General features: G+C 71.1%; 51 protein-coding genes (2 of these 51 running past the window's edge). 24 read left to right on the forward strand and 27 right to left on the reverse strand.

Features of this window, described 5'->3' with window-relative positions; all coding sequences use genetic code 11:
* Positions 1 to 684, forward strand: the 3' portion of a protein-coding gene (locus AC07F0_RS11205; protein WP_478977082.1) for a SigE family RNA polymerase sigma factor. 108 nt of this gene lie to the left of the window's left edge; 684 of the gene's 792 nt are visible here — the last part of the coding sequence; the start codon falls outside the window, past its left edge; it ends in the stop codon at positions 682 to 684.
* 200 nt (positions 685 to 884) lie between these two features.
* On the opposite strand, the gene AC07F0_RS11210 is transcribed toward AC07F0_RS11205, so the two are convergent.
* The 5 genes from AC07F0_RS11210 to deoC form a co-directional block, all read right to left on the reverse strand.
* Entirely contained in the window at positions 885 to 1,544 is a 660-nt protein-coding gene (locus tag AC07F0_RS11210; RefSeq protein ID WP_478977085.1) for a uridine kinase family protein, read from the reverse strand.
* A 39-nt stretch (positions 1,545 to 1,583) separates the two neighbouring features.
* Positions 1,584 to 1,724 (reverse strand): hypothetical protein, encoded by a 141-nt coding sequence (locus tag AC07F0_RS11215; RefSeq protein WP_478977088.1) that lies wholly within the window; start codon positions 1,722 to 1,724, stop codon positions 1,584 to 1,586.
* A gap of 424 nt (positions 1,725 to 2,148) precedes the next feature.
* Positions 2,149 to 3,033: an aldehyde dehydrogenase family protein gene (locus AC07F0_RS11220; RefSeq protein WP_478977090.1), complete on the reverse strand. Its 885-nt coding sequence runs from the start codon at positions 3,031 to 3,033 to the stop codon at positions 2,149 to 2,151.
* Positions 3,026 to 4,462 carry an aldehyde dehydrogenase family protein gene (locus AC07F0_RS11225; protein WP_478977093.1) on the reverse strand — a complete coding sequence of 479 codons (1,437 nt, stop codon included), beginning with the start codon at positions 4,460 to 4,462 and terminating at the stop codon, positions 3,026 to 3,028. Before AC07F0_RS11225 ends, AC07F0_RS11220 begins: the two co-directional genes overlap by 8 nt.
* A 20-nt stretch (positions 4,463 to 4,482) precedes the next feature.
* The gene (deoC, locus tag AC07F0_RS11230) at positions 4,483 to 5,445 is read right to left on the reverse strand and encodes a deoxyribose-phosphate aldolase (RefSeq protein ID WP_478977096.1); all 963 of its coding nucleotides are present in this window, start codon (positions 5,443 to 5,445) and stop codon (positions 4,483 to 4,485) included.
* Between the two features lie 174 nt (positions 5,446 to 5,619).
* On the opposite strand from deoC, the gene AC07F0_RS11235 reads away from it, so the two are divergent.
* Positions 5,620 to 6,336: a PH domain-containing protein gene (locus AC07F0_RS11235; protein WP_478977098.1), complete on the forward strand. Its 717-nt coding sequence runs from the start codon at positions 5,620 to 5,622 to the stop codon at positions 6,334 to 6,336.
* Positions 6,337 to 6,514: 178 nt separating this feature from the next.
* On the opposite strand, the gene AC07F0_RS11240 is transcribed toward AC07F0_RS11235, so the two are convergent.
* The 3 genes from AC07F0_RS11240 to AC07F0_RS11250 all read right to left on the reverse strand — a co-directional run bounded on the left by AC07F0_RS11240 (position 6,515) and on the right by AC07F0_RS11250 (position 9,842).
* Entirely contained in the window at positions 6,515 to 8,152 is a 1,638-nt protein-coding gene (locus tag AC07F0_RS11240) for a phospho-sugar mutase (RefSeq protein WP_478977101.1), read from the reverse strand.
* A 335-nt stretch (positions 8,153 to 8,487) separates the two neighbouring features.
* Positions 8,488 to 9,312, reverse strand: coding sequence for a purine-nucleoside phosphorylase (locus AC07F0_RS11245; RefSeq protein ID WP_478977104.1), 825 nt, complete (start codon positions 9,310 to 9,312; stop codon positions 8,488 to 8,490).
* A gap of 92 nt (positions 9,313 to 9,404) precedes the next feature.
* Positions 9,405 to 9,842, reverse strand: a complete 438-nt coding sequence (locus tag AC07F0_RS11250; protein WP_399407259.1) for a gamma-glutamylcyclotransferase family protein — start codon at positions 9,840 to 9,842, stop codon at positions 9,405 to 9,407.
* A gap of 97 nt (positions 9,843 to 9,939) precedes the next feature.
* Here AC07F0_RS11250 and AC07F0_RS11255 point away from each other — a divergent pair, with 97 nt between their 5' ends.
* Positions 9,940 to 11,388, forward strand: coding sequence for an NAD(P)H-quinone dehydrogenase (locus AC07F0_RS11255; RefSeq protein WP_436731512.1), 1,449 nt, complete (start codon positions 9,940 to 9,942; stop codon positions 11,386 to 11,388).
* Between the two features lie 165 nt (positions 11,389 to 11,553).
* Positions 11,554 to 12,528: a DeoR/GlpR family DNA-binding transcription regulator gene (locus tag AC07F0_RS11260; protein WP_356927936.1), complete on the forward strand. Its 975-nt coding sequence runs from the start codon at positions 11,554 to 11,556 to the stop codon at positions 12,526 to 12,528.
* A 448-nt stretch (positions 12,529 to 12,976) separates the two neighbouring features.
* Here the strand turns inward: AC07F0_RS11260 and AC07F0_RS11265 are convergent, their stop codons facing one another.
* Positions 12,977 to 14,752: an acetyl/propionyl/methylcrotonyl-CoA carboxylase subunit alpha gene (locus AC07F0_RS11265; protein ID WP_478977107.1), complete on the reverse strand. Its 1,776-nt coding sequence runs from the start codon at positions 14,750 to 14,752 to the stop codon at positions 12,977 to 12,979.
* A gap of 344 nt (positions 14,753 to 15,096) precedes the next feature.
* On the opposite strand from AC07F0_RS11265, the gene AC07F0_RS11270 reads away from it, so the two are divergent.
* On the forward strand, positions 15,097 to 15,576 hold the full coding sequence (locus AC07F0_RS11270; RefSeq protein ID WP_478977109.1) for a hypothetical protein: 480 nt from the start codon (positions 15,097 to 15,099) through the stop codon (positions 15,574 to 15,576).
* Here AC07F0_RS11270 and AC07F0_RS11275 read toward each other — a convergent pair.
* From AC07F0_RS11275 to AC07F0_RS11290, 4 genes are all read right to left on the reverse strand, one after another.
* Complete coding sequence (locus tag AC07F0_RS11275; RefSeq protein WP_436731365.1) at positions 15,545 to 16,165, reverse strand: Maf family protein; 621 nt, start codon at positions 16,163 to 16,165, stop codon at positions 15,545 to 15,547. The two genes, AC07F0_RS11270 and AC07F0_RS11275, sit on opposite strands and share 32 nt — an antisense overlap.
* Positions 16,166 to 16,197: 32 nt before the next feature.
* Entirely contained in the window at positions 16,198 to 16,326 is a 129-nt protein-coding gene (gene mmpB, locus AC07F0_RS11280; RefSeq protein ID WP_436731366.1) for a morphogenic membrane protein MmpB, read from the reverse strand.
* Between the two features lie 78 nt (positions 16,327 to 16,404).
* Positions 16,405 to 16,614, reverse strand: a complete 210-nt coding sequence (locus AC07F0_RS11285) for an acyl-CoA carboxylase epsilon subunit (protein WP_478977111.1) — start codon at positions 16,612 to 16,614, stop codon at positions 16,405 to 16,407.
* A gap of 23 nt (positions 16,615 to 16,637) precedes the next feature.
* On the reverse strand, positions 16,638 to 18,239 hold the full coding sequence (locus tag AC07F0_RS11290; RefSeq protein WP_436731368.1) for an acyl-CoA carboxylase subunit beta: 1,602 nt from the start codon (positions 18,237 to 18,239) through the stop codon (positions 16,638 to 16,640).
* A gap of 110 nt (positions 18,240 to 18,349) precedes the next feature.
* Here AC07F0_RS11290 and AC07F0_RS11295 point away from each other — a divergent pair, with 110 nt between their 5' ends.
* Both AC07F0_RS11295 and AC07F0_RS11300 read left to right on the forward strand, forming a co-directional pair.
* A complete protein-coding gene (locus AC07F0_RS11295) occupies positions 18,350 to 19,216 on the forward strand; it encodes a biotin--[acetyl-CoA-carboxylase] ligase (protein WP_478977113.1) in 867 nt (288 codons plus the stop codon).
* Between the two features lie 392 nt (positions 19,217 to 19,608).
* A complete protein-coding gene (locus AC07F0_RS11300) occupies positions 19,609 to 20,712 on the forward strand; it encodes an adenylate/guanylate cyclase domain-containing protein (protein WP_436731370.1) in 1,104 nt (367 codons plus the stop codon).
* 30 nt (positions 20,713 to 20,742) lie between these two features.
* Here AC07F0_RS11300 and AC07F0_RS11305 read toward each other — a convergent pair whose 3' ends face one another.
* Positions 20,743 to 21,372, reverse strand: a complete 630-nt coding sequence (locus AC07F0_RS11305; protein WP_478977116.1) for a hypothetical protein — start codon at positions 21,370 to 21,372, stop codon at positions 20,743 to 20,745.
* Between the two features lie 216 nt (positions 21,373 to 21,588).
* Here AC07F0_RS11305 and AC07F0_RS11310 point away from each other — a divergent pair, with 216 nt between their 5' ends.
* The 3 genes from AC07F0_RS11310 to hutH all read left to right on the forward strand — a co-directional run bounded on the left by AC07F0_RS11310 (position 21,589) and on the right by hutH (position 25,391).
* Complete coding sequence (locus AC07F0_RS11310; protein ID WP_478977118.1) at positions 21,589 to 22,389, forward strand: enoyl-CoA hydratase/isomerase family protein; 801 nt, start codon at positions 21,589 to 21,591, stop codon at positions 22,387 to 22,389.
* Positions 22,390 to 22,602: 213 nt separating this feature from the next.
* On the forward strand, positions 22,603 to 23,754 hold the full coding sequence (locus AC07F0_RS11315; protein WP_478977120.1) for a GGDEF domain-containing protein: 1,152 nt from the start codon (positions 22,603 to 22,605) through the stop codon (positions 23,752 to 23,754).
* A gap of 98 nt (positions 23,755 to 23,852) precedes the next feature.
* Positions 23,853 to 25,391: a histidine ammonia-lyase gene (hutH, locus tag AC07F0_RS11320; protein WP_478977274.1), complete on the forward strand. Its 1,539-nt coding sequence runs from the start codon at positions 23,853 to 23,855 to the stop codon at positions 25,389 to 25,391.
* A 91-nt stretch (positions 25,392 to 25,482) separates the two neighbouring features.
* Here hutH and AC07F0_RS11325 read toward each other — a convergent pair whose 3' ends face one another.
* A complete protein-coding gene (locus tag AC07F0_RS11325) occupies positions 25,483 to 25,797 on the reverse strand; it encodes a hypothetical protein (protein ID WP_436727953.1) in 315 nt (104 codons plus the stop codon).
* Positions 25,798 to 25,906: 109 nt separating this feature from the next.
* Here AC07F0_RS11325 and AC07F0_RS11330 point away from each other — a divergent pair, with 109 nt between their 5' ends.
* From AC07F0_RS11330 to AC07F0_RS11340, 3 genes are all read left to right on the forward strand, one after another.
* A complete protein-coding gene (locus AC07F0_RS11330) occupies positions 25,907 to 26,239 on the forward strand; it encodes a hypothetical protein (protein WP_478977123.1) in 333 nt (110 codons plus the stop codon).
* 260 nt (positions 26,240 to 26,499) lie between these two features.
* Positions 26,500 to 27,765: a L,D-transpeptidase gene (locus tag AC07F0_RS11335; protein WP_478977126.1), complete on the forward strand. Its 1,266-nt coding sequence runs from the start codon at positions 26,500 to 26,502 to the stop codon at positions 27,763 to 27,765.
* A 315-nt stretch (positions 27,766 to 28,080) separates the two neighbouring features.
* Complete coding sequence (locus AC07F0_RS11340) at positions 28,081 to 31,395, forward strand: S8 family peptidase (protein WP_478977277.1); 3,315 nt, start codon at positions 28,081 to 28,083, stop codon at positions 31,393 to 31,395.
* Positions 31,396 to 31,482: 87 nt separating this feature from the next.
* On the opposite strand, the gene AC07F0_RS11345 is transcribed toward AC07F0_RS11340, so the two are convergent.
* Positions 31,483 to 32,403, reverse strand: a complete 921-nt coding sequence (locus AC07F0_RS11345; protein ID WP_478977129.1) for a helix-turn-helix domain-containing protein — start codon at positions 32,401 to 32,403, stop codon at positions 31,483 to 31,485.
* A 180-nt stretch (positions 32,404 to 32,583) separates the two neighbouring features.
* Here AC07F0_RS11345 and AC07F0_RS11350 point away from each other — a divergent pair, with 180 nt between their 5' ends.
* Together AC07F0_RS11350 and AC07F0_RS11355 are read left to right on the forward strand one after the other, a co-directional pair.
* Positions 32,584 to 33,624: an NAD(P)-dependent alcohol dehydrogenase gene (locus tag AC07F0_RS11350; RefSeq protein WP_478977132.1), complete on the forward strand. Its 1,041-nt coding sequence runs from the start codon at positions 32,584 to 32,586 to the stop codon at positions 33,622 to 33,624.
* Positions 33,625 to 33,775: 151 nt separating this feature from the next.
* Positions 33,776 to 34,171 (forward strand): VOC family protein, encoded by a 396-nt coding sequence (locus AC07F0_RS11355; RefSeq protein WP_436727947.1) that lies wholly within the window; start codon positions 33,776 to 33,778, stop codon positions 34,169 to 34,171.
* 16 nt (positions 34,172 to 34,187) lie between these two features.
* Here the strand turns inward: AC07F0_RS11355 and AC07F0_RS11360 are convergent, their stop codons facing one another.
* The 3 genes from AC07F0_RS11360 to AC07F0_RS11370 form a co-directional block, all read right to left on the reverse strand.
* The gene (locus AC07F0_RS11360) at positions 34,188 to 35,105 is read right to left on the reverse strand and encodes a DUF5829 family protein (protein WP_478977280.1); all 918 of its coding nucleotides are present in this window, start codon (positions 35,103 to 35,105) and stop codon (positions 34,188 to 34,190) included.
* A 128-nt stretch (positions 35,106 to 35,233) separates the two neighbouring features.
* Complete coding sequence (locus AC07F0_RS11365; RefSeq protein WP_478977135.1) at positions 35,234 to 35,935, reverse strand: DUF4389 domain-containing protein; 702 nt, start codon at positions 35,933 to 35,935, stop codon at positions 35,234 to 35,236.
* A 120-nt stretch (positions 35,936 to 36,055) separates the two neighbouring features.
* On the reverse strand, positions 36,056 to 37,162 hold the full coding sequence (locus AC07F0_RS11370) for an AI-2E family transporter (protein ID WP_478977283.1): 1,107 nt from the start codon (positions 37,160 to 37,162) through the stop codon (positions 36,056 to 36,058).
* Positions 37,163 to 37,272: 110 nt separating this feature from the next.
* On the opposite strand from AC07F0_RS11370, the gene AC07F0_RS11375 reads away from it, so the two are divergent.
* Positions 37,273 to 38,103 (forward strand): hypothetical protein, encoded by an 831-nt coding sequence (locus AC07F0_RS11375; RefSeq protein ID WP_478977138.1) that lies wholly within the window; start codon positions 37,273 to 37,275, stop codon positions 38,101 to 38,103.
* Positions 38,100 to 40,325, forward strand: a complete 2,226-nt coding sequence (locus AC07F0_RS11380) for a DEAD/DEAH box helicase (RefSeq protein ID WP_478977141.1) — start codon at positions 38,100 to 38,102, stop codon at positions 40,323 to 40,325. Before AC07F0_RS11375 ends, AC07F0_RS11380 begins: the two co-directional genes overlap by 4 nt.
* A 37-nt stretch (positions 40,326 to 40,362) precedes the next feature.
* Here the strand turns inward: AC07F0_RS11380 and msrA are convergent, their stop codons facing one another.
* Together msrA and AC07F0_RS11390 are read right to left on the reverse strand one after the other, a co-directional pair.
* Positions 40,363 to 41,031 (reverse strand): peptide-methionine (S)-S-oxide reductase MsrA, encoded by a 669-nt coding sequence (msrA, locus tag AC07F0_RS11385; RefSeq protein WP_478977144.1) that lies wholly within the window; start codon positions 41,029 to 41,031, stop codon positions 40,363 to 40,365.
* 134 nt (positions 41,032 to 41,165) lie between these two features.
* On the reverse strand, positions 41,166 to 42,287 hold the full coding sequence (locus AC07F0_RS11390; RefSeq protein ID WP_478977147.1) for a hypothetical protein: 1,122 nt from the start codon (positions 42,285 to 42,287) through the stop codon (positions 41,166 to 41,168).
* 143 nt (positions 42,288 to 42,430) lie between these two features.
* Here AC07F0_RS11390 and AC07F0_RS11395 point away from each other — a divergent pair, with 143 nt between their 5' ends.
* The gene (locus AC07F0_RS11395; protein WP_478977150.1) at positions 42,431 to 43,585 is read left to right on the forward strand and encodes a cystathionine gamma-synthase; all 1,155 of its coding nucleotides are present in this window, start codon (positions 42,431 to 42,433) and stop codon (positions 43,583 to 43,585) included.
* Positions 43,586 to 43,601: 16 nt separating this feature from the next.
* Here the strand turns inward: AC07F0_RS11395 and AC07F0_RS11400 are convergent, their stop codons facing one another.
* The 3 genes from AC07F0_RS11400 to AC07F0_RS11410 all read right to left on the reverse strand — a co-directional run bounded on the left by AC07F0_RS11400 (position 43,602) and on the right by AC07F0_RS11410 (position 45,132).
* Positions 43,602 to 43,853 (reverse strand): hypothetical protein, encoded by a 252-nt coding sequence (locus AC07F0_RS11400; RefSeq protein WP_478977153.1) that lies wholly within the window; start codon positions 43,851 to 43,853, stop codon positions 43,602 to 43,604.
* Positions 43,850 to 44,353: a sigma factor-like helix-turn-helix DNA-binding protein gene (locus AC07F0_RS11405; RefSeq protein ID WP_478977155.1), complete on the reverse strand. Its 504-nt coding sequence runs from the start codon at positions 44,351 to 44,353 to the stop codon at positions 43,850 to 43,852. The genes AC07F0_RS11400 and AC07F0_RS11405 overlap by 4 nt, the downstream gene beginning before the upstream one ends.
* 272 nt (positions 44,354 to 44,625) lie before the next feature.
* Positions 44,626 to 45,132, reverse strand: a complete 507-nt coding sequence (locus tag AC07F0_RS11410) for a MarR family winged helix-turn-helix transcriptional regulator (protein ID WP_208641395.1) — start codon at positions 45,130 to 45,132, stop codon at positions 44,626 to 44,628.
* Positions 45,133 to 45,295: 163 nt separating this feature from the next.
* Between AC07F0_RS11410 and ilvA the strand changes: the two genes are divergently transcribed.
* The 3 genes from ilvA to AC07F0_RS11425 all read left to right on the forward strand — a co-directional run bounded on the left by ilvA (position 45,296) and on the right by AC07F0_RS11425 (position 48,511).
* Complete coding sequence (gene ilvA, locus AC07F0_RS11415) at positions 45,296 to 46,525, forward strand: threonine ammonia-lyase (RefSeq protein ID WP_478977158.1); 1,230 nt, start codon at positions 45,296 to 45,298, stop codon at positions 46,523 to 46,525.
* 154 nt (positions 46,526 to 46,679) lie between these two features.
* Complete coding sequence (locus AC07F0_RS11420; RefSeq protein ID WP_478977161.1) at positions 46,680 to 47,657, forward strand: ATP-binding cassette domain-containing protein; 978 nt, start codon at positions 46,680 to 46,682, stop codon at positions 47,655 to 47,657.
* Entirely contained in the window at positions 47,654 to 48,511 is an 858-nt protein-coding gene (locus AC07F0_RS11425) for an ABC transporter permease (RefSeq protein WP_478977164.1), read from the forward strand. Before AC07F0_RS11420 ends, AC07F0_RS11425 begins: the two co-directional genes overlap by 4 nt.
* A 58-nt stretch (positions 48,512 to 48,569) precedes the next feature.
* Here the strand turns inward: AC07F0_RS11425 and greA are convergent, their stop codons facing one another.
* Both greA and AC07F0_RS11435 read right to left on the reverse strand, forming a co-directional pair.
* Complete coding sequence (greA, locus tag AC07F0_RS11430; protein WP_086842376.1) at positions 48,570 to 49,067, reverse strand: transcription elongation factor GreA; 498 nt, start codon at positions 49,065 to 49,067, stop codon at positions 48,570 to 48,572.
* 179 nt (positions 49,068 to 49,246) lie between these two features.
* The gene (locus AC07F0_RS11435) at positions 49,247 to 49,645 is read right to left on the reverse strand and encodes a DUF4307 domain-containing protein (RefSeq protein WP_478977167.1); all 399 of its coding nucleotides are present in this window, start codon (positions 49,643 to 49,645) and stop codon (positions 49,247 to 49,249) included.
* A 147-nt stretch (positions 49,646 to 49,792) separates the two neighbouring features.
* On the opposite strand from AC07F0_RS11435, the gene mca reads away from it, so the two are divergent.
* Both mca and AC07F0_RS11445 read left to right on the forward strand, forming a co-directional pair.
* Positions 49,793 to 50,674 (forward strand): mycothiol conjugate amidase Mca, encoded by an 882-nt coding sequence (gene mca / locus AC07F0_RS11440; RefSeq protein WP_436727933.1) that lies wholly within the window; start codon positions 49,793 to 49,795, stop codon positions 50,672 to 50,674.
* Complete coding sequence (locus AC07F0_RS11445; protein WP_478977170.1) at positions 50,667 to 50,948, forward strand: hypothetical protein; 282 nt, start codon at positions 50,667 to 50,669, stop codon at positions 50,946 to 50,948. Before mca ends, AC07F0_RS11445 begins: the two co-directional genes overlap by 8 nt.
* 104 nt (positions 50,949 to 51,052) lie before the next feature.
* Here the strand turns inward: AC07F0_RS11445 and AC07F0_RS11450 are convergent, their stop codons facing one another.
* Positions 51,053 to 54,250, reverse strand: coding sequence for a tetratricopeptide repeat protein (locus AC07F0_RS11450; protein ID WP_478977173.1), 3,198 nt, complete (start codon positions 54,248 to 54,250; stop codon positions 51,053 to 51,055).
* Between the two features lie 226 nt (positions 54,251 to 54,476).
* Between AC07F0_RS11450 and AC07F0_RS11455 the strand changes: the two genes are divergently transcribed.
* Positions 54,477 to 56,074, forward strand: partial view of a thioredoxin domain-containing protein gene (locus AC07F0_RS11455; protein WP_478977176.1) — the 5' portion only. Its footprint extends 490 nt past the window's final position; the window shows 1,598 of its 2,088 coding nt (coding positions 1-1,598); it begins with the start codon at positions 54,477 to 54,479; its stop codon lies off the right edge, out of view.

Here is a 56,074-nt window from a genome sequence, read left to right on the forward strand (position 1 = left end):
GGTTTCGAGCGTGGGGGAGGGCGGGGGTGCGCTCGCGGCACCGGGCGTCAGCACACCGCGTTCATGACGGTCGTTGACGCACAAACGGGGGACAGCAAGGGGACGGGGGCGGCTCACGGGGGAGCCGCGTACAGGGAGGACTCGGGGGAGCGCCGCTCGCTGTCGGAGGCGGAGTTCACCGCCTACGTCCAGGAGCGCCGCGCCTCCCTGTACGCCACCGCCTACCACCTCACCGGCGACCGCTTCGAGGCCGAGGACCTGCTGCAGAGCGCGCTGTTCTCGACCTACCGGGCGTGGGACCGCATCAGTGACAAGGCCGCGGTCGGCGGATACCTCCGCCGCACCATGACCAACCTGCACATCAGCGCCTGGCGGCGCCGCAAGCTCAACGAGTACCCGACCGAGGAACTGCCGGAGACGCCCGGTGACACGGACGCGATGCGCGGCACGGAGCTGCGCGCGGTCCTGTGGCAGGCGCTGGCCCGGCTGCCCGAGCTCCAGCGCACCATGCTGGTCCTGCGCTACTACGAGGGCCGCACGGACCCGGAGATCGCGGAGATCCTCGACATCAGTGTCGGCACGGTGAAGTCCAGCATCTGGCGGTCGCTCCGCCGGCTGCGCGAGGACGAGGTCCTCAGCTTCGGCCGTGACGAGGAGGACGCCTTCGGCGAGCTCGTCGCCTGAAGGCCGGGGGGAGCACCAAAGGGGCCCCACGGGGGAGGGAACCGGGGCCCACGGGGGACTGCGGAGACGCTGGGGGGCGTCTCCTCAGGACAGTGGGGGGAACACGGGGGAACACGGGGGAACACCGAGCGGGACTGGAGGGCCGGGGGGTCCGTCCAGTCCCGCTTTTTTCGTTGTCCAGGCCGCCGTACCTTCGCTGTCTAGGCCGCCGTGCCGAGGCTCGCGCACTGGCCCGCCGCCGCGGCCGCCAGCCTGCCCATCGCCTCGTCGCGGTCGCAGGCGTACGCGCCCAGCGCGGTCTGGCGGGCGACGATCGAGCGCTCCTGACGCATCAGACGCCAGCCGCGGCGCAGCAGGAACGGCACCGACTTGCGGCCCTCCCGCAGATCCCGCAGGAAGCGGCGGCGGAACGTCTTCACCGGGCCGCGGCTCAGACACAGGGCGTCGGCGAGGACGCCGAGCTCCCGGCAGCGCGTGACGATCTCCGCGGCGAAGATGCCCTCCGCGATGAACAGCGGGGCCCGCCCGATGTCCACCGTCTCGGTGCCGGTGCGGGCGCTGCGCGCGATGTCGTAGACGGGGACGTCCGTACGGCCCGTGCGGCACAGCCGGGTGATCGCGGCGACGGCCGTGTCCGCGTCCCACGACTCCGGATGGTCCCAGTCGATGTCCGAACTCCCGGCCACCAGCGGCAGCGTCGGGTCGTCGCCCTCCTTGTAGAAGTCGTCGAGCCGCAGCACCGGGAGGCCGGAGCGGGCCGCGAGGAGGGACTTGCCGGAGCCGGAGGGGCCGCAGAGCAGCACGACTCGCGTCGGTATGGCCAGAGGAGAACTCACGGGACACCAGTGTGAGGCATCCATCGGGGGCCGTACGACCCCGCGTCGCCTTTGACGCGCGCGTCACACCCGGGGCAGGCGGCCGGGCGGCTCTCGCAGTAGCTCAGCGGCCCGCAGTGGGACCTCCCGGACCAGCCAGGACACCGCGAACGCCACGGCGCACAGCGCGGCGGTGCCCAGCGCGACACCGTGCAGGCCCTCCACGACCCCCGTCCGGAAGGCGTGCGGACGGGCTCCGGCAGGTCCCCCAGCAGCGCGGGTGTGAGCTCGCCGCCGGTCAGCCGCGCGCCGTCGCCCCCGAGCCGGTCCGTGACGGTGGCGGTGAGCCGGCCGGTGCCTCTGGGCTCTCATGATCGACCGGGTGTCGCGGGAGCTGACCGTGCCGGACGGCTCGACCGACTGGCGTGAGGTGCTGCGCTCCTACGCTCTCCAGACGCGGGAGCTGATAGCAGTACGCCCTCAACGCGGCCCGCAAGGACGACCGGGCCTGGGAGTTCGCGTTCGGCCTGGAGTGCGTCCTCGACGGCATCGCGCAGCGCCTCGGGATCTGACGGCAGCGAGCGCGCACGAGAGAAGCCCCGGCCCTCCCGGACGGAGGAGGGCCGGGGCTTCCGCTGTGAGGGGCGCTCTAGTACGAGGAGCCCGACGCGCCCAGCGACCCCGTGGGGTGCCAGACCGTTTTCGTCTCCAGGAACGCCGTCATGCGGTCGATGCCGGGTGCCTCCGCGTAATCCACAGGCTGTGGACGCAGGACGCGCTTGAGGTTGTCGGCCGCGGCGATCTCCAGTTCCTTCGCGAGGGCCTCGTCGGCGCCCGCGAGGTCGATCGCGTTGACGTCCTGGTGGGCGGCCAGCGGGGTCGCGATCTCCGCCGTGCGGCCCGACAGGACGTTGACCACGCCGCCGGGGACGTCCGAGGTCGCCAGCACCTCGGCGAGGGACAGCGCGGGCAGCGGGGACTTCTCGCTCGCGACCACGACCGCCGTGTTGCCGGTCGCGATCACCGGGGCGAGCACCGACACCAGGCCCAGGAACGACGACTCCTGGGGCGCCAGGACCGCGACCACGCCGGTCGGCTCGGGGGAGGACAGGTTGAAGAACGGGCCCGCCACCGGGTTGCCGCCGCCGACCACCTGGGCGATCTTGTCGGTCCAGCCCGCGTACCAGACCCAGCGGTCGATCGTCGCGTCCACGACCGCCGCCGCCTTGGACTTCGACAGCCCCTCCGCGTCGGCCACCTCACGCGTGAACTGGTCGCGGCGGCCCTCCAGCATCTCCGCGACGCGGTAGAGGACCTGGCCGCGGTTGTACGCCGTCGCGCCGGACCAGGCGCCGAACGCCTTGCGGGCGGCCACGACCGCGTCACGGGCGTCCTTGCGGGAGGACAGGGGGGCGTTCGCCAGCCACTTGCCTTTCGAGTCCGTCACCTCGTACACCCGGCCGCTCTCGGAACGCGGGAACTTCCCGCCGACGTACAGCTTGTAGGTCTTCAGAACGGTGAGCCGATCAGACATCGAGGTACGCCTCCAGGCCGTGGCGGCCGCCCTCGCGGCCGAAGCCCGACTCCTTGTAGCCGCCGAAGGGCGACGTCGGGTCGAACTTGTTGAACGTGTTGGACCAGACGACACCCGCGCGGAGCTTGTTCGCGACCGCCAGGATGCGCGAGCCCTTCTCCGTCCAGACGCCGGCGGAGAGCCCGTACGGCGTGTTGTTGGCCTTGGCGACCGCCTCGTCCGGGGTGCGGAAGGTCAGGACCGACAGCACCGGGCCGAAGATCTCGTCGCGGGCGACGGTGTGCGCCTGGGTGACGTTCGTGAACAGCGTCGGGGCGAACCAGTAGCCGCTCTCCGGCAGTTCGCAGGCCGGTGACCAGCGCTCGGCGCCCTCCGCCTCGCCCTGCTCGACGAGCGAGGTGATGCGCGTGAGCTGTTCCTCGGAGTTGATCGCGCCGATGTCCGTGTTCTTGTCGAGCGGGTCGCCGAGGCGGAGGGTCGACAGGCGGCGCTTGAGGGAGTCGAGGAGCTCGTCGTGGATCGACTCCTGGACCAGCAGGCGGCTGCCGGCGCAGCAGACCTGGCCCTGGTTGAAGAAGATGCCGTTGACGATGCCCTCGACGGCCTGGTCGATCGGAGCGTCGTCGAAGACGATGTTGGCGCCCTTGCCGCCCAGTTCGAGCGTGACCTTCTTGCGGGTGCCGGCGACCGTGCGGGCGATCTCCTTGCCGACGGCCGTGGAGCCCGTGAAGGCGACCTTGTCGACGTCCGGGTGGGCCACCAGCGCCGCGCCCGCGCCGCCGTAGCCGGGGAGGATGTTGACGACGCCCTTCGGCAGGCCCGCCTGGCGGCAGATGTCCGCGAAGAACAGCGCCGAGAGCGGGGTGGTCTCGGCCGGCTTCAGGACGACCGTGTTGCCGGTGGCGAGCGCCGGGGCGATCTTCCACGCCAGCATCAGCAGCGGGAAGTTCCAGGGGATGACCTGGCCCGCCACGCCCAGCGGCCTCGGGTTCGCGCCGAAGCCCGCGTGGTCGAGCTTGTCGGCCCAGCCCGCGTAGTAGAAGAAGTGCGCCGCGACCAGGGGGAGGTCCGCGTCGCGGGTCTCCTTGATCGGCTTGCCGTTGTCGAGGGTTTCCAGGACGGCGAGCTCGCGGGAGCGCTCCTGGATGATCCGCGCGATGCGGAACAGGTACTTGGCGCGCTCCGCGCCGGGCAGCGCCGACCACTTCTCGAAGGCCTTGCGGGCCGCCTGAACGGCGCGGTCCACGTCCGCCTCGCCCGCCTGGGCGACCTCGGCGAGGACCTCCTCGGAGGAGGGGCTGACCGTCTTGAAGACCTTGCCGTCGGCCGCCTCCACGAACTCGCCGTCGATGAACAGGCCGTACGAGGGCGCGATGTCGACGATCGAGCGGGACTCGGGGGCCGGGGCGTATTCGAATACCGATGACACGTTTTCCCTGTTCACGGGTATCAGTCCACCGTCACGTAGTCGGGGCCGGAGTAGCGGCCGGTGGCCAGCTTCTGGCGCTGCATCAGCAGGTCGTTCAGCAGCGAGGAGGCGCCGAAGCGGAACCAGTGGTTGTCCAGCCAGTCCCCGCCGGCGGTCTCGTTGACCAGGACGAGGAACTTGATGGCGTCCTTGGAGGTGCGGATGCCGCCGGCCGGCTTCACGCCGACCTGGATGCCGGTCTGTGCACGGAAGTCACGTACCGCCTCCAGCATGAGGAGCGTGTTCGCCGGAGTCGCGTTGACGGCGACCTTTCCGGTGGACGTCTTGATGAAGTCCGCGCCCGCCAGCATCCCGAGCCAGCTCGCGCGGCGGATGTTGTCGTACGTCGACAGCTCGCCCGTCTCGAAGATGACCTTCAGGCGCGCGGACGTGCCGCAGGCCTCCTTCACGGCGGTGATCTCGTCGTACACCTTCAAGTATCGGCCCGCGAGGAACGCCCCGCGGTCGATGACCATGTCGATCTCGTCGGCGCCGGCGGAGACTGCCTCACGGACGTCGGCCAGCTTGACGGTGAGCGGGGCGCGGCCGGCCGGGAAAGCCGTGGCGACGGAGGCGACCTTCACGCCGGAGCCGGCGACGGCCTCCTTGGCCACGGCCACCATGTCGGGGTAGACGCAGACCGCGGCCGTCGCGGGCGCCGTACGGTCGGTCGGGTCGGGCCGGACCGCCTTCGCGCCGAGCGCCCGGACCTTGCCCGGGGTGTCCGCGCCTTCCAGCGTCGTCAGGTCGACCATCGAGATGGCGAGGTCGATGGCGTACGCCTTCGCGGTCGTCTTGATCGACCGCGTACCGAGGGAGGCCGCACGGGCCTCCAGTCCGACCGCGTCGACGCCGGGAAGCCCGTGGAGGAAGCGGCGCAGCGCGCTGTCGGACGCGGTGACGTCCTTGAGGGGGTGAGCTGCGGTGAGTGCAGAACTGGGCATGGTCACCAGACGAGCATATCTACGCGCGTAGCGGCTGTACAGCCCCTGGGTTTGGTCGGGTGGGGCGGGGTGGGGGCGGAGCGAGGTGGTGGGGAGTGGGTGGCATGGGGGGTGGCGCGGTATCGGGGGTGGGGTGCGGTGGGTGTTCGAGGGGCGGTCCGGCAGAATCGGGGCATGACGAGCCCCGATTCCCAGTCGCCCGCGCCGCAGCCTCCGGAGCCCGAGTCCAAGGACCGGGTGTACCGGTCGGTTCCGGCCATCGCCGGTGGCGCGCTGCTGCTCGCCATCGCCGGGTGGCTCGGCATCGACGCGATCGTCTCGGGCGAGGGGCGCACGCCGTGGATGGCGCTCGCCGTGCTGGTCCTGATCGTGCCGCTGGTCGTCGCGTTCACGCTGCGGCCCGCCGTGTACGCGGGTGACGACCGGCTGCGCATCCGCAACCCGTTCCGCGTCATCGTGGTCCCCTGGGGGCAGGTCGCCTCGCTGAAGTCCGCCTACTCGAACGAGGTCCTCACCGAATCCGGCGCGAAGTACCAGCTGTGGGCCGTGCCCGTGTCGCTGCGTGCCCGCAAGAAGGCCGCGCGGCGTGAGATGCGGGCGACCGCGCAGGCGCGGCGGCAGATGGGGCGGGACGAGGGGCGCGGCAGTGCGCTCGGGATGCGCGCCGGGCTGGGCTCGGGGCCGGGGCAGGGCCTCGCTGGAGGCCCGGTGTCGGACGGGCCCGCGCGGGCGGAGACCGACCGGATCATGGATGAACTGCGGGGGCTGCACGAGGCGCGGCGCCGGGCGGAGACGGCGCAGGGGGAGGTGACCGTGCGGTGGGCGTACGAGGTGATGGGGCCGGCGGTGGCCGGGGCGTTGTTGGTGTTGATTTTGGTGGTGGTGGGGTGACGGTCGGTCTGCCGCCCCGTCGGTCTGTCGGCCCGTCGGCCCGTCGGTCTGCCGCCCCGTCGGTCTGTCGGCCCGTCGGCCCGTCGGTCTGCCGCCCCGTCGGTCCGTCCGCCCGTCGGCCCCGGCCGGTGCTCGGCTGCGCCGGGGCCGTCCTGTGGGTATACGACCGCCGTTGCGGTCAGATGCCTGCCGCTGTCGACAGGTCGCGCTTGATCGACTCCAGTAGGGCCGTCGCCTGTGCGCGGGCCTCGGGGAGCTCGGCGTGGGTCGCGACCGGGATCACGACCTCCAGGTAGCACTTCAGCTTCGGCTCCGTGCCGCTCGGGCGGACGATCACCCGGGCGCCGTCGAGGGTGTAGCGCAGGCCGTCGGTGGGCGGGAGCGTGTCCGTGCCCTGGGTGAGGTCGTCGGTGCGGGTGATCGCCAGGCCGGCGAGTTCGGTCGGGGGCTGGTCGCGCAGGCGGCGCATCGCGGCCGCGATCAGGGACAGGTCCTCGACGCGGACCGAGAGCTGGTCCGTGGCGTGCAGGCCGTGTTCCACGGCCAGGTCGTCGAGGAGGTCGAGGAGGGTGCGGCCCTCCTCCTTGAGCTGCGACGCCAGTTCCGTGATCAGGAGCGCGGCCGTGATGCCGTCCTTGTCGCGCACGCCGTCCGGGTCGACGCAGTAGCCGAGGGCCTCCTCGTAGCCGTAGCGCAGGCCCTCCGCGCGGGCGATCCACTTGAAGCCGGTGAGGGTCTCGACGTGGTTGAGGCCGGCCTTCTCGGCGATACGGCCGAGGAGGGAGGAGGAGACGATCGACTCCGCGAAGGTGCCGGTCGCTCCGCGGCGGACCAGGTGGGCGGCGAGCAGGGCGCCGACCTCGTCGCCGCGGAGCATGCGCCAGTCGGTGCCGTCCTGCACGGCGACGGCGCAGCGGTCCGCGTCCGGGTCGTTGGCGATGATCAGTTCGGGGGTGGGCGAGGTCGCGCGGGCCGTCGCGAACGCCAGGTCCATCGCGCCGGGCTCCTCCGGGTTGGGGAACGCGACGGTCGGGAACTCCGGGTCGGGGTCGGCCTGCTCGGCGACGAGGACCGGTTCCGGGAAGCCGGCGCGGGCGAAGGCGGCGAGGAGGACGTCCTTGCCGACGCCGTGCATCGCCGTGTACACCGTGCGGGCCGTGCGGGGGGAACCCTTGGCGAGTACGGCGTCGGTGCGGGCGAGGTAGGCGTCGAGGACGCTGTCGTCGAGGGTCTCCCAGCCTTCGGTGGGGCGCCGGACGGTGGTGAGGGACGGGATGGCGGCGATCTCCGCCGCGATCTCGGTGTCCGCCGGGGGGACGATCTGGGAGCCGTCGCCGAGGTAGACCTTGTAGCCGTTGTCGCGGGGCGGGTTGTGGCTGGCGGTGACCTCCACGCCGGCGACCGCGCCGAGGTGCCTTATCGCGAAGGCGAGGACGGGGGTGGGGAGGGGGCGGGGGAGGACGGCGGCGCGGAGGCCGGCGCCGGTCATGACGGCGGCGGTGTCGCGGGCGAAGTCGTGCGACTTGTGGCGGGCGTCGTAGCCGATGACGACGAGGCCGTCGTGGTGGCCCTGCTTCTTGAGGTACGCGGCGAGGCCGGCGGCCGCGCGGATGACGACGGAGCTGTTCATGCGCATGGGGCCGGCGCCGAGTTCGCCGCGGAGGCCGGCGGTGCCGAACTGGAGGGTGCCGCTGAAGCGGGCGGCGAGTTCGGTGAGGTCCTGGGCGTCGATGAGGCGGGCGAGCTCGGTGCGGGTTTCCGGGTCGGGGTCCTCGGTGAGCCACGCCTGGGCCTGTGCGATGAGTTCGTCGTGCACGGTCTGTGTCAGCCTCTCCGTTGTGTGGGTGGTGCGGGTGCCTGCGGCGGCCTGTGCGGCTTCGGTGGGGGCTTGTGTTGCGCCTAAGCGCCGGGTGGTGGGTCGGGGCCGCGCCGGGGGGTGTCCGTCCTCGGAACGGCGCGATGGGGTCGGACACCGACTAACCGTCCGTTGACGCGCCAACCGCTGCGGGCGGACACCCCCCGACACGTCCCCTTCCGTGCGTGCGCGGGTGCGTGTGCGTTCCTGGCTTCGCTGCCGCAGGCCGCCGCGCTGCGGGCCGCCGTGGGCGCAGGGGCACCACCCACCCGGCCCCGGCAACTACGCCGGGTTGCTTACAGGCGGCCCAGGACCTGGGCGAGCAGTGAACCCATGCGCGTCGCGGAGTCGCGGCCGGCCTGGAGGACCTCTTCGTGGTTCAGGGGCTCTCCGGTCATGCCCGCCGCCAGGTTCGTGACGAGGGAGATGCCCAGAACCTCCGCACCCGCCTCACGTGCGGCGATCGCCTCCAGGACCGTCGACATGCCCACCAGGTCCGCACCGATGACCCGGGCCATACGGATCTCCGCCGGAGTCTCGTAGTGCGGGCCGGGGAACTGGGCGTAGACGCCCTCCTCCAGCGTGGGGTCGACTTCCTTGCACAGGGCCCGCAGGCGCGGGGAGTAGAGGTCGGTGAGGTCGACGAAGTTGGCGCCGATGATGGGGGAGGTGGCGGTGAGGTTGATGTGGTCGCTGATCAGGACCGGCTGGCCGGGGCGCATGCCCTCGCGCAGGCCGCCGCAGCCGTTCGTGAGGACGATCGTCTTGCAGCCGGCCGAGACCGCGGTGCGGACGCCGTGGGCGACGGCCGCCACGCCGCGGCCCTCGTAGTAGTGCGTACGACCGAGGAAGACCAGGGCGCGCTTGTTGCCGATCCGGTACGAGCGGATCTTGCCTCCGTGGCCCTCGACCGCCGGGGGCGGGAAGCCGGGCAGCTCGGTGACCTGGAGCTCGGCCTCGGGGGCACCGAGGGCGTCCACGGCCGGAGCCCAGCCGGAGCCCATCACGAGGGCGACGTCGTGGGTCTCGGCGCCCGTGAGTTCGCGCAGGCGGGTCGCGGCGGCGCCGGCGGCGGCGTGGGGGTCGCCCTGGATGTCGTCCGGAAGAAGAGATGCGTTCACGCGCACGAGGGTAGCCGGTGATTGCCTACGCGCGTAGATGGTGGACCTCACGGGGTGGCGATCGTTGTCTTGTCGTTTCCGACGAAGCGGGCTCAGCAGGGGCGCTTGCGCAGTTCCATCACGTAGTCGTGCGGGGCGCCGGCCGACTCGGCCGCGTCGGCGATCTCGCCCAGGTGGCGGGCGGAGGGCAGGCCGCCCTCGTAGGCGTTGAGGGTGAAGGCCCACGCCTGTTCGTCACCCTCCAGGGTGTGGACTCGCACGCGTGTGCGGCGGTAGATGTCGAGTCCCACGCCCTCCCAGCGGTCGAGCGACTCCTCGTCCATGGGGGCGATGTCGTACAGCGCGACGAAGACCTGGGAGAGGGGGTCCTCGACGATCGTCGGCAGGGCGCCCTCCCAGCCCATGTGCTCACCGCCGAAGGTCAGCCGCCACCCGTTCAGCCAGCCGGTGGCGCGCAGCGGCGAGTGCGGGGCGCGGCGGGACATCAGCCGCGCGTCGAGGTTGCCGGCGTACGCGGCGTAGAGCGACATGGGGAGAGGGTACGGCAGGTCCCCGGGAGTCACTCGCGTAACGGAGCCGCATCGGCGGCGGGCCCCGGGGCGGTGCCATGTTGATGGGTGCGGGACAATGGGGTACGTGACTCGGATCGTGATCATCGGTGGCGGACCCGGCGGATACGAAGCGGCGCTGGTGGCCGCTCAACTCGGCGCGGAGGTGACCGTCGTCGACTGCGACGGTCTGGGCGGGGCGTCGGTGCTCACCGACTGCGTGCCGTCGAAGACCCTGATCGCCACGGCCGAGGTGATGACCACCTTCGACTCCTCCTACGAGGAGCTGGGCATCATCGTCGCCGACGACACTCCCCACGTGGAGCAGGCCGCCCGGGTCGTGGGAGTGGACCTGGGCAAGGTCAACCGGCGTGTGAAGCGGCTCGCGCTCGCCCAGTCGCACGACATCACGGCCTCCGTGACGCGTGCCGGGGCGCGTGTGCTGCGCGGGCGCGGACGGCTGGAGGGCATGCAGGCGCTCGACGGGTCGCGCAAGGTCGTGGTGCGCGCCGCCGACGGGAGTGAGGAGACTCTGACGGCGGACGCCGTGCTCATCGCCACCGGTGGGCATCCCCGCGAACTGCCCGACGCCCAGCCCGACGGCGAGCGGATCCTGAACTGGACCCAGGTGTACGACCTCGACGAGCTCCCCGAGGAGCTGATCGTGGTCGGGTCGGGTGTGACCGGTGCCGAGTTCGCCGGCGCCTATCAGGCGCTGGGGTCGAAGGTGACGCTCGTGTCGTCGCGGGACCGGGTGCTGCCGGGTGAGGACCCGGACGCGGCCGCCGTGCTGGAGGAGGTCTTCCGGCGGCGCGGCATGAACGTCATGGGACGCACCCGGGCGCAGTCCGCCAAGCGGGTCGGGGACCGGGTCGAGGTGACCCTCTCCGACGGGCGGGTCATCACCGGGTCGCACTGCCTCATGGCCGTCGGTGCCGTTCCGAACAGCTCGGGCATGGGGCTGGAGGAGGCCGGGGTCCGGCTGCGCGAGTCCGGTCACATCTGGACCGACAAGGTGTCGCGGACGACCGCTCCGGGCGTGTACGCGGCCGGTGACGTGACGGGCGTGTTCGCCCTCGCCTCCGTGGCCGCCATGCAGGGACGTATCGCCATGTACCACTTCCTGGGCGATGCCGTGGCCCCGCTGAACCTCAAGACCGTCTCGTCGAACGTCTTCACCGACCCGGAGATCGCCACCGTCGGCTACACCCAGGCCGATGTCGACGGCGGGAAGATCGACGCCCGGGTCGTGAAGCTGCCGCTGCTGCGCAATCCGCGCGCGAAGATGCAGGGCATCCGCGACGGCTTCGTCAAGATCTTCTGCCGGCCGGGGACCGGGATCGTGGTCGGTGGTGTGGTCGTGGCGCCGCGTGCCTCGGAACTGATCCACCCCATCTCGATCGCGGTCGACAACAATCTGACCGTCGAACAGATTGCGAACGCCTTCACCGTCTATCCCTCGCTGTCGGGCTCGATCGCCGAGGTGGCACGGCAGTTGCACACCCGTAAGGAGACCGGCGAGGGCTGAGGCCGGATCCGGCTCCTGCCTGGTCACGGGGAGTGTTCGACCATGCGTACGGCATAGGCGGCGAGACTAGGCCCTATACCACTCCCCGCTGCTCCGTGCGAACATCTTCTGCTATTCAGCGCAAACTGCTGAAAGCAGACGGTCGCTGGCGTTACTGTCAGTTTCGTGTTCGCTGCAGAACGTCGCCAATTGATCCTCGAAATGGTGCGAGCGAACGGGGCCGTGTCGCTCCGTGAGCTCGCCCGCGTCGTCCAGACCTCCGAAGTGACCGTACGGCGGGACGTGCGCGCGCTGGAGGCAGAAGGACTCCTCGACCGCCGGCACGGCGGTGCGGTACTGCCGGGCGGTTTCACGCGGGAGTCCGGCTTTCCGCAGAAGTCTCATCTCGCGACCGCCGAGAAGACCGCCATCGCCGACCTCGCCGCGAATCTCGTGGAGGAGGGCGAGGCGATCGTGGTCGGGGCGGGTACGACGACCCAGGAGCTGGCCCGCCGGCTCGCCCGGGTGCCCGGGCTGACCGTCGTCACCAACTCACTGCTGGTCGCCCAGGCGCTGGCCCATGCCAACCGGGTCGAGGTCGTGATGACCGGCGGCACGCTCCGCGGCTCGAACTACGCCCTGGTCGGCAGCGGTGCCGAGCAGTCCCTGCACGGGCTGAGGGTGTCACGGGCGTTCCTGTCCGGGAGCGGTCTGACCGCGGAGCGGGGGCTGTCCACGTCCAACATGCTGTCGGCGTCGGTCGACCGGGCACTGGTGCAGGCCGCCGCGGAGGTGGTGGTCCTCGCGGACCACACCAAGCTCGGGACGGACACGATGTTCCAGACCGTGCCGACGGATCTCATCACCCGCCTCGTGACGGACGAGCCGCCCGCCCATGACGACCGTGCGGGTACGGAGCTTCAGGCGCTCGCCGATCAGGGTGTGCAGATCACCGTCGCGGGGGCGCCGGGGGGGTCGGCCGGGGCGGGAGGTCCCGGGGGTGATGCCGTCCCGGGGCGTCAGCAGCGTCGGGATGTGCCGTTGCCCGGGCCTCGGCGGCAGGTGCCGGGGGCTGGGAGTGGGTTGCGGTCGGCCACGATGCTCGGGGAGCAGAGCCCTGGGGCGGAGCGGGCGAGGGTGGCGGATCTGCGGCGGCGTTGACCCGAGGGGTGGGTTGAGTCGCTGCTGGTTGCCCCAGGTGCCCGGCGCTGTGGCCGGGGCGGTGCGGGTCCGCAGCCCGGCGTGGAAAGGCGCCGCCGGCGGCTGCTGAGGCCGGGGCGTCGCGCAACCCGGCGCTGCGGGGTGCCGCTGCGCCCACCCGTGCCGCCCTGGGGGTACCTCCCAGGCCCTTAAGGCACTGGGGGAGGCACGATTGCCCGCAGCTAGGCGGGACCGGCGGCCCGCCGCGTCGGCCTGCGGCAGCCAAGCCACGACGCGCCGCACCCGCCGACGCACGGAAGGGGACGTGTCGGGGGGTGTCCGCCCGCAGCGGTTGGCGCGTCAACGGACGGTTAGTCGGTGTCCGACCCCATCGCGCCGTTCCGAGGACGGACACCCCCGGCGCGGCCCCGACCCGGGGCCGCGCCGTAGGCGTGTCCGTCCCGGTCGCTCAGTCCTTGATCTCGCAGATCGCCGCGCCCGACGTGATCGACGTGCCGATTTCCGCGCTGAGGCCCTTGATCGTGCCGGACTTGTGGGCGTTGAGGGGCTGTTCCATCTTCATGGCCTCGAGGACGACGACCAGGTCGCCCTCCTTGACCTCCTGGCCCTCCTCCACCGCGACCTTGACGATCGTGCCCTGCATCGGGGAGGCGAGGGTGTCGCCGGAGGCGGCGGGGCCCGACTTCTTCGCCGCGCGGCGCTTGGGCTTGGCCCCGGCCGCGAGGCCCGTGCGGGCCAGGGACATGCCCAGGGATGCCGGGAGGGAGACCTCCAGGCGCTTGCCGCCGACCTCGACGACCACCGTCTCGCGGCCCGGTTCCTCGTCCGCCTCCAGGGCGTCCGCGGCCGCCGCGAACGGCTTGATCTCGTTGACGAACTCCGTCTCGATCCAGCGGGTGTGGACCGTGAACGGCCCGTCCTGACCATGCACCTCAGGCGCGAACGCCGGGTCCCTCACCACCGCGCGGTGGAACGGGATCGCCGTCGCCATGCCCTCGACCTGGAACTCCTCCAGGGCGCGCGCGGCCCGCTCCAGCGCCTCCTTGCGCGTGCGGCCGGTGACGATCAGCTTGGCCAGCAGGGAGTCCCACGCCGGGCCGATGACCGACCCGGCCTCCACGCCCGCGTCCAGCCGCACGCCCGGGCCGGACGGCGGGGCGAACGTCGTGACCGTGCCGGGGGCCGGCAGGAAGTTGCGGCCCGGGTCCTCGCCGTTGATGCGGAACTCGAAGGAGTGCCCCCGCAGCGCCGGGTCGTCGTAGCCGAGTTCCTCGCCGTCGGCGATGCGGAACATCTCGCGGACGAGGTCGATGCCGGCGACCTCCTCGGTGACCGGGTGCTCCACCTGGAGGCGGGTGTTGACCTCCAGGAAGGAGATCGTGCCGTCGTTGCCGACGAGGAACTCGACCGTGCCGGCGCCGACGTAGCCGGCCTCCTTCAGGATCGCCTTGGAGGACGAGTACAGCTCGGCGATCTGCTCGTCGGACAGGAAGGGGGCGGGCGCCTCCTCGACCAGCTTCTGGTGCCGGCGCTGGAGGGAGCAGTCACGGGTGGAGACGACCACCACATTGCCGTGCTGGTCGGCGAGGCACTGGGTCTCCACGTGCCGCGGCTTGTCGAGGTAGCGCTCGACGAAGCACTCGCCCCGGCCGAAGGCGGCGACGGCCTCGCGGACCGCCGAGTCGTACAACTCCGGAACCTCTTCCAGCGTGCGCGCGACCTTCAGGCCGCGGCCACCGCCACCGAACGCCGCCTTGATGGCGATCGGCAGACCGTGCTGCTCGGCGAAGGCGACGACCTCCTCCGCACCGGACACCGGGTCGGGCGTGCCCGCCACCAGCGGGGCGCCCGCGCGCTGCGCGATGTGCCGGGCGGCGACCTTGTCGCCCAGGTCGCGGATGGCCTGCGGGGGCGGGCCGATCCAGATCAGGCCCGCGTCCAGGACCGCCTGCGCGAATTCCGCGTTCTCGGAGAGGAATCCGTAGCCGGGGTGGATCGCGTCCGCGCCCGACTCGCGGGCGGCCTTCAGCACCTTCTCGATGTCGAGGTAGCTGGTGCCCGGCGTGTCACCGCCCAGGGCGAACGCCTCATCCGCGGCGCGGACATGCAGAGCGTCCCGGTCAGGGTCGGCGTAGACAGCAACGCTCGCGATGCCGGCATCCCGGCAGGCCCGGGCCACACGGACAGCGATTTCGCCACGGTTGGCGATGAGCACCTTGCGCACGATGAGGCTCCCTCCTTGAAACAAGCCGAGTTTAGGGACTGCCGACACGGCACTTCGACCCGTCCCCAGTGGTGAGCTTTCCCACACGGAGCGTGATGCGAGGCTCGCTCGACCCGCGAAATCCCTTGTCGCACCGCGGTACGCAGTACTCCTCCGGGAAACCCTAGCCCTCCCCTGTGGTCAAGGTCTCTGTCATCACGTGCTGCGGGCCACTCGGTTTCTTTGTGGAGTCCCTACGAATGGCCCAATGATTCTTTGCCCGCCGCAGAACCCTTGTCCCAGGGTTTACTCGTTAGTAGCGTTCGCGATGTCTCGAACGTACTAGGGGTAAGTGGGTGGGCCCGGTGGTGCGCAGGCCGGTGGCGTGGATCGTTGCGGCGGTGCTGTTCGGTGAGGCGTTCGGCATCGCCGCGCTGAACTGGTTCCTCGGCGTCGTCGTCGACCGGCAGGACATGTCCCTGGCCGGGCTCGACCCGCACATGATGTCCGTGTCGTCGAAGATCGGCGGGATCGCCTTCGGCCTCTACTTCGCGCTGTGCGGCCTGGTCGCCCTGCTGGTGGCGCTGCGGGACCGGCCCCCGGCGGGCTTCGGGCGGGTGCTGCTGATCAGTGCCGCGGTCGTGCACGGGCTGCTCGGCGCGTTCACCTGGGGGCTCGTGGGCTGGCACGCGTTCCTGTTCATGGTGCTGGTGCTCGGCCTGGTCGTGCTGCTGCTGATGACGTACGACCGTCCGGAGGCCGGGCCCGCCGACGCCGCGCCCCAGGACGGGACGGGCGGCGACGGCTCCCCGGTCACTTCCCCGCCGGCTCCCACAACTCCGTGATGCCGACGCCCAGTTCGGCGAGCAGTCGCCGGACGAGGGGCAGGCTGATGCCGATCACGTTGCCGTGGTCGCCGTCGATGCCGTCGATGAACGGGGCCGAGCGGCCGTCCAGCGTGAACGCCCCGGCGACGTAGAGGGGTTCGCCGGAGGCGACGTAGGCGGCGATCTCCTCGTCCGTCGGCTCGCCGAAGTGGACGACGGTGGACGCGGTGGCGGAGGCGTAGCGGCCGGAGAGCGTGTCGTAGACGCAGTGGCCGGTCTGGAGGGTTCCGGCGCGTCCGCGCATCGCCTTCCAGCGGGCGGTGGCCTCCTCGGCGTCCTCGGGCTTGCCGAGGGCCTGGCCGTCCAGGTCGAGCACCGAGTCGCAGCCGATGACGATCGCGCCCTTGGCCTCCGGCCGGGCCGCCACGACGGAGGCCTTCGCCTCGGCCAGGGCGAGCGCCAGCTCGGCGGGGGTGGGTGCGGTGACGGCGTCCTCGTCGACGCCGCTCACGATCACCTCGGGGGCGAGACCGGCCTGGCGAAGCAGCCCGAGCCGGGCGGGGGACTGGGAGGCGAGGACGAGTCGGCGGCGCGGCTGATCTGTCATGCGTTCAGCGTATCGGCGTCACCTGACGCCTCTCACCTCACGCCGATCACGATCATCGTCAGCACCATGGCCAACGCCATGAGAACACCCAGCCGCCGGAGCATGTCCTGCGTGTCCCGCAGCTCTTTCGGCGGTTCGTTCTCGGGGTCGGACCACAGCATGCCTTCCATGGTCGGACGGGGGGTGGGGCCGGCGCCTGAGTACGAGTACTCAACTTGTCCGGCCCCCACCCCTAGGGGTCAGCCCGGCCAGTAGGTGCGGCCCCAGGCCGCCGGCCCCGGCTGGGGCAGACGGTGGGCCGCGATGCGGGACGGGTCGGACCAGGAGTCGCGGGTATCCGGCGCGCCGGGCGGCGTCGCGGCCGCCGCCACGGCGCGGGCCCTGACCACCGCCAGGGCGGCGGCCAGCTCCTCGGGGGTCGGGTTGCCCCGTACGACCTTGATCGTCATGTGGCCTCCTGGGCTCGCCGGGACTAGAGGGGGATGTTGCCGTGCTTCTTCGGAGGCAGGGATTCCCGCTTCGTACGCAGTTGACGCAGGCCTCGTACGACGTGCCGGCGGGTGTCGGACGGCAGGATCACCGCGTCGACGTAGCCGCGCTCGGCCGCGACGTAGGGGTTGAGGAGGGCGTCCTCGTACTCCTGGATCAGCCGGGCGCGGACCGCCTCCAGGTCCTCGCCGCCCGCCTCGGCCTCGGCGATCGTGCGGCGGTGCAGGATGTTGACCGCGCCCTGGGCGCCCATGACGGCGATCTGGGCGGTGGGCCAGGCGAGGTTGAGATCGGCACCCAGGTGCTTGGAGCCCATGACGTCGTAGGCGCCGCCGAAGGCCTTGCGGGTGATGACCGTGATGAGCGGGACGGTCGCCTCGGCGTAGGCGTAGATCAGCTTGGCGCCGCGCCGGATGATGCCGTCGTGCTCCTGGTCGACACCGGGCAGGAAGCCGGGGACGTCGACGAAGGTGAGGACCGGGACGTTGAAGGCGTCGCAGGTCCGCACGAAGCGGGCCGCCTTCTCGCTGGCCTTGATGTCCAGGCACCCGGCGAACTGCATCGGCTGGTTGGCGACGATGCCGACCGGGTGGCCCTCGACCCGCCCGAAGCCGGTGACGATGTTCGGCGCGTACAGCGGCTGCGTCTCGAAGAACTCGGCGTCGTCCAGGATGTGCTCGATGACCGCGTGCATGTCGTACGGCTGGTTCGCGCTGTCCGGGACGATCACGTCCAGCTCGCGGTCCTCGTCGGTGACCTCGAGGTCGGCCTCCTCCGGGAAGGCCGGCGGCTCGGAGAGGTTGTTGGACGGCAGGTACGACAACAGCTGCTTGATGTACTCGATGGCGTCCTTCTCGTCGCCCGCCATGTGGTGGGCGACGCCGGACGTCGAGTTGTGGGTCCTGGCCCCGCCCAGCTCCTCGAAGCCGACGTCCTCGCCGGTGACGGTCTTGATGACGTCGGGTCCGGTGATGAACATGTGCGAGGTCTGGTCGACCATCACCGTGAAGTCGGTGATGGCGGGGGAGTAGACGGCCCCGCCCGCGCACGGGCCGACGACCAGGCTGATCTGCGGGATGACACCCGAGGCGTGGGTGTTGCGGCGGAAGATCTCGCCGTAGGCACCGAGGGAGGCGACGCCCTCCTGGATCCGGGCACCGCCGGAGTCGTTGATGCCGATGACCGGGCAGCCGGTCTTCAGGGCGAAGTCCATGACCTTGACGATCTTCTGCCCGTAGACCTCGCCGAGGGCCCCGCCGAAGACGGTGAAGTCCTGGGAGAACACGGCGACGGGGCGGCCGTCGACGGTGCCGTACCCGGTGACGACCCCGTCCCCGTACGGCCGGTTCTTGTCGAGGCCGAAGTTGGTGGAGCGGTGCCGGGCGAACTCGTCGAGCTCGACGAAGGAACCCTCGTCGAGCAGGAGCTCGATCCGCTCACGGGCCGTCAGCTTGCCCTTGGCGTGCTGCTTCTCGACGGCGCGTGCGGAGCCGGCGTGCGTCGCTTCCTCGATGCGGCGCTTGAGATCCGCGAGCTTGCCCGCGGTCGTGTGAATGTCAGGCTGCTGCTCTTCCGGCTCGGACATCGGGATGCGGCTCCCTGCCTGCTCAAAAGGGGGGACGGTTACTCATCCGTAGACTAGTGGGGTGCCTTCACTTCGGCAGTGCGGCGTTTACCACACCTAGGGTGGCTTGCATGACGCCGCGAGATGCATCAGAGCCGAACGGTAGCCGTTGGTCGGACCTGGACCGTCCGCCCCTCAACATCACCGCCCTGCGCCGGGGCTTGCTGCACGAGGGAGGGCTGTGGTCCGAGGTGGACGTCGTGCAGCGCACCGGCTCCACGAACTCCGACCTGGTGGCCCGGGCCGCCGAGGGCAGCGCCGCCGAGGGCGCGGTGCTCGTCGCCGAGGAGCAGACGGCCGGGCGCGGGCGTCTCGACCGGCAGTGGACGGCGCCGCCCCGCTCCGGCCTGTTCTTCTCCGTGCTGCTCACGCCGGGCGAGGTGCCCGTGGCGCGGTGGGGGTGGCTGCCGCTGCTCACGGGTGTCGCGGTGGCGACGGGGCTGTCGCGGGCGGCGGGTGTCGACACGGCGCTGAAGTGGCCGAACGACCTGCTGGTCACCGTACGGGGCGAGGAGCGCAAGGCCGGCGGGATCCTGGCGGAGCGGGCCGGGGACGGCGGAGTCGTCATCGGGGTCGGCATCAACGTCACGCTGAAGGAGGACGAGCTGCCGGTGCCCACGGCGGGGTCGCTGGGGCTGGCCGGGGCCGTGAGTACGGACCGGGATCCGTTGCTGCGGGCGGTGCTGCGGGCTCTGGAGGAGTGGTACGGGAAGTGGCGTGCGGCCGGGGGCGACGCGGGGGCGTGCGGGTTGCTGGAGGCGTACGCGGCGGGGTGCGCGACGCTCGGCAGGGAAGTGCGGGCGGAGTTGCCGGGGGATCGGGCCGTGGTGGGGGAAGCGGTTGCGGTGGACGGGGACGGGCGGCTGGTGCTGGCTACGGGGGAGGGGATGCAGGAGCCTGTCGGCGCGGGGGACATCGTGCACTTGCGGCCCGCTTGACAGGTGCTCGGCGGGGCCTGAGGGCGGGGCGTCGCGCAGCCCGGCGTTGCGGGGTGCCGCCCGCGCCCACCCGTGCCGCCCTGGGGGTACCTCCCAGGCCCTTAAGGCACTCGGGGAGGCACGGATGCCCGCGGATTACGGCAGCCACGGCCTTTGCAGCGCCGGTCGGCACCATCAGCCCGTCCGGCGATTGAGGACGAGGCCGTTCAGGCCGATCGGGGGTCCAGGGGGCGGAGCCCCCTGGGGACGGTGGGGCAACGCCGGGTGCCTCGGAGCCGCCGGGTACCTCACCTCACTCCCCGGCTGAACCTAACGGAGTGAGCTGGCGCACACCTGCCGTAGAGTTGAGGCCGGTCGATACATGACCGTGACAGATCGGAAGGGCAGCACGCGTGACCGTCGACGACTCGGGTTCCGGCGAGGACGCGCAGGGCGCCGACTCCGGCGAGGATCCGCTCGCCCTGCGCCTCGAAGGGCTCATCCTGGGCGCCGAGCGCCGCTACACCCCGTTCCAGGCGGCCCGCAGCGCCGGCGTCTCCATGGAACTGGCCTCCCGCTTCTGGCGGGCGATGGGTTTCGCCGACATCGGGCAGGCCAAGGCGCTCACCGAGGCCGACGTACTGGCGCTGCGACGCCTCGCCGGTCTCGTCGAGGCGGGGCTGCTGAGCGAGGCGATGGCCGTGCAGGTGGCCCGGTCCACCGGGCAGACCACCGCGCGGCTCGCCGAGTGGCAGATCGACTCCTTCCTGGAGGGGCTGACCGAGCCGCCCGAGCCGGGCATGACGCGCACCGAGGTGACGTACCCGATCGTCGAGCTGCTCCTGCCCGAGCTGGAGGAGTTCCTGGTCTACGTCTGGCGCCGGCAGCTCGCCGCCTCGGCCGGACGGGTCGTGCAGGCCGCCGACGACGAGGAGATGGTGGACCGGCGGCTCGCGGTCGGCTTCGCCGATCTGGTCGGGTTCACGCGGCTGACCCGCCGGATGGAGGAGGAGGAGCTCGGCGAGCTGGTCGAGGCGTTCGAGACCACCGCCGCCGACCTGGTCGCCGCGAACGGCGGCCGGCTGATCAAGACCCTCGGCGACGAGGTGCTGTACGCCGCCGACGACGCGGGCGTGGCCGCCGAGATCGCCCTGCGGCTGATCGAGACCATGGCGCACGACGAGACGATGCCGGAGCTGCGCGTCGGCATGGCGTTCGGCACGGTGACCACCCGTATGGGTGATGTGTTCGGTACGACCGTGAACCTGGCCTCCCGGCTCACCTCGATAGCTCCGAAGGACGCCGTCCTCGTCGACACCGCCTTCGCCGAGGAGCTGATCCGCACGCAGGACGCCCCGTCCTCGGAGGCGGAGGCGGCCGAGGAGGCCGCGGCCGCGGAGAAGGAGGGGGAGGAGCCGCCGACGTACCGGTTCGCGTTGCAGCCGATGTGGCAGCGGCCGGTGCGTGGGCTGGGCGTCGTGGAGCCGTGGCTGCTCACGCGGCGGGACGGCGGCTGACGAGGCCGACGCGGCCGGCCGCAGGGCCGCTCAGTCCAGCGGGTCCACGCACACGCCGACGACCGGCATGCACAGGCCTGGGTCCTGCGGTCTCTTCGGCTTCTCGGGCTCGGGCGCCGGGGCGGGTGCGGTCCGTCTCGGTGATGAGGGCGGGGCCGGGGCCGGGCGTGGCGCCTTGCCCGTGGCCGTCGGCGCCGGGCGGTTCGTGGTGTCGCGGATGGTCCTGGACCGGGCGGCCGCGGCCGTGTCCGCGCGGCGGGTGCCGACGGACGTGGACGCGGACGGGGTGGGCGAGGCGGCCGCCGGTCCGCGGGTGCGCGGCGAGGGGGGCAGGCCGCCCAGGGCGGTGGGTGACGAGGGGCTCGCCTCGGGGGTGGCGGGAGCGGTGGCGGCGGTGTTCGTCGCCTCGTCCGTGCTGGCCGTGACCGGGTCCGGGCGGGGTACGGCCCCGACCGTGCCGACGCTGTCCGTGGCGGGGCCGGAGATCAGGCGTACGAGGCTCAGGGCGCCGGCCGCCAGGGCGAGGCCGCCGGCGGCGAGCAGGGCCTTGCGGGGGCGGGGCTTGCGGTGGCGGCCGCCTCGGGCGCGAGGTGAGAAGGAGTCGGTTTCCCCTGGGGCTCCGGTGTCCCGCTGCGGCATCGCCGGCTTGTTCGTCGTCATGGTCCCTCCCCGGTACGCACGCGCCCTCGGTGCGCCGTGGCGGATGCACGCTATGCGCTCCGATGGGCGATCGGACCGGAGTTGGGGTGATGTCACTCGAACGGGTGGGCGGGGGGCGCGGTGCGGGAACCGGACGCGTCCGCTCTTTCGCGGGTGGGGTGGGGCTGCGATGATCGGAGCGGTGATGTAGTTAACCCGCGTTAACCGGAGGGTGTCATGAGTGAGGAACGGTTCGGGGAATTCGTGCTGGTGCGGCGGCATGAGCAGGGGCATGTCGCGGAGCTCGTCCTCGACCGGCCCAAGGCCATGAACGCGGTGTCGACGGAGATGGCGCGGTCCATCGCCGGGGCGTGTGCGGCGCTGGGGGAGGACCGGGACGTACGGGTGGTCGTCCTGACCTCGTCGCACGAGCGGGCGTTCTGTGTCGGGGCCGATCTGAAGGAGCGGAACTCGTTCAGCGACGCGGAGCTGGTGCGGCAGCGGCCCGTCGCTCGGGGGGCGTACACCGGCGTGCTGGAGCTGCCGGTGCCGACGGTGGCGGCGGTGCACGGGTTCGCACTGGGGGGCGGGTTCGAGCTTGCGCTGGCGTGTGACGTGATCGTGGCGGACCGGACCGCGCTGGTGGGGCTGCCGGAAGTGTCGGTGGGGGTGATTCCCGGGGGTGGGGGGACGCAGTTGCTGCCGCGGCGGGTGGGGGCGGCGCGGGCGGCTGAGCTGATCTTCTCGGCGCGGCGGGTGGAGGCGGTCGAGGCGGGGGAGCTGGGGCTGGTCGACCGAGTGGTGGAGGAGGGGCGGGACCGGGAGTCGGCCTTGGAGCTGGCTGCTCGGATCGCCGGGAATTCGCCTGTGGGGTTGCGGGCGGCCAAGCGGGCGTTGCGGTTGGGGCAGGGGCTGGATCTGAAGGCCGGCCTTGAGGTGGAGGACGCGGCCTGGCGGGCTGTGGCGTTCTCGGGGGATCGGGCGGAGGGGGTCGCCGCGTTCAATGAGAAGCGCAAGCCGCAGTGGCCGGGGGAGTGATCCGCGGGTCGGTTCCCGGGCGCTCGGCGTCGGTGCTGGGGCCGGGTGGGTCCGTGGCCCGGCGAAGCGGCGTGCCGCCGCGCCCACCCGTGCCGCCTTGGGGCCACATCCCAGGCCCTTGAGGCACCGGGGGAGGCGCGACGCCCGCGGCTGACTCGCCCCGTTCGCGCCATCAACCGAACCAAATGGCTGGAAACTGCCTAGCCTGGGGTGATGGGTGAGGACAGACGGCTCGTGGCTGTCGTCGCGTTGGCTCAGGGGATGGCGGCCGCGCACGGGTCGCGTGAGGCGTGGCGTGCGGCGGCGGTCGGAGCGTGCCGGGCGCTGGGCGGGAGCTTTGCCGCGCTGTCGGTGTGGGAGCGGGAGCTCGGGCGGCTGAAGGTCCTGGTGAACGTCGGTGAGCTGGCCGAGGGGGAGGAGGAGTTCCCGGAGGACGAGTCCTACCCGGTGCACCAGTTCGCGGAGATCACCGAGTTCCTGCACGAGCAGTGGGCCGGTGGCGGGGAGCCGAACGCCTGGGTGGAGACCGCCGAGGGGCCGGCCGCCGGGCGGCGTCCCGGGTACTGCCATCAGCGCGTGGCCGCCCTGCGCCGCCGGGGCCGCGGCTGCTGCGTGGTCGCGCCCATCGTGCTGCACGGCCGGGCCTGGGGCGAGCTCTACGTCGCCCGGCCGGTCGGAGGGCCCGTCTTCGAGCGGGGCGACGCCGATTTCGCCACCGTCCTGGCCGCCGTCGTCGCCGCCGGCATCGCCCAGACCGAGCGGCTGGAGGAGGCCCGGCGCCTCGCGTTCACCGACGCGCTGACGGGACTCGCCAACCGCCGTGCCGTCGACGTACACCTGGAGCAGGCGATCGAGCGGCACCGCAGGGAGGGAGCCGTCGTCAGCCTCGTCGTCTGCGATCTGAACGGGCTCAAGCGGGTCAACGACACGCACGGGCACGCCGCCGGCGACCGGCTCCTGGAGCGGTTCGGCTCCGTGCTGTCGCTGTGCGGGGCCATGCTGCCGGGGGCCCTGGCGGCACGGCTCGGCGGGGACGAGTTCTGTCTGCTCGCGGTCGGGCCGCCCGCCGACCAGGTCGTGAAGGCGGCGGGCGAAGTGTGCCGCCGGGCGGCGGAGTTGGAGCTCGGGGACGGCGTGGCCTGCGGCGTCGCGTCCACCGAGGACCCGATCGGTCCGGTGCGCTCGGCCCGGCGGCTGTTCCGGCTCGCCGACGCGGCCCAGTACCGGGCGAAGGCCGAGCGGTCCACGCGGCCGGTCGTCGCCGGCCGGGCCGGGCCCGACGACCCCGTCGTGCGGCTCGCGGACGAGCCGTCCCAGGAGGCCGACGGCGAGCGCCGGCGCTTCCGGGGGCGGCACGCGCCGTAGGGACGGCGGGGGCGGGCGTGTGACGTATCGGTAAGGGGCGAACCGGGCCCCCAGTGGTGACATCATCGAATTCACTGCGTACGCTCCTGAATATGGATATGCACACTGTGGTGGTGGGGACGTCCGGGGTGACCGCGTCCGACGTGCTCGCCGTGGCGCGCGGCGGCGCCCGCGTCCAGCTCTCCGAGGAGGCGCTGGCCGCTCTCGCCGCGGCCCGCGAGATCGTGGACGCGCTGGCGGCCAAGCCCGACCCCGTGTACGGCGTGAGCACCGGTTTCGGCGCCCTGGCGACCCGGCACATCAGCCCGGAGCTGCGCGCACAGCTCCAGCGCAACATCGTCCGCTCGCACGCCGCCGGCATGGGGCCCAGGGTGGAGCGGGACGTCGTACGGGCCCTGATGTTCCTGCGGCTGAAGACCGTCTGCTCCGGGCACACCGGCGTACGGCCCGAGGTCGCGCAGACCATGGCCGACCTCCTCAACGCCGGTATCACCCCGGTCGTGCACGAGTACGGCTCCCTCGGCTGCTCCGGCGACCTCGCCCCGCTGTCCCACTGCGCGCTCGCGCTCATGGGGGAGGGGGACGCCGAGGGCCCCGACGGTGTCGTGCGCCCGGCCGCCGAACTCCTCGCCGCGCACGGCATCCAGCCGGTCGAACTGCGCGAGAAGGAAGGCCTCGCCCTCCTCAACGGCACCGACGGCATGCTCGGCATGCTGGTCATGGCCCTGGCCGACCTGGACATGCTCTACCGGTCTGCCGACGTCACGGCCGCGCTGTCGCTGGAGGCCCTGCTCGGCACCGACAAGGTCCTCGCCCCCGAGCTGCACGCCATCCGGCCCCACCCGGGGCAGGCCGCCAGTGCCGCCAACATGCTGGCCGTGCTGAAGGGTTCAGGCCTGACCGGGCATCACCAGGACGACGCGCCGCGCGTCCAGGACGCCTACTCGGTGCGCTGCGCCCCGCAGGTCGCCGGTGCCGGGCGGGACACCATGGCCCACGCCCGGCTGGTCGCCGACCGGGAGCTGGCCTCCGCGGTGGACAACCCGGTGGTGCTGTCCGACGGGCGTGTGGAGTCCAACGGCAACTTCCACGGAGCGCCCGTGGCCTACGTCCTGGACTTCCTCGCCGTCGCCGTCGCCGACCTCGGCTCCATCGCCGAGCGGCGCACCGACCGGCTGCTCGACAAGAACCGCAGCCACGGCCTGCCGCCGTTCCTCGCCGACGACGCCGGTGTGGACTCGGGCCTGATGATCGCTCAGTACACCCAGGCCGCGCTGGTGAGCGAGCTGAAGCGGCTCGCCGTACCGGCGTCCGCCGACTCGATCCCGTCCTCCGCCATGCAGGAGGACCATGTCTCGATGGGCTGGTCGGCGGCGCGCAAGCTGCGCACGGCCGTCGACAACCTCACCCGGGTCCTGGCCGTCGAGCTCTACGCCGCCACGCGTGCGATCGAACTGCGTGAGGGGCTGACCCCGGCGCCCGCGACGCGGGCGGTCATCGACGCCCTGCGGGAAGCGGGAGTTCAGGGTCCGGGGCCGGACCGGTTCCTGGCACCCGACCTGTCCGCGGCGGACGCGTTCGTGCGCGACGGGCGGCTGCTGGCGGCGGTGGAGACGGTCACCGGCCCGCTTCAGTAGACGCGCTTCCGTACCCAGAAGACCGCCCGGGGCCCGCCACGCGGCAGGGCCCCGGGCGCGTGACGTCTGAAACCGGCCTCAGAAACCGGCCTCAGAAACCGAGCCGTTCCCGGCGGACCGAGTACACGACGAAGCCCGCGCCCAGCGTGAGGAAGAACGTGCCGCCGATGACGTACGGCGTGCTGTCGAAGCTGCCCGTGTCGGCGAGGCGGGTGCCGGTGACGGAGTCGCCCGCGGTCGTGGCCGCGATCCGCGCCTGCTCCGTGACCTGCGGCGACGGACTCGCCGCGACCGCGTCTGTCACCGGCGAGTTTGACGTCGCGTTGGCGGACGGGACGAACCACAGGGCGCCCAGCAGGGTCGCCGCGGCGGTGGCGGTCAGCAACGGACGGCGAGCGGATGACACGGAATATCGATCCCCTTGTGGCGCTGGCGAATTGGCCGTGTGGGGTGATGTTAGTGAAAGTCGCGGGTCACGGGAAAGTCACGGGAGGACCTGGACGTACGCTCGCGCCATGAGCACTCCAGAGACATCACGTTTTGTCCGGCTTCGGGTGGAACTCGTTCTCGAGATCCAGGACGCGGACGGGATCACCAAGGCCGCGCTGCGCCGGATCGCCGACGACGGTGAGATGCCGGCGGCGGAAAGGACCCACGGCGAAGCCGCTGTGACGGAAGACACTGCCGAGGCCCTCGCCTACCTCGTCGACCCGTTCGACCTGGTCAGCCAGGTGCCGGGGGTGGAGCTCCAGCAGGCCTCCTGGAGCAGCGAGCGGATCGACTACGACCCCGATGCGCCGAACTGGGATCTCGACGAGGATGATGTCGACGACGACAGTGACAACTGAGGCACTTGAGAAAATAGTGACCCCGGGCGGCAACCGTCGTCCGGGGTCACTGCGTCTCAAGCGGCGCACCGCCCTGAGCCGCACCGTCCGCGCCCGTGCGCCGCGGACGGGCGCGGACGTGGTGATCCCCACACGTGCGTGACATGGGGAACCGGACGAACCGGTCGTAGCGTTGAAAGTTCCGGACGAGGACTCACGAGTCCTGACGGGGGCACTTGGACTGCGACGGGGACGCCCGGGGTTTGGGGAAATCGGCAACGATGGAGAAGCGTGTGATGACGGTCAGTAAGCGGCGCAAGGGCCTGACGGTCGCGTCCGCACTGCTCGGCGGAGTGCTGGTGCTCTCGGCCTGTTCCGGCGGCGATGACAACGCCTCCGGGAGTGACGGCGGCGACAGCTCCCAGTCGAAGGTCGACGAGGCCGCGGCCGAGAAGGCCTCCAAGGCCCAGATCAAGATCACACCCGAGGACGGCTCCGACAACGCCTCCATCAACAACTCCGCCGCCGTCACCGTGACCAAGGGCACGCTCACGAGCGTCAAGATGACGACGTCCGACGGCACGGAGGTCAGCGGCCAGATATCCGCTGACAAGACCAGCTGGAAGCCCAGCACGCAGCTGGAGCGCTCCACCACCTACAAGCTGGCGGCGGAGGCGAAGGACTCCGACGGCCGCGTAGCCCACGAGAACGCCTCGTTCACCACGGTCTCCCCGGCCAACAGCTTCATAGGCAACTTCACCCCGGACGACGGCACCACCGTGGGCGTCGGCATGCCGGTCTCGATCAACTTCGACAAGGCGATCACCAACAAGGCCGCCGTCCAGAAGGGCATCAAGGTCAGCACGACCAGTGGCCAGGAGGTCGCCTGCCACTGGTTCAACGCCAACCGCATGGACTGCCGCCCCGAGGACTACTGGAAGGAAGGCTCCACCGTCACGCTGAAGCTCGCGCTCGACGGTGTAGAGGGAGCCAAGGGCGTCTTCGGCGTCCAGCAGAAGACGGTCACCTTCAAGATCGGCCGCAACCAGGTCTCGTACGTCGACGCGAAGACCAAGCAGATGAAGATCACGCAGGACGGCAAGGTCGTCCGGACGATCCCGATCTCCGCCGGCTCACCGGCGAACAAGACCTACGAGGGCATCATGGTGATGTCCGAGAAGTTCAAGGAGACGCGCATGAACGGCGCGACCGTGGGCTTCACGGACGACGACGGCAAGGGCGAGTACGACATCAAGGACGTGCCGCACGCCATCCGCCTGTCCAGCTCGGGCACGTTCATCCACGGCAACTACTGGGGCGCGAAGTCCATCTTCGGCAACGTGAACACGAGCCACGGCTGCGTCGGCCTCCAGGACGCCAAGGGCGCGAACGACCCGAACACCCCGGGCGCGTGGTTCTACAACAACTCCATGATCGGTGACGTGGTGGTCGTCGAGAACACCGGCGACAAGACCATCGCTCCGGACAACGGCCTGAACGGCTGGAACATGAACTGGGCCGACTGGAAGGCCGGTTCCGCGGTCTGACGACTCGGTAGCCGCACGCGAGGCGAGCCGCCGCTCTGCCCCCGTCCCGGGGCGGGCGGCGGCTCGTCTTTGTGTGCGGCCGTGTCAAGGAGAACACGCGTACCCAATCGTCCTTCCCTGTAACGGAGTTCCCGCAGCCTTGTAACAGCCTGCCGACGGATTTCTTACCTCCCTCTCATCTATTGAGTGACTGATCACACCTCGGCATACTGCGTGATTCCGGGGGGCGTACGCCCATGCGTACGAGACGACCCCCGGCCGGGTGAACGGGGAATTCGCCCGGTACTTCTGCAAGGGGGAAACTTGCGCAGACAAGTGAAAAGGGCGTGCGCGGCCACGGTCGCCACAGCTGCAGCCGTGGCCCTGGCGGCGGGCATGACCAGCCCGGCGTCGGCGAACGGCGAGCAGACGACCGCAGCCGCGAAGCAGGCGTCGGTCACCTCCAAGCACCGCATCACACTGATCACCGGTGACCGGGTCGTCCTGGACGCCAAGGGCCGGGTCGTCGGCCTGGAGCGGGCCAAGGGACGCGAGGACATACCCGTCCAGGTCCGCAAACTCGACGGCCACACACTCGTGATCCCGGCCGACGCGGCCCGCCTGGTCGCCACCGGCAAGCTCGACCAGCGGTTGTTCGACGTCACCGAGCTCAACAAGTCCGCGACCCGCAAGGCCCAGAAGAAGGGCCTGAAGGTCATCGTCGGCTACCAGGGCAGCGCCGCGGCCACCAAGGCCGACGTCCGCGACGCCGGCCGCCTGAGCCGCGCTCTGAAGACCGTGAACGCGGATGCCGTGTCGACGCCGCAGGAGGACGCGCCCGAGTTGTGGGACGCGGTCACCAACGGCGACAAGACCGCCTCCGGCATCGCGCACGTCTGGCTCGACGGCGTCCGCAAGGCCAGCCTCGACAAGTCCGTCCCGCAGATCGGCGCCCCCAAGGCGTGGGCCGCCGGCTACGACGGCAAGGGCGTGAAGATCGCCGTCCTGGACACCGGTGTCGACGCCACCCACCCCGACCTCAAGGGCCAGGTGATCGGTGCCAAGAACTTCACCACCTCGCCCGACACCTCCGACAAGGTCGGCCACGGCACGCACGTCGCCTCCATCGCCGCCGGTACCGGCGCGAAGTCCGGCGGCAAGTACAAGGGCGTCGCGCCCGGCGCGAAGATCATCAACGGCAAGGTGCTCGACGACGGCGGATTCGGCAGCGACTCCGAGGTCCTCGCGGGCATCGAGTGGGCCGCCGCGGAGGGCGCCGACGTCGTCAACATGAGCCTGGGCGGTGGCGACACCCCCGCGATCGACCCGCTGGAAGCGGCGGTGAACAAGCTGTCCGAGGAGAAGGGCATCCTGTTCGCCATCGCGGCCGGCAACGAGGGCGACTTCGGCGAGCAGACCATCGGCTCCCCGGGCAGCGCCGCCGCGGCCCTGACCGTCGGCGCGGTCGACGACAAGGACAAGCTCGCCGACTTCTCCAGCCGCGGCCCCGGCATGGACGGCGCCCTCAAGCCCGACGTGACCGCGCCCGGCGTGGACATCACCGCGGCCTCCGCCCCGGGCAACCAGATAGCCCAGGAGGTCGGCGAGAAGCCGGCCGGCTACATGACGATCTCCGGCACGTCGATGGCGACCCCGCATGTCGCGGGCGCGGCGGCGATCCTCAAGCAGCAGCACCCGGCGTGGAAGCACGCCGAGCTGAAGGGCGCCCTCACCGGCTCCACGAAGGGCGGCGCGTACACGCCGTTCCAGCAGGGGTCGGGCCGGATCCAGGTCGACAAGGCCATCAAGCAGTCCGTGATCGCCGACCCGTCCTCGGTGAGCTTCGGCGTCCAGCAGTGGCCGCACACCGACGACAAGCCGGTCACCAAGGAACTGACGTACCGCAACCTCGGTACGAAGGACGTCACGCTGAAGCTGGCGTCGACCGCCACCGACCCGAAGGGCAAGGCCGCCCCGGCCGGCTTCTTCAAGCTCGGCGCCACCTCGGTGACCGTCCCGGCCGGCGGCAAGGCCTCCGTCCCGTTCACCGTGAACACCAAGCTGGGCGGCACGCTCGACGGCGCCTACTCGTCGTACGTGACGGCGACGGGCGGCGGCCAGACCGTCCGCACGGCCGCCGCGGTGCAGCGCGAGGTCGAGTCGTACGACGTCACGCTGAAGTTCCTCGACCGTGACGGCAAGCCCACCAAGAACTACAGCGCCGACCTGGCCGCCGTCTCGGGCCTGGGCAAGGGCAAGTTCTACTCGCCGTACGACGCGGACGGCACCGTCACCACCCGGGTGCCCAAGGGTGGTTTCATCCTCAACACCAACATCTTCGTGAGCGACGACCCCGAGAAGTTCCAGGGCGCCGACTGGCTCGCCCAGCCCAAGCTGGACGTCACCAAGAACACGACGATCACGCTGGACGCCCGCAAGGCCAAGCCGGTGGACATCACCGTGCCGGACAAGGCCGCCAAGTCGGAGTTCGCCTCGCCCGACTACACGGTGGAGACGAAGGACTCCAGCTACGGCTTCGGCTGGTTCCTCAACTCCTACGCCGACATCCGCACCGCGCACGTCGGCCCGCAGATCACCGACGGTTCCGTGACCCAGCAGTGGGACGGCCACTGGACCAAGGGTGACAAGGAGCAGTACGACGTCACCGGCGGCGGCAAGGTCAAGCAGCTCGCCACCGGCTACACCAAGCACTACAAGGCGAGCGAGCTCGCCACGGTGAAGGCGGGCCTCGGCGCCGCGGCCAAGGGCAAGAAGGGCTCCATCAGCGCCGTCGGCTGGATGCCGTGGAGCAACAGCGCCTCCTCGATCGGCATCGAGCAGTCCCTGCCCGGCACCCGGACGCTGCACCTGTCCACCGCGGGCGGCGTGCAGTGGCAGCTCGACTTCTCCCAGTACGGCGGTCGCGACGCGGACGGCTTCCCGGTCGACGAGGCCGGCTACACGTTGGGCACGCACAAGTTCGCCGCCGGCAAGACCTACTCGAAGACCGTCAACACGGCCGTCTTCGGACCGCGCCTCAGCGCCGACTTCGGCCTCTTCCGTGAGGGCAACCAGGTCTACGGCTCCCTGCCGCTGTTCGCGGACGGCAAGGGCAACGCGGGCTACTCGACCTTCTCCGCGGTCGACACGACGCTGTACCGCAACGGCAAGAAGGTCGGCAGCAACAACGACCCGCTGTTCGGTGAGAAGCAGTTCAAGGTCCCGGCCGGTGACGCCGAGTACAAGCTGACGACGTCGGTCAAGCGCAGCGTCAAGGTCGCGGCGGCCTCCACCCGCATCGACGCGAGCTGGACGTTCCGCTCCAAGAAGACCTCCGGCATCAAGCAGCTGCCCGCCTCCACGGTCCGCTTCAACGCGGCCACCGGCCTGGACAGCAAGGTCCCGGCGGACAAGACGGTCAGCGTCCCGGTCACCGTCGAGGGCGCGGCCAAGGGCGGCAACCTGAAGTCGCTGTCGGTGTACGTGTCGTACGACTACGGCAAGACCTGGAAGAAGCTCACCGTCAACAAGGGCAAGGTCAGCTTCAAGAACCCGGCGAAGGGGAAGGCCATCTCCTTCCACGCCAAGATCGCCGACAAGAAGGGCAACAAGTCGACGGTCTCGATCTACAACGCGTACTACGGCAAGTGAGCCGCCGGGCTCACCCGCGGGGTGAGCCGTAGGGCTCGTCAGTGAGCGGCCCGTCGGAAGCCTCGGCTTCCGGCGGGCCGTTCCTGTTCATTGCGCCGGTGTGCCGGTCCCCGCCCGGGTCGCGTCCGCCCCCCAGCTCGCCAGCAGCCGCAGCGCCTCCGCCGACGGGGAGCCCGGTTCCGCGTGGTAGGTGAGCAGGGACTGCTCCGCGTCGTCGACCAGGCGGAACGTCTCGAAGGACAGGGCCAGGTCGCCGACCAGCGGGTGCCGTATCCGCTTCACGCCGTAGCTCTTCTCCTTGACGTCGTGCGCGGCCCACAGCCGGCGGAACTCCTCGCTCTTCACGGAGAGCTCGCCCACCAGGGCCGACAGCTTCGGGTCGTCCGGATGGCAGCCCGCGTCCATGCGCAGATAGCCGACGATGTCGGACGCCTTCTGGTCCCACTCGACGAACAGCTCGCGGTAGTCGGGCCTGAGGAACACCAGCCGCGCCCAGTTCCGCTCCGCCGCCGGCAGCTCCGCCCAGTCGCCGAAGAGGGCCGCGGCCATCCGGTTCCAGGCCAGGATGTCCGAGCGGCGCCCGACGACGTACGCCGGGACGGTGTCGATCGAGTCCAGCAGATGCCACAGCGCCGGCCGTACCTGCTGGGCCCGCGCCGTCTGCTTCTTCTTGTGCTGCTTCGGCTTCGCCAGGTGCATCAGGTGGGCGTGCTCGGCGCCGGTCAGTCGCAGGGCGCGCGCGATCGCGTCCAGCACCTCCGCCGAGACGTTGCGCCCGTTGCCCTGCTCCAGGCGTGTGTAGTACGCCACGGACACCCCGGCCAGCTGGGCCAGCTCCTCACGGCGCAGTCCCGGAACCCGGCGCCGCCCGAAGTCGGGCAGCCCCACGTCCTCCGGCTTCAGCCGGGCGCGCCGGGTGCGCAGGAACTCACTGAGCTCGGCACGCCGGTCCAGGCCCCCGCCGGTCTGAGGTGCGGGCTCCTGTGCGGGGTCGGGCTGTTCGTCCATGCCCTCCAGTATTCATGGTCGTACGCACACGAGCCTGACCCCGCCAGTGGTACGCACGCTGTGCGTACGCAAAACGGTGGCCTGGGTAGACGCTCGCGGGTCTGGCACGCTCGGGATCGTGCCCGGTCAGAACATCCAGAAGGCAGCCGGGCACGGAACCACGCTAGGAGAACCCCCGGCATGACCACTGTTGCTGCGTACGCCGCCCCCGCGCCCAAGGCCCCGCTGGAGCGCACCACCATCGAGCGCCGCGAGGTCGGCGAGTACGACGTCCTGATCGACATCAAGTTCGCCGGAATCTGCCACTCCGACATCCACCAGGCCCGCGAGGGCTGGGGTGAGGCGATCTTCCCGATGGTCCCCGGCCACGAGATCGCCGGTGTCGTCTCCGAGGTCGGCCCGGGCGTCACGAAGTTCGCCGTCGGCGACCGCGTGGGCGTCGGCTGCATGGTCGACTCCTGCCGCGAGTGCGAGAACTGCAAGGCCGGCCGTGAGCAGTACTGCGTCAAGGGCAACGTCCCGACGTACAACGGCATAGGCAAGGACGGCGAGCCCACCTACGGCGGCTACTCGCAGAAGGTCGTCGTCGACGAGAACTTCGTCGTCCGCATCCCCGACGGCCTCTCCCTCGACGTCGCCGCGCCGCTGCTGTGCGCCGGTATCACCCTCTACTCCCCGCTCAAGCGCTTCGGCGCCGGTCCGGGCAAGAAGGTCGCGATCGTCGGCCTGGGCGGCCTCGGCCACATGGGCGTGAAGATCGCCCACGCGCTGGGCGCCGAGGTGACGGTGCTGTCGCAGTCCCTGCGCAAGCGGGAGGACGGCCTGAAGCTGGGCGCGGACCACTACTACGCCACCAGCGACCCGAAGACCTTCGAGGAGCTGGTCGGCACCTTCGACCTGATCGTCTCCACGGTCTCGGCGCCGCTGGACTTCAACGCCTACCTCTCGCTGCTGAAGACCGAGGGCACGCTGGCCAACGTGGGCGCCCCCGAGGAGCCCATCGCCCTCAACCTCTTCTCCGTGATCGGCGGCGGCAAGACCCTCGCCGGTTCCATGATCGGCGGCATCGCGGAGACCCAGGAGATGCTGGACTTCTGCGCCGAGCACGGCCTCGGTGCCGAGATCGAGCTGATCAACGGTGACCAGATCAACGAGGCGTACGAGCGGGTGGTCGCCAGCGACGTGCGCTACCGGTTCGTGATCGACACCGCGACCATCTGAGACCGGTCGGTTTCCGTCTCCGCCCCGAGGGCCCCGGCAGCGCGCCGGGGCCCTTGGGGCGTTCGGGGCGTTCGTGATGCACGAGGAGGTGACCGCGGGGTACACGGGGAGTGCACCAGGGGTTCGCCAGGTACGTCAGGGGAGGCCCGCCATGACCGTGCAGCTGAACCACACCATCGTCGCCGCGCGTGACAAGCGCGTCTCGGCCCGGTTCCTCGCCGACATCCTGGGGCTGGACGTGGCCCCGCCCTACGGCCCGTTCCTCCCCGTCGAGATCCCCAACGGCGTGACGCTCGACTACATGGACAGCCCCGGCGCCATCACACCGCAGCACTACGCCTTCCTCGTCTCGGAGGACGAGTTCGACCAGATCTTCACCCGGATCCAGGAGGCCGGTCTGACGTACTGGGCGGATCCGTTCCACAGCCGTCCCGGCGAGATCAACCACCACGACGGCGGCCGGGGGGCGTACTTCGACGACCCCGACGGCCACCGCCTGGAGATCATCACCCGGCCGTACGGCAGCGGCGGCCGAGCCGTCGGCTGAGCCTTGGCGCCCGGTCTCAGCGGCCCCCCGCCTGGTCCTGACCGCCGAAGGTCCACACGGCGCGGGGCCCCGGGCCGACGACGAGGGCCGAGTGACCGATGCGCTCCTCGTGCCGGTACGGCACCGGCGTGTTCAGCGACATCTCGACCTGCCGCAGACCCACCTGGTCGAGCGGCACGGCGTCGAACCGCAGCGTGGTGCCGCCGCCCTTGGCGACGGCGCCTCCGCCGGGCAGGGACCGGACGGCGAACCCGCCGGCCTTCAGCAGCGGCAGCGCGCCGGCGAGGTCCCGGGCGGTCACCGCGAGCCGGATGCCGGTCACGTCCCGCATCAGGTGGTCGCGGTAGCCGTCGGACAGGTAGCGCTCCCGGCCCACGTCACCGGGGCGCGCGGCGGGCTCGGTGTTGCTGCGCGGGTCGGCGAAGTACTCCGGCCGGTACTCCATGCCCCAGGCGCCGAAGAGGTCGTACTCAGTGGTGGTGAAGACGGCGTCGAACCAGGGCACCGGGACACCGTCGCCGAAGTCGCGGGTCTGCCGGAACTCGACGGGGTCGCTGATCCCCAGCTCGCGCAGCCGCGCGGTCACCGTCGCCAGGTCGCCCTCCCGCTCGGCCGAGACGCCCAGGCCGGTGGCGCCGAGGGTGCCGTCCTTGCCGGGGACGTCGCCGACCCCGAACAGCTCGAGGTAGGTCTCGCGGCCCAACAGGTAGCGGCCGGTCCAGGTCTGCCCGCCGGCCCCGGTCGTGGTGCGGACCTGGAAGTCGGCGAAGTCCCGCAGGTAGTCGGAGCGCTCGATGGCGTCGGCGGTCTCCCGGTCGAGGACACCGTAGGCGTGGTTGTAGAACAGGAGCTGCCGTCCGCCGTCCTCGGCATGCGCGGAGCTCACCCCGCCCTGGACCGCCCCCGCGAGGGCCAGGGCGACGACCATGATCATCTGTAAGGCTCGTCTGACCGTCATGGGAGGAGCGTAAGGCGGGAGGAATCGCTTCCGCTGAGCCTTGCGGCCTTGTCGGGGCCGTTTGCCCGGGCCCTTGGCACGGGTCTGTGGACAGCAGGCCTCGGTCAGTGGTCCTTGCTCAGTGGGTCGTGGGTCAGTGGGCCTCGGTCAGGGGGCTCCTGCCCGCCCATGTCGAGCCGGAACGGCGGGTACTGGTCGGTCATGAGGGCGGCGTACGCGGTCACCCGGGCACACCAGCGGGCGAGGCCGAGCAGGAAGTCGAAGAGGTGCCGCGGATAGCGGGCGGTGAACAGCAGGACGATCACCGCGACCAGCGAGAGGAAGGGCATCAGTCCCGTGCCCCGCCAGCCGTTCCCGTCGTCACCGCCCCAGCCCCAGCCGCCGCCCACGAACATCGCGACGACGATGTACTGCGGGATCGCCAGCAGCCACCACTTGACCAGCACCAGGCCGCGCGAGAGCCGCTCGGGGTAGGCGACGTCGAAGCGGGCCGGATAGCCGGGCACGTCGGCCAGGGTGAACGGCGGGTACCGGTCGGTGCCGAGCGCGGTGTGGGCGTAGTAGCTGACCCGCCAGTTCCACCGCAGCACGCCGACGTTGAAGTCGAAGAGGGGCCGGGGGTACCGGGCGGTGAACAGGATGGCGAAGAACGCGACGACGCTCACGAGGGCGAACGCGATCCACAGGAAGCACAGCACGATGTAGTGCGGGATGGCGAGCAGCCACTTCACGAGCCACAGCCATCGGGACAGCCGGTCGTCGACGGACGCCTCCAGGCGCACGGGCGACGTGGTGACAGGAACCATGGGGCGGCACTCCCTTCGCCTGCAGGCTCGCAAGCGAGGAGGAGCCCCGCGACCTGGGCGGGGCCGTTCGTGCGTTCGGGTTCGTTCCTGTGTTCGGGGCGGTTCGTGCGGCCGGGACCGTCACGACGGGACGGGGGCGGTGCTGTCCGGTTCACCGGCGCTGTCCGGTTCCTGCGGCGGTTCGCCGAGCTGCTCGCGCACGTAGTTCCAGACCACCGCGATCAGCGCGGCGACGGGGACGGCGAGCAGGCTGCCCACGATGCCGGCCAGGCTGCCGCCCAGCGTCACCGCCAGCAGCACGACGGCCGCGTGCAGGCCCAGCCCCCGGCTCTGGATCATGGGCTGGAAGACATTGCCCTCCAGTTGCTGCACCACGACGATGATGATCAGCACGATCAGCGCGTCCGTCAGGCCGTTGGAGACGAGCGCGATCAGGACCGCGACGAATCCGGCGAACAGGGCGCCGATGATCGGCACGAACGCGGACACGAAGGTCAGCACCGCGAGCGGGAGCACCAGCGGTACGCCCAGGATCCACAGACCCAGGCCGATCAGGACGGCGTCGAGCAGACCGACGGCCGCCTGGGACCGCACGAAGGCGCCCAGCGTGTTCCAGCCGCGCTCGAACACCGTCGGGACGTCGGCGGCGAGCCGGCCGGGCAGCTGACGGGAGAGCCACGGCAGGAACCGCGGGCCGTCCTTGAGGAAGAAGAACATCAGGAAGAGGGCGAGAACGGCGGTGACCAGGCCGTTCACCACGGTGCTCACCCCTGTGACGACAGCGCCGACCATGCTGCCGAGGCCCTCCTGAGCACGGGCGACCGCGGTGTCGAAGGCCTTGTTGATCTGGGCGTCCCCGATGTTCAACGGCGGCCCGGCGGCCCACTCGCGCATCTTCTGGATGCCCTCGACCACCCCATCGGTCAGCTGACCGGACTGAGATGCCACGGGCACGGCGATCAGCGCCACGACACCCGCAGCGACCAGCAGGAACACCACGGTCACCCCGGACGCGGCGAGCGCGGGCGGCCACCCGCGCCGACGCAGGAAGCGGGCCGCGGGCCAAGTCAGCGTGGTCAGCAGCAACCCGACGACGAGCGGCCAGACCACCGACCACATCCGCCCCAGCAGCCACAGAGCCACGGCCAGCATCGCAAGCACCAGCAGCAACTCCGCGGAGACGCGGGCGGATACCCGGAGCGCGTCACGGGTCTTCGTGGAACTCAAGGGCGCAGTCACGAAGGCACCTTATTGCCACGAAGTCCCATTGCCACGGCCGATCACTCCGATACGGTAGCGGCGCGGTGCGAACCACAACGGGGTGAAGGGACGCAACGATGGCTGAGCCGTTCGCTGAGTACCGAGAGGTCAAGGCCGCCGATCCGTTGCGGCAGGGTGACGTCCTGGAGGCCGCGGACGGGGGTGCGACGATGTGGCGGCGCCACCTCCTCGTCATGACGGCCGACTGCGACTTCGCCTACGCCAAGCACCAGGGGCGTGTCACCTGCGTCCCCCTGCTCGCTGCGGACGAGTACCTCCTGGAGATGCAGATCCCCAAGATCCGCGAACAGCTCGTCAAGCAGCAGCTGAAGGAACTGCGCCAGATCTTCTCGAAGGCGACGGTGCCCGCCATCGGCGACCGGCGACTGAGGGAGTGGGCGAGTGAACAGGCGCCCGCGGACATCGTCAAAATGCTCGAACTGGGGCAGGCGGACGCGCAGAAGGCCAGGGCCGCGCTCGAAGCCATCGGCATCATGGACGCGCTGCCGGACAGCCTCAAGGAGAGCGTCGACCTGCTGGTGAAGGCGCAGCTCGTCGGTGCCGGCCCGCCGAAGCGCGACAGCGCGGTGAAGAAGGTCGTGAACCACTTACGAGGGGTTTACGCACAGCCACCGGGTGACGCACTCTTCCTGTCGGCGATCGGACCCGGACAGGAATCCGGCTACTTCGCTTACCTCCGGCACATCGAGCAGGTCTTCGAGCCCGATATCGCGCGCGGGCCGTCGCACACGGAGGTCGCGTACCGCCGGATCTCGCGGATGCGGGACCGGTTCACACACGCCCTCGTGCAGAGGTTCGCGATGGTGTTCATGTCGATCGGTCTTCCGCAGCAATACGAAGAGCTTCGTGATCTGCATGCAGAGATTCAGGGGGACAATCTCGTATGAAGCCGCTCGTCACCACCGTTCGCGCGCTGAGCGAGCTTGCCACCGGTCTGTCGCCCGACGCCGTCGCGTCGTCAGCGGTGCTCTTCGAATACTGCACGGACGAACTGGACTTGCTGATCGCCGCGGATGACGACGAGGGAGTCCAGCGCATCGTCGTCATGCGTGACAAGAACGTCAAGGAGCCTTTCGTCCCGGAGCATCTCGTCAGCATGAGGAGAGATGTTCTGAGCCGCATGGCGAGTTTCGCCGAGCGGGCGCGGAGCACCGGGCCGCTCTCTTTACCGCGACAGTGGCACCAGTACAAGTACAACAACTTCATCGCCTTCCGGCCGGCGCCGAGGTTCGACGCCCAGGCGAGCCGCTGGATCACGGAGGTCACACCCGGAGAGCGCGCCGACATCATCTTCTGGGGGACCACCACGGCGGACAACAAGTCGTCGCTGGAGGACTTCGGCTCCAAGCGGCCGACACCGCCCGAGCTGGAATGCGCCTGGGCAGAGGCCGTAGCAGCCGCGCGGGAGCACTTCTCGCAGGCGCGTACTCAACCCGCTGACGTCGAGATGAGCTTTCCGGCTCTCGAACAGTCGACGACCAAGGGCTGGACCTACGAGCAATGGCTGGAGGCCGTCAGTCATGAGCAACGCGCGTTCATCGACGCGAACACCGACAAGTCGATACGGCTGCGCGGCCCGGCGGGTTCCGGCAAGACGGTCGCCCTGACGCTGAAGGCGATCCGCGAGGTCCGCAACGCCCGCGAGACCGGTGGGGACGTACGGGTCCTCGTCGTGACGCACAGTTGGGCGCTGGCGGCTCAGATCTCGGACTCCATCGACTCGATGGGCCTCGGCCTGCTGCAGGAGATCGATGTCTTCCCCCTGCTCGAAATAGCGCGGATGATCTCCCCTCAGTACGTACAGGACGTCTCCTCGGGTTTCAGCCTGATCGGGGAGGACAGTCTCAGCGGCAAACAAGCTCAGCTGCACGAGATCCAGGAAGTACTGGACGAATTCATATCCGGCGACTGGATCACCTACAAAGCAAGCGTCAGTGAAGGACTGCGTGCGCGCTTCGACTCGCCGGACGAGGGCGAACGGCGCGCTCTCGCCTGGGATCTGCTGATCGAGTTTGGGTCCGTCATCGGTGCCGCAGCCATCTTCCCCGGGGCCGGGTCCGATCTGCGGTACTTTCAACTTCCGCGCGCTTCCTGGATGCTTCCCCTCAACTCCCGGGAAGACCAGCGTGTCGTCTTCGAGTTGTACACGCGCTACTGGGCGAGCCTCGACGACCGCTCACTCACCACGTCCGACCAGGTGCTGGCGGACTTCCTGATTCATCTGACGACGAACACCTGGAACCGAGCCCGTCGTGTGCAGGGCTACGACCTGGTGTTCGTGGACGAGTTTCATCTGTTCAGTCCGCTGGAGCGGCAGGTGCTCCACTATCTCACCCGGGACACATTGGTCTACCCACGCATCTTCATGGCCGTGGACCCTCGGCAGTCACCTTCCGAGGCCTTCATCGGACTGGCCGCCGATGAGACCAAGTCGTCGAGCGGAGTGCCGGCGGACGACGACCTCGGCGATGTCGCCAATTTCGAACTCACGACAGTCCATCGATTCACCCCGCAGATCCTGGAACTCATCAAGCACGTCCACCTCGAATTCCCCACGCTGGACCTCGGAGAGGAATGGGACATCGACTTCACCAGGGTGGAGTCGGCACAGGCGGACGGCCCCCTGCCGCGCCTGGTCACCGCGGCGTCGCGGAGCGGCGAGGACGATGACATCGTCCGTGCGGTGCAGGCCCTGTACCCGTCGGGCCGACTGGCGCTCGCGGTGGTCGACCACCGCCAGTGGCCGAGGTTCAGCGCGCTCGCCTCGCGGATCGGACACTCCGGCAAGTTCCACGTGTCCATTCTTTCCGGCCGGTCCGACATCGAGGGTCTCGGCTATCGCCGTCGCGGGCTCGTCGCCGGGACGGCGGAGTATCTCGCGGGGTTGCAGTTCGACGCGGTGCTCGTGGCCGGGATCCCGGATCTGAACGCGTCCGCCCAGACCGCCAACGAACGCATCCGGTACCTGTCGTTCCTCTATCTGGCGCTCAGCCGCGCGCAGCAAGAGGTGCGCGTCTTCGTGAACGAAGACGACGGCGGGGCGCCCGAAGTCCTCCTCCGGGCAGTCACCAATCGGCTGATGCAGTCGGACCGGGGAAGTCTCGTCTAGGGGGTGACATCGGTCGCCCAGGGGGTGACGCCGGTCGTCACCCCTCGGCCTTGGCCACGCCGATCGGGCAGGACACGCCCGTACCGCCGATGCCGCAGTAACCCGCCGGGTTCTTGTCCAGGTACTGCTGGTGGTAGCCCTCCGCCGGGTAGAACGGCCGGCCCTCCGCCGGGACGATCTCCGTGGTGATCTCACCGTGGCCGGAAGCGGTGAGGACCTTCTGGTAGGCGTCGCGGGAGGACTTGGCGGTGGCCGCCTGCTCGGGGGTGTGGGTGTAGATCGCCGAGCGGTACTGCGTGCCCACGTCGTTGCCCTGGCGGAAGCCTTGCGTCGGGTCGTGGGACTCCCAGAACGTCTTCAGGAGGCGCTCGTACGAGATCACCTCGGGGTCGTAGACCACCCGGACGACCTCCGTGTGGCCGGTCAGGCCCGAGCAGACCTCCTCGTACGTGGGGTTCTCCGTGTAACCGCCCTGGTAGCCGGCCAGGGTCGTCCACACCCCTGCCGGGAGCTGCCAGAACTTGCGCTCGGCGCCCCAGAAGCAACCCAGGCCGAAATCGGCGGTCTCCAGGCCCTCGGGGTAGGGACCGAGCAGCGGGTTGCCGAGAACGGTGTGGCGGTCGGGGACCGAGAACGCCGGCTCCGGGCGGCCGGGCAGCGCCTGCTCGGGGGTCGGCAGCTGGGGCGTACGGCTGTGCAGGAACATGCGGTCTCCAATCGGCGCGACACCCACGCGGGGGCGACGCCCTGTTCAACGCGCGAGGGCCGGGGGGAATTCCGGCCCGGGGCCCTGCCCAGGGGTGGTCCGAGCCCACGCCCCGGGCCCGCCCCGCTCGCGGTTCAGTGCGGGAGGCTCGCCGGGCTGCCGCCGTTCGCCTCGTAGCCCGCCACCGCCAGGGCCCGGTACACCGCGAACTCCGCCGCCGGGTCGGCGGACAGCGTCCAGGGCAGGGCGCCGACATGGCCGTCGATGTGCACCAGCTGGTTCATGGCCTCCGACCAGCGCTCGCTGCGGACCAGGAAGAAGACCAGCATGTGCCGTACGTGCGCAAGCATCGGGTCGTCGGGGCGGGCCGAGTGCACCGCGTGCAGCGCGCCGTGGACGGCCTTCGTGACGACCTCGGTCTGCCAGAAGCTGCTCACCAGGGTCACCTCGGGGAGGTGCTCGAACACGGCGAAGAGGGGCATCGCCGCCAGGAGGGAGCCCTTGGGGGCGCGGGCCGCCGCGGCCTCCGCGAACTCGTACGCCAGCGCACGCGAGCCGTGCCACTTCTCGCACCAGAAGTGCAGCGCGGCCAGATGCGCTCCCATGTGGGCCGGGGCGACGTCCAGGATCTTCAGCCAGAGCTGCTCGAAGTCCTTCTGGGAGTAGCCCAGCCCGCGGGCCACCGACAGCTCCACGATGTACGGGATCGGGTCGCCGGGAGCCAGCAGCGCCGCCTCACCGCACGCCGCCTTCGCCTCCTCCATGATGATCCGGAACTCGTCCGTCCCGGGCGTCGCCGTCCGCCACGCCTGCTGCACCAGGAACTCGGCATGCACTGCGGCACCGCCCGCGTCCTTGGGCGCCTCGGCCCGCCACACCCGCAGCCACTGCCCGCCCGGTGCCTCGCTCACGCCGCCGGGACGCTGTTGCAGCTCCAGGGAGGCCGCACCCGCGAAGGCCTGCACGCGCTGCCAGCGGCGCTCGCCCTCCGTCTCCGTACCGGCGAGGAGCTGCTGGGCCGCGCGGTAGTCCTGCGTGCGCTGCACTACGTCCAGCACGTCCAGCAGGTCCTGGTCGGGACCGGGCATGCGGATGTCCAGCTCCTCCTCGCGGACGAAGCCGTAGTTCGCCGGGTCCGCGGCGTCCGGGTGGTCGGGCGAGACCAGCCCGATCGCGGCCCCGCGCCTGCGCCGCAGGAAGGGGAGCAGCACGAAGCCCAGCATGACCAGCGCGATCAGGACCCAGAGAATCTCCATGCGACAAGCGAACCAGACCGCGCCGACAATTGGCCAACCTGGTCCGCGAACCTGTGGAAAACCCGGCCCGGGCCGCCCCGCCGCACCTTGGGAAATCCCCGCTCGCGGGCACTCAGTGCGTCGGCGCACTACCCTCGGGGCTCATGAGCGACAGGCATATCAGTCAGCACTTCGAGACGCTCGCGATCCACGCGGGCAACACCGCCGACCCCCTGACGGGCGCGGTCGTCCCGCCGATCTACCAGGTGTCGACCTACAAGCAGGACGGCGTCGGGGGCCTGCGCGGCGGTTACGAGTACAGCCGCAGCGCCAACCCGACCAGGACCGCGCTGGAGGAGAACCTCGCCGCCCTGGAGGGCGGCCGCCGGGGTCTCGCGTTCGCGTCCGGGCTGGCGGCCGAGGACTGCCTGCTGCGTACGCTGCTCAGGCCCGGTGACCACATGGTCATTCCCAACGACGCCTACGGCGGCACGTTCCGCCTCATCGCCAAGGTCGTCGCCCGCTGGGGAGTGGAGTGGTCGGTCGCCGACACCAGCGACCCGGCCGCCGTACGGGCCGCGATCACCCCGAAGACCAAGGCCGTGTGGGTGGAGACCCCCTCCAACCCGCTCCTCGGCATCACGGACATCGCGGCCGTCGCTCAGGTCGCCCGGGACGCCGGCGCCCGCCTCGTCGTCGACAACACCTTCGCCACGCCCTACCTCCAGCAGCCGCTCGCGCTCGGCGCGGACGTCGTCGTGCACTCGCTGACCAAGTACATGGGCGGCCACTCGGACGTGGTCGGCGGCGCGCTGGTCACGGACGACCCGGAGCTGGGCGAGGAGCTGGCCTTCCACCAGAACGCGATGGGCGCGGTCGCCGGGCCCTTCGACTCCTGGCTGGTGCTGCGCGGCACCAAGACCCTCTCCGTGCGCATGGACCGGCACAGCGAGAACGCCGCGAAGATCGCCGACATGCTCACCCGGCACGCGCGCGTGTCGAGCGTCCTGTACCCGGGCCTGCCGGAGCACCCCGGTCACGAGGTCGCCGCCAAGCAGATGAAGTCGTTCGGCGGCATGGTCTCCTTCCGCGTGGCGGGCGGCGAGGAGGCGGCCATCGAGGTCTGCAACCGCGCCAAGGTGTTCACGCTGGGCGAGTCCCTGGGCGGCGTGGAGTCGCTGATCGAGCACCCCGGCCGGATGACCCACGCCTCCGTGGCCGGCTCGCTCCTGGAGGTGCCCGGCGACCTGGTGCGGCTGTCCGTCGGCATCGAGAACGCCGACGATCTGCTGGAGGACCTCCAGCAGGCGCTCGGCTAGCAAGAACCGGGTGGGGTCACCAGCCGGTGAGGGGTGGAGTCGTGTCCGACGGCGGCTCCACCCACGGGCGGGCCGTCAGCGCCCACACAATGAAGGCCGCGGCCGCTGCGAACATCAGCAGCCACAGCAGGCGCCGGGCGACCGTCCTGCGCCGCAGCATCCGGTTGCCCCGGCGCACCGCCTCCGCGTGAATCTCGGGCGGCACGGACCGCGACGGCGCCTGCTCCAGCAGCCTCCGTACGGTCGCCTCGCGGTCGTTCCCGCTCATGACGGCACCGCCTTCGTGGCCGGCACTGCCGGGGCCGGGCCCCGCGCGCGGTGCAGCAGGGTCGTCGTCGCCCGGTGGCAGACGGCCCGTACGCGCTCCGCGGACAGGCCGAGCAGGGCCGCCGTCTGCTCCTCGGCGACGCCCTCGTAGAGCATGAGCACCACGATGAGCCGCTCCTGCGGGCTGAGCGGGGCGAGGGGGCTCGCCGGGTGCGGCCGGGAGCGGCCGGGAGCGCCGTAGTGGTGCCACGCGCCGCGCGCGAAGCGGGTCGCCAGATACTGCCGGGTGCGGTCGTACGGATCCTCGCCGCGCAGCCGGTCCCAGCACGCGTAGGTGTGCGCCAGCGAGAGGGTCAGCAGGCGCCGCGCGCGGGGGTTGTCGTCCGGGCCTTCCGCGGTGAGCAGGGTGGCGGCGTGCAGCAGCCGCCCGGCCGCGCCCGTGACGAACGCCTCGAACTCCCGGGCCCGGCGGGCTGCCTGGGACGCATGCCGCTCTCGCATCGCGCCTCCCGCCCGACGGCGATCCTGAGGATGCGGGCCCGGCCGGGTACGCGGGCGACGGCCGCGTACGAAGGGGCCCGGTCTCATATCAGGCCAGGGGTGGCCCCGAGGTCAAGTGCCGCGCACCGAGTGGGACGGCGGCGCCAGGCGCGGGCCGCACCCGGCCGGAGCCCCACCCGGGCCCGACCGACCGCCTGCCGTAGGTGCGCCGCGGCCCGCCGGCGGACGGCGTCGGCGTCCCGCCCGCTGAGTCGGCCACGCGCGCGTGGGGGTCAGGACGGCGACTGCGCCTCCGGCCCCGGTACTCCCTGGACCGCCATCCGGGCGGACAGCGCGCTGTTGAAGCGCGTGAGGAGCGAGCAGAACGCCTCGCGCTCCTCCGGCTGCCAGTCCTCGGTCAGCTCGGCCATCAACTGCCGCCGGGACGAGCGCACTTCCTCCAGCCGCGCCTGCCCGCGCGGGGACAGCTGGAGTACCACCGCACGCCCGTCCTCGGGGTGCGACGTGCGCTTGACCAGGCCGGTGTCGACGAGCGGAGCCACCTGCCGGGTGACCGTCGACGAGTCGATCCCCATGCTCGCGGCGAGGGCCTTGACGCCCATCGGGCCTTCCTTGTCGAGACGGTTGAGCAGCAGGTACGCGGCGCGGTCCATGGAGTTGCGCACCTGCCCGACCCCGCCGAGCCGGGTCTGTTCGGCACGGCGCGCGAACACCGCCACCTCGTGCTGGAGGGTGTCGAGAAGACCGGTGTCACCGACGGTCGTCATGTCCATCGACATTTCAGGTGTTGTGGGCATGGCCGGGGGCTCACTTCGTGAAGGGCTGGCTGATTGGGGGACAGGGTACGCGGCCGGGGGGCGGGCCGTACCGGCGCTGCGCAAAGCGGGTCTCGGACGTTGGTCACAACGGCCGTTCCCGTTCGTGAACTGCGATGCTGGAGTCATGAGCTACAGCACGGCGGACTCCTTGCGGCCCGTCACCCTCGACGACGTGCGCGGCGCCCAGAAGATGCTCTCGGGCGTGGCGCGGGTGACCGCGATGGAGGGCAGCAGGCACCTGTCCCAGATGGTCGGGGCGCCGGTGCATCTCAAGTGCGAGAACCTCCAGCGGACGGGATCGTTCAAGCTGCGCGGCGCCTACGTCCGGATCGCCGGTCTGCTGCCCGAGGAGCGCGCCGCCGGTGTTGTCGCCGCGAGCGCCGGCAACCACGCGCAGGGCGTGGCCCTGGCCTCCACGCTGCTCGGCGTGCGCTCCACGGTGTTCATGCCGAAGGGCGCCCCGCTGCCCAAGGTCAGCGCCACCCGGGACTACGGGGCCGAGGTGCGGCTGCACGGCCAGGTGGTCGACGAGACGCTGACCGCCGCGCAGGAGTACGCGGCCGAGACGGGTGCGGTGTTCATCCACCCCTTCGACCACCCGGACATCATCGCGGGCCAGGGCACGGTCGGCCTGGAGATCCTGGAGCAGTGCCCGGAGGCGCGCACGATCGTGGTCGGCATCGGCGGGGGCGGGCTGGCCGCCGGGATCGCGGTGTCGGTGAAGGCGCTGCGGCCGGACCTGCGGATCGTGGGCGTCCAGGCGGAGGGCGCGGCGGCCTATCCGCCCTCGCTGGCGGCGGGCCGGCCCGTCACGGTCGAGAATCCGGCGACGATGGCCGACGGCATCAAGGTCGGGCGGCCCGGGGACGTGCCGTTCGGGATCGTCGGCGAGCTGGTCGACGAGGTGCGGACGGTCAGCGAGGACGAACTGTCCGCCGCGCTGCTGCTGTGCCTGGAGCGCGCCAAGCTGGTCGTGGAGCCGGCCGGGGCGAGCCCGGTCGCGGCGCTGCTGAGCCGGCCGGATTCCTTCGAGGGGCCGGTCGTCGCGGTGCTGTCCGGCGGCAACGTCGATCCGGTGCTGATGCAGCGGGTGCTGCGGCACGGCATGGCCGCGCAGGGCCGCTACCTGGCCGTCCGGCTGCGGCTGACGGACCGGCCCGGGGCCTTGGCCACACTTCTGGGCGTGTTGTCAGTGGTCGACGCTAACGTCCTCGATGTGAGCCATGTACGGACCGACCCACGGCTGGGGCTCACGGAGGCGGAGGTCGAGCTGCACCTGGAGACGAAGGGCCCGGCGCACTGCGTCGAGGTGGGCCAGGCGCTGCGCGAGGCGGGCTACACGGTCATGGGCTGACCGCCTGCCGAGCCCGGCGCGCCGGGCTCAAGATCTTTCGTTGCACGGGAGCAGAACGCGGAAAGTCTCATTGTAAGACGCGATACATCGCGTTATGGTGTGTCGTGAAGCGTGATTCCCCTGTCCGGTGCTCCCCGAAGACGTGGAGATTCATATGCCAGCCGCCATCCATGCCGAAGGGCTGGTCAAGACCTTCGGTGACGTAAGGGCCTTGGACGGAGTCGACCTCGACGTGCCCGAGGGCACGGTCCTCGGCCTGCTCGGGCCGAACGGCGCGGGCAAGACGACGACCGTCCGCTGCCTGACCACCCTGCTGCGCCCCGACAGCGGCCGGGCAGTCGTCGCGGGTATCGACGTGCTCAAACGGCCCGACGCCGTCCGCCGCTCCATCGGCCTGTCCGGCCAGTTCGCGGCCGTCGACGAGTACCTGACCGGCCGCGAGAACCTGTACATGGTCGGCCGGCTCTACCAGATGAAGGCGAAGGCGGCGAAGGAGCGCGCGGCCGAACTGCTGGAGCAGTTCCACCTCGCGGACGCGGCCGACCGCCCCACCAAGACCTACTCCGGAGGCATGCGCCGCCGGCTCGACCTCGCGGCGGCCCTCGTCGTCTCGCCGCCCGTGATGTTCATGGACGAGCCGACGACCGGCCTCGATCCCCGCAACCGCCAGCAGCTGTGGGAGGTCATCAAGCAACTGGTCTCCGGCGGCACGACACTGCTGCTGACCACGCAGTACCTGGAAGAGGCCGACCACCTGGCACACGACATCGCGGTGGTCGACCACGGCAAGGTCATCGCCCAGGGCACCTCCGACCAGCTCAAGGCCCGCACCGGCGGCGAGCGCGTCGAGGTCGTGGTGCACGAACGCGAGCACATCCAGGCCGCCGCCGAGGTGCTCACCGGCTTCGGCAAGGGCGACACCACGGTCGAGGAGCACATGCGCAAGCTCACCGCGCCCGTCACCGGCGGCGCCAAGCTCCTCGCCGAGGTCATCCGGGAGCTGGACACCCGGGGCATCGAGATCGACGACATCGGCCTGCGCCGGCCGACCCTCGACGACGTCTTCCTGTCGCTGACGGGACACGTGGCCGAGGCGAAGAACGAGGACAACGACGAGGAGGCCGTGAAGTGAGCGCCGTCACCGACACCGTGCGGGTCGCGCCGGCCGCGAACCCGGTCAGCCAGTCGATCCGTGACTCGCTGGTCGTCGCGCAACGCAACCTGATCCGCATGTCCCGGATCCCCGAAATGATCATCTACGGACTGATCCAGCCGATCATGTTCGTGGTGCTCTTCACCTACGTCTTCGGCGGTTCCATGCAGATCGGCAGCAGCACCAGCGCCGTCGACTACAAGAACTTCCTGATGGCGGGCATCTTCGCGCAGACCGTCACGTTCGCCACCGCCAGCTCGGGCGCCGGCATCGCCGACGACATGCACAAGGGCCTCATCGACCGCTTCCGCTCCCTGCCCATGGCGCGCGGCGCGGTGCTCACCGGGCGTACCCTCGCCGACTCCGCGCAGACGGCCCTCACCCTGGTCGTCCTCGCGGCCGTCGCCCTCCTGGTCGGCTGGCGCGTCGGGTCCGACGGCGACACCAACGCCGGCAAGGTGCTCGGGGCCTTCGGCCTGCTGCTCCTGCTCGGCTACGCGTTCACCTGGATCGGCGCCCTGATCGGCATGTCCGTGCGGACCCCGGAGGCGGCCACGTCCAGCGGGCTGATCTGGCTCTTCCCGGTCACCTTCATCTCGAACGCGTTCGTGGACACCAGCCACATGACCCCGTGGCTGCGCCACATCGCCGAGTGGAATCCCTTCAGCGCCACGGTCCAGGCCTGCCGCGTGCTGTTCGCCAACCCGGGCCAGTCGTCGTCGGACGCCTGGCCCATGCAGCACCCCGTCTGGGCCTCGCTGATCTACTCGATCCTGATCCTGGTCGTCTTCCGGACGCTGGCGGTGCGCAAGTACCGCTCCGCGACGGCATGACGATGCCCCCGGCGCCGCGAGGACGCCGGGGGCGCGTCAGGACTTCGGCAGGGGCGGTTCAGCCCTCGTACGGCTCGGCCTTGAGGATCTTCACCGAGGCCTTCTTGCCGTTCGGCAGCTCGTACTGCGCGTCCTCGCCGACCTTGTGGCCGATCACGCCGGTGCCCAGCGGGGACTGCGGGGAGTACGTCTCGATGTCGGCGCTCGCGTACTCGCGCGAGGCGAGCAGGAACGTCAGCGTGTCGTCCTCGTCACCGTCGAAGGCGATCGTGACGACCATGCCGGGCGCCACGGCGCCGTCCGCCGCGGGCGCCTCGCCGACCTTGGCGCTCTCGAGGAGCTGGGTGAGCTGGCGCACACGGAGTTCCTGCTTGCCCTGCTCCTCCTTGGCTGCGTGGTACCCGCCGTTCTCACGCAGGTCGCCCTCCTCGCGCGCGGCGGCGATCTTCGCGGAGATCTCAGCCCGCGCGGGACCAGTAAGGTACTCAAGCTCAGCCTTGAGCTTGTTGTACGCCTCCTGGGTCAGCCAGGTGACGTTCTCGCTGGTCTGGGTCACAGGTGCTCCTCGTAGGTACTGGGAATACAAAGCATCGCCCTACCCAGAAGCATGTTCCTTCACGGATGGGCGAAACCACGAGCCTAACAATTCAGGGGCAGAAGGGGGAGGACATAAGCCACCAGTTTCACGTCAACGCAGGTCAGGCGCTACGTATTGCAGGTGACTCGGGCGGGGTCTCAGCCGGTGTGGCAGCCCAGCAGCTCGGCCGTCGTCCCCGGGGAGGTCGTACGGAGCGTGACGACCTTGTCGATGCGGGTGGCGTCCCCGTCGAAGCGGAAATCGGCCCGGCCGACCTCGGCACCGTTCTCGGCCTGCGAGCGCACGGTGCAGTAGCCCTCGGCACCGGCGTCCTTGCGGACCTCCAGATGCACCCGCACGGACTCCTTGCCGGGCTCGAAGCTGATCACCTCGGCGCTGATCTCGCTCTGGGCGACGTAGTGGTAGCCGAACCAGGCGACGAGCCCCAGCAGCGCCGCCGCGAGGACAGCGCCGACGATCTTGAGTGTGCGGTCGGCGCGCTCGTCCGAGGCACGGCCGTAACGCCCCTCGGGCGGTCGCGTGCTCACCGTACTCATGATCGTCCTCCAGACAGAGCCGGGACGAACGCCCCGTAAGGCGACCCGGGACCGGGGCCCGGAATTATTCGCCCCCCGGTTCGGTCACTATAGAAGCCGCTGATTGCGCCGACGCACACAGGGCGCCGACTTACTGAGGAATGAGTCTTGACTGACCAGTTGCGACTGATGGCCGTTCACGCCCACCCCGACGACGAGTCGAGCAAGGGCGCGGCGACCATGGCCAAGTACGTGTCCGAGGGGGTGGACGTGCTGGTCGTGACCTGCACGGGCGGGGAACGCGGCTCCATCCTCAATCCGAAGCTCCAGGGGGACAAGTACGTCGAGGAGCACATCCACGAGGTACGCAAGAAGGAGATGGACGAGGCCCGGGAGATCCTGGGCGTCAAGCAGGAGTGGCTCGGCTTCGTCGACTCGGGCCTGCCCGAGGGCGACCCGCTGCCGCCGCTGCCGGAGGGCTGCTTCGCCCTGGAGGACGTCGACCACGCGGCCGGTGAGCTGGTGCGGAAGATCCGCGCCTTCCGTCCCCAGGTGATCACGACCTACGACGAGAACGGCGGCTATCCGCACCCCGACCACATCATGACCCACAAGATCTCGATGGTGGCGTTCGAGGGGGCGGCGGACACCGAGAAGTACCCGGAGGCCGAGTACGGCCCCGCGTACCAGCCGCAGAAGCTCTACTACAACCAGGGTTTCAACCGCCCCCGCACCGAGGCGCTGCACCAGGCGATGCTCGACCGGGGTCTGGAGTCCCCCTACGGGGACTGGCTCAAGCGCTGGGACGAGTTCGGCATGAAGCAGCGCACGCTCACCACGCACGTGCCCTGCGCCGACTTCTACGAGATCCGCGACAAGGCGCTGATCGCGCACGCCACGCAGATCGACCCGGACGGCGGCTGGTTCAAGGTGCCGATGGAGATCCAGAAGGAGGTCTGGCCGACGGAGGAGTACGAGCTGGCGAAGTCCCTCGTCGATACCTCCCTCCCCGAGGACGACCTCTTCGCGGGCGTCCGCGACAATGCCTGACATGAGCGCAAGCGCAAGCCTGGCCATGACGCACCTCGTCACCTTCGCCAAGGAGGTCGACGAGGACAAGGTCACCCCCGGCGTCCTCGGCTTCATCGTCTTCGCGGCGATGGCCCTGGCGGTGTGGGCCCTGATGAAGTCGATGAGCCGGCACATGAACAGGGTCGACTTCACGCAGGTCCCGGACCCCAAGGCCGAGCAGGCCGACCCGGCCGCGCAGCCGGAGTCCGCGGACGCGGAGGCCTCCGGCCAGGGCAAGCAGCAGCAGGGCTGACGTCCCTCCCGGGGCCGGGCGATCCGGCTCTCCCCTGGAGGACACCCGTCGGCGGCCGACCGCCGCCGACGGGTACGTCGCGCGCCCGCCCCGGGCGGGGCTCCTTACGCCTTCGACTCCACGGCCACCCCCATCACCTCCCGCGCATGCCGGTTCGGCACCATGCCCAGGCGCCAGGCCTGCCAGCCCGCCTCCAGGGTCACGCCGCGTTCCAGCAGCAGGGCGTACGCGTCGAGGTAGTCGTCCAGCTTCTGGTCGCGCAGCGGATGGCTCGCGCGGGACAGCTGGGCCAGTTCCTCCTGGGCCACGGCCGTGCCGACCTCCATGCCGCCGGGGGCCGCGTACGGCAGCAGGGTGCAGCGCAGGAAGCGGGCCCAGTCCTCGCCCCGGCGGTCGCCGTACGACATGAAGAGGCCGGCCGCCTCGTCGCACAGGTCCAGGGCCTGCTGGGTGCGGGCGTTGCCCGCGTCCACCACCGCCAGCTCCAGGCAGGTCCACGCCTCGCCGTGGGCGACGCCGATGCGCTGGAAGTCGGCGCGGGCGTCCACCAGGAGCTGGCGGGCGAAGCCGGAGTTGCGCAGGGAGCCCGTCTGGGCGGCACGCTGGTCGCGGGTGACGCGGGCCGAGTGGTGGCGGGCGCAGGCCAGGCCGTAGACGTCCCGCATGCGGGAGAACATCGTGCGGGAGCGTTCCAGTTCGCGGACGGCCTGGTCCAGGTTGCCCGTCTCCTCCAGAGCCTGGCCGAGGTAGTACAGCGTCCACGCCTCGCCGCGCGCGTCCTCGTTCTCGCGGTGCCGGGCGGCGGCCCCGCGCAGTTCCTCCACGGCCGGCGACGCGTCACCGGCGACCAGCAGGGCGCGGGCCAGCTGGGTCAGGGCCCAGGCCTCGCCGCGGGCGTCCCGGGTGCGGCCGTACAGCTCCAGGGCCGCCCGCAGCTCGGCCTCGGCCCGCGGGACGTCGCCCATGCGCAGGCCCAGCTGGCCGAGCTGAAAGTGCGCCCAGGCCTGGCCGTGCACGGACTCGCCCCGCCGGTGCAGCACCAGCGACTCGTTCAGCAGGTCCAGCGCCTCCGCCAGCCGGGCCCGGTCCCGTTCCACCGCCGCCAGGGCGTGCATCGTCCACGCCCGGTCCGTCGCCAGTTCGGCGGAGGACTGCAGGGCCAGGGCCTCGCGGAGCTTCGCCGACGCCTCCGTCAGATTGCCCTGGTGGTGCAGGGTGATGCCGAGGGAGCACAGGGCGCGGGCGGCACCCGCGTCGTGATGGGCCTCCCGGTACAGGTCGACGACCGAGGCGAGGGTCGTCCGCGCCTTGTCCAGTTCGCCGAGCTGCCGTGCCGCGATGCCGGTGCGCCACTGCACCGAGCGGACCAGCAGGCCCTCGTCCACCGCCTGGGCCAGCTCGCTGATCTCGCCCAGGCGGTAGAGGTCGCCGCGCAGCAGGCAGTAGTCGCACAGGGCGCCCAGGAGGTTCAGGACCGCCGCCCGGTCCACGCCCTCGGCGTGCCGCAGCGCCGCCGTGATGAAGCTCGACTCGTCGTCCAGCCAGCGCAGCGCCTCGTCGAGGGAGGGGAAGCCGTACGGGCTGAAGCGGTTCGTGCGGGTGGACATGTTGCCGTCGACCATGCGCAGCACCGAGTCGGCCAGCTCGGCGTAGTTCACGATCAGCCGCTCCTGCGCCGCCGTGCGCTCGGCCGGTTCCTCCTCGTCGAGGAGCCGGGCCTGGGCGAAGGCGCCGACCAGGGCGTGCAGCCGGTAGCGGTCGCCCCGGACGTGGTCGATCAGACCGGCGCGGGTCAGCGCCTGGAGGTGGCGCGTGGCCTCCGCCTCGTCGGTGGCCAGCAGCGCTGCGGCCGCGGCGGCGCCCAGCGAGGCCCGGCCGGCCAGGGCCAGCCGGCGCAGCAGCCGCCGTACGGGCTCCGGCTGGTCGGTGTAGCGCAGCCACAGGGCGCGCTCGACCGGATCGACCGGGCCGTACGCCCCGAGGTCCGTGGCGAGCGCGCGCGGGGAGCGGAGGCCGAGGCACGAGCCGGCGATGCGCAGTGCCAGCGGCAGCCCGCCGCACAGCTCCCGGACCCGGTCGGCGGACTCGGCGTCGTACGGCCCGGAACGGTCCTGGGCCGCCGCGCCCAGCAGTTCCTCCGCGCCCGCGGCGTCCAGCGGGTCCACGGGCAGCTGGTGCACCCGCGCGGGCAGCTCGCCCAGCTCCAGCGGGCCCCGCGCGGTCACCAGCACCAGGCTGTCGGACCGCTCCGGGACCAGGGCGCGGACCTGCCCGGCGTCCGATGCGTCGTCCAGGACGACCGTGACCGGCAGGCCGGTCAGATGCTGGTGGTACAGCTCGCTCAGCCGCTTGACCTGCTGGTCGGGGGAGGAGCGCTCGCGGAACAGCAGTTGCTCGCGGGGTGCGCCGAGCCGGTTGAGCAGATGCAGCAGGGCGTCGCGGGTGGACAGCGGGGACTCGCCCAGGCCGTCGGCGCGCAGGTCGACGACGCACGCGCCGCGGAAGTAGTCCTTCAGTTCGTGCGTGGCGTGCACGGCGAGGGTCGTGCGGCCGCTGCCGGGCGTGCCGTGCAGGACGACCACCGTCGGCTGGGTCTCCGTGCTCGCCCGGGCCGCCTGCACCCACTGCCGGATCTGCGCCAGCTCCTGCCGCCGCCCCGCGAACGGCTGAGCCGGTTCGGGGAGCTGCGCGAAGGACTGCTCCAGCACGTTGCGCCCGCGCGCCGCCGCGCTCTTGTCGGCGCCCCGCAGCCGCGGCCCGGTCTTCTTCGGCCCCGTGGAGGCGGCGAGCACCCGCTGCTGGTCCAGGAACGGCCGGATGCCCCGCACCTCCAGTGCCGTCAGCCACTGCAGCCGCAGCTGTTCGGGCCCGCCCGGCTGGCTCGCGGCCCCGGCCCGGTGGTGTGCGGCCGGCAGATGGGAGCCGACGACCTTCACGACGGTCGCCGCGGCGCCCACGACGCCCACGGTCAGGCCCGCCCCCAGCGCCGTCCCGGTGTCCGTGCCGAGGGCCATGTCGGCGACGACGGCCGCGACCGCCGCGACCCCGGCCACCAGCAGCGGTGTCCCGCCGCCCTCCCGGGCGTAGCGCTGCCCGAAGGTGAGCTGACCGGCCGCCGCCTCGTCCAGGGCGCGCGTGTAGGCCTCGTACTCCTCGGCCGCGCTCTGCGCCATGGCGTCGAGCGCCCCGCGCGCCCGCGCGAGCAGCACCTTCCCGTCCGTGCGCCCGCCCGTCCGGCGGACCTCCTCCTCCACGGCCCGTGCCAACAACCGCTCGGCATCCGCCCGATGACTGTCCCGCATGTCACGTCCCCCTCCGCGGCACCGGCGTACCTGAGTCGTCGTCCCGGTCGTTTCCTTGGTCAAGTGTGCTGCCCACGGCGCATCGGGGCGAGGGGGCGTGCCCGGCCCGATTATGTGAAGACGCGGGCGGCTTGAGGCGTCGCGCGTCCGTCGGGCGTGCGCCCCGGGCGGCGCCCGCGCGGCGCCTGACGCGTGCCGGGCCGGGTACTGCGGCAGGATGGACACCATGCCGAACCGACTGGCGCACGAGACGTCCCCCTACCTCCTTCAGCACGCCGACAACCCCGTGGACTGGTGGCCCTGGTCGGCGGAGGCCTTCGAGGAGGCCCGTAAGCGGAACGTGCCCGTGCTGCTCAGTGTCGGCTACAGCAGCTGTCACTGGTGTCACGTCATGGCTCACGAGTCCTTCGAGGACCAGCAGACCGCCGAGTACCTCAACGCGCACTTCGTGAGCGTGAAGGTCGACCGCGAGGAGCGCCCGGACGTCGACGCGGTCTACATGGAGGCCGTGCAGGCGGCGACCGGCCAGGGCGGCTGGCCCATGACCGTCTTCCTCACCCCGGACGCCGAGCCGTTCTACTTCGGCACGTACTTCCCGCCCGCCCCGCGCCAGGGCATGCCGTCCTTCCGGCAGGTGCTCCAGGGCGTCCACCAGGCGTGGGAGGAGCGACGGGACGAGGTCACCGAGGTCGCCGGGAAGATCGTCCGGGATCTGGCCGGGCGGGAGATCTCCTACGGCGACGCGCAGACGCCCGGCGAGCAGGAACTCGCGCAGGCCCTGCTCGCGCTCACCCGTGAGTACGACCCGCAGCGCGGCGGATTCGGCGGGGCGCCGAAGTTCCCGCCGTCCATGGTGCTGGAGTTCCTGCTGCGCCACCACGCCCGCACCGGTGCCGAGGGCGCCCTGCAGATGGCGCAGGACACCTGCGAGCGCATGGCCCGCGGCGGCATCTACGACCAGCTCGGCGGCGGCTTCGCCCGCTACTCGGTCGACCGCGACTGGATCGTGCCGCACTTCGAGAAGATGCTGTACGACAACGCGCTGCTGTGCCGGGTCTACGCCCACCTCTGGCGTGCCACCGGCTCCGAGCTCGCCCGCCGGGTCGCTCTGGAGACCGCCGACTTCATGGTGCGCGAACTGCGCACCGCCGAGGGCGGGTTCGCCTCCGCGCTGGACGCCGACAGCGAAGAGGAGGTGCCGCGCGAAGCGCGTCTTCAGAAGGGTGGTGGCGAGCGACAGGAGGGCGGCACCGGCAGGCACGTCGAGGGCGCGTACTACGTGTGGACGCCGGAGCAGCTGCGCGAGGTCCTCGGTGAGCAGGACGCCGAGCTCGCGGTCCAGTACTTCGGGGTGACCGAGGAGGGCACGTTCGAGCACGGTCAGTCCGTCCTCCAACTGCCACAGCAGGACGGTTTGTTCGATGCCGGGAGGATCGCCTCCATCCGAGAGCGGCTACTGGCGGAGCGGGCCGGTCGTCCCGCCCCGGGCCGGGACGACAAGGTCGTCGCCGCCTGGAACGGGCTCGCGATCGCCGCGCTCGCCGAGACCGGCGCCTACTTCGACCGGCCCGACCTCGTCGAGGCCGCCCTCGCCGCCGCCGATCTCCTCGTCCGGCTGCACCTCGACGAGCAGGCCCGGCTCACCCGCACCAGCAAGGACGGTCACGCCGGCGCCAACGCGGGCGTGCTGGAGGACTACGGCGACGTGGCGGAGGGCTTCCTCGCGCTGGCGTCCGTCACGGGGGAAGGCGTCTGGCTGGAGTTCGCCGGGTTCCTGCTCGACCACGTCCTGGCGCGTTTCACCGACGAGGAGTCGGGCGCGAT

The organism is Streptomyces sp. NPDC045955 (assembly GCF_056430805.1).

Excerpts from the sequence above, each read along its gene's own strand:
- AC07F0_RS11395 (WP_478977150.1), top strand. The coding sequence starts at position 42,431 with ATGAGCGACAGGCATATCAGTCAGCACTTCGAGACGCTCGCGATCCAC.
- AC07F0_RS11250 (WP_399407259.1), bottom strand. The coding sequence starts at position 9,842 with ATGTCGCTCTACGCCGCGTACGCCGGCAACCTCGACGCGCGGCTGATG.
- AC07F0_RS11290 (WP_436731368.1), bottom strand. The coding sequence starts at position 18,239 with ATGTCCGAGCCGGAAGAGCAGCAGCCTGACATTCACACGACCGCGGGC.
- AC07F0_RS11400 (WP_478977153.1), bottom strand. The coding sequence starts at position 43,853 with ATGAGCGGGAACGACCGCGAGGCGACCGTACGGAGGCTGCTGGAGCAG.
- AC07F0_RS11410 (WP_208641395.1), bottom strand. The coding sequence starts at position 45,132 with ATGTCGATGGACATGACGACCGTCGGTGACACCGGTCTTCTCGACACC.
- AC07F0_RS11405 (WP_478977155.1), bottom strand. The coding sequence starts at position 44,353 with ATGCGAGAGCGGCATGCGTCCCAGGCAGCCCGCCGGGCCCGGGAGTTC.
- AC07F0_RS11360 (WP_478977280.1), bottom strand. The coding sequence starts at position 35,105 with ATGATCATGGTCGTCGCCCTGGCCCTCGCGGGGGCGGTCCAGGGCGGG.
- mmpB (WP_436731366.1), bottom strand. The coding sequence starts at position 16,326 with ATGCTGTGGTCCGACCCCGAGAACGAACCGCCGAAAGAGCTGCGGGAC.
- AC07F0_RS11235 (WP_478977098.1), top strand. The coding sequence starts at position 5,620 with ATGACGAGCCCCGATTCCCAGTCGCCCGCGCCGCAGCCTCCGGAGCCC.
- AC07F0_RS11390 (WP_478977147.1), bottom strand. The coding sequence starts at position 42,287 with ATGGAGATTCTCTGGGTCCTGATCGCGCTGGTCATGCTGGGCTTCGTG.
- AC07F0_RS11435 (WP_478977167.1), bottom strand. The coding sequence starts at position 49,645 with ATGAGTACGGTGAGCACGCGACCGCCCGAGGGGCGTTACGGCCGTGCC.
- deoC (WP_478977096.1), bottom strand. The coding sequence starts at position 5,445 with ATGCCCAGTTCTGCACTCACCGCAGCTCACCCCCTCAAGGACGTCACC.
- AC07F0_RS11375 (WP_478977138.1), top strand. The coding sequence starts at position 37,273 with ATGGCTGAGCCGTTCGCTGAGTACCGAGAGGTCAAGGCCGCCGATCCG.
- AC07F0_RS11365 (WP_478977135.1), bottom strand. The coding sequence starts at position 35,935 with ATGGTTCCTGTCACCACGTCGCCCGTGCGCCTGGAGGCGTCCGTCGAC.
- AC07F0_RS11305 (WP_478977116.1), bottom strand. The coding sequence starts at position 21,372 with ATGACGACGAACAAGCCGGCGATGCCGCAGCGGGACACCGGAGCCCCA.
- AC07F0_RS11345 (WP_478977129.1), bottom strand. The coding sequence starts at position 32,403 with ATGGACGAACAGCCCGACCCCGCACAGGAGCCCGCACCTCAGACCGGC.
- AC07F0_RS11380 (WP_478977141.1), top strand. The coding sequence starts at position 38,100 with ATGAAGCCGCTCGTCACCACCGTTCGCGCGCTGAGCGAGCTTGCCACC.
- AC07F0_RS11350 (WP_478977132.1), top strand. The coding sequence starts at position 32,584 with ATGACCACTGTTGCTGCGTACGCCGCCCCCGCGCCCAAGGCCCCGCTG.
- AC07F0_RS11445 (WP_478977170.1), top strand. The coding sequence starts at position 50,667 with ATGCCTGACATGAGCGCAAGCGCAAGCCTGGCCATGACGCACCTCGTC.
- AC07F0_RS11275 (WP_436731365.1), bottom strand. The coding sequence starts at position 16,165 with ATGACAGATCAGCCGCGCCGCCGACTCGTCCTCGCCTCCCAGTCCCCC.
- AC07F0_RS11315 (WP_478977120.1), top strand. The coding sequence starts at position 22,603 with ATGGGTGAGGACAGACGGCTCGTGGCTGTCGTCGCGTTGGCTCAGGGG.
- ilvA (WP_478977158.1), top strand. The coding sequence starts at position 45,296 with ATGAGCTACAGCACGGCGGACTCCTTGCGGCCCGTCACCCTCGACGAC.
- AC07F0_RS11310 (WP_478977118.1), top strand. The coding sequence starts at position 21,589 with ATGAGTGAGGAACGGTTCGGGGAATTCGTGCTGGTGCGGCGGCATGAG.
- hutH (WP_478977274.1), top strand. The coding sequence starts at position 23,853 with ATGCACACTGTGGTGGTGGGGACGTCCGGGGTGACCGCGTCCGACGTG.
- AC07F0_RS11450 (WP_478977173.1), bottom strand. The coding sequence starts at position 54,250 with ATGCGGGACAGTCATCGGGCGGATGCCGAGCGGTTGTTGGCACGGGCC.
- AC07F0_RS11420 (WP_478977161.1), top strand. The coding sequence starts at position 46,680 with ATGCCAGCCGCCATCCATGCCGAAGGGCTGGTCAAGACCTTCGGTGAC.
- msrA (WP_478977144.1), bottom strand. The coding sequence starts at position 41,031 with ATGTTCCTGCACAGCCGTACGCCCCAGCTGCCGACCCCCGAGCAGGCG.
- AC07F0_RS11210 (WP_478977085.1), bottom strand. The coding sequence starts at position 1,544 with ATGGATGCCTCACACTGGTGTCCCGTGAGTTCTCCTCTGGCCATACCG.
- AC07F0_RS11355 (WP_436727947.1), top strand. The coding sequence starts at position 33,776 with ATGACCGTGCAGCTGAACCACACCATCGTCGCCGCGCGTGACAAGCGC.
- AC07F0_RS11285 (WP_478977111.1), bottom strand. The coding sequence starts at position 16,614 with ATGACGATCAAGGTCGTACGGGGCAACCCGACCCCCGAGGAGCTGGCC.
- AC07F0_RS11220 (WP_478977090.1), bottom strand. The coding sequence starts at position 3,033 with ATGTCTGATCGGCTCACCGTTCTGAAGACCTACAAGCTGTACGTCGGC.
- AC07F0_RS11295 (WP_478977113.1), top strand. The coding sequence starts at position 18,350 with ATGACGCCGCGAGATGCATCAGAGCCGAACGGTAGCCGTTGGTCGGAC.
- AC07F0_RS11255 (WP_436731512.1), top strand. The coding sequence starts at position 9,940 with ATGGGGTACGTGACTCGGATCGTGATCATCGGTGGCGGACCCGGCGGA.
- AC07F0_RS11330 (WP_478977123.1), top strand. The coding sequence starts at position 25,907 with ATGAGCACTCCAGAGACATCACGTTTTGTCCGGCTTCGGGTGGAACTC.
- AC07F0_RS11335 (WP_478977126.1), top strand. The coding sequence starts at position 26,500 with ATGGAGAAGCGTGTGATGACGGTCAGTAAGCGGCGCAAGGGCCTGACG.